Source organism: Methylobacterium frigidaeris (assembly GCF_022179185.1).
Classification (GTDB): Bacteria; Pseudomonadota; Alphaproteobacteria; order Rhizobiales; family Beijerinckiaceae; genus Methylobacterium; species Methylobacterium frigidaeris.
The window spans coordinates 1-43,922 of the sequence record NZ_BPQJ01000053.1 but is presented as its reverse complement, the minus strand read 5'-3'; the positions used below and the strand labels follow the sequence as shown (position 1 = coordinate 43,922).

At 70.2% G+C, this 43,922-nt stretch carries 38 protein-coding genes and 3 pseudogenes; 19 read left to right on the top strand and 22 right to left on the bottom strand.

Annotated elements, in window-relative coordinates:
- The coding region (locus MFF64_RS31390; RefSeq protein WP_238193309.1) for a methyl-accepting chemotaxis protein at positions 1-1,304 on the top strand (1,304 nt) is incomplete at its 5' end.
- 405 nt (positions 1,305-1,709) lie between these two features.
- On the opposite strand, the gene MFF64_RS38695 is transcribed toward MFF64_RS31390, so the two are convergent.
- The 6 genes from MFF64_RS38695 to MFF64_RS31365 form a co-directional block, all read right to left on the bottom strand.
- A complete protein-coding gene (locus MFF64_RS38695) occupies positions 1,710-1,877 on the bottom strand; it encodes a hypothetical protein (RefSeq protein ID WP_438823110.1) in 168 nt (55 codons plus the stop codon).
- Between the two features lie 36 nt (positions 1,878-1,913).
- Positions 1,914-2,108, bottom strand: a complete 195-nt coding sequence (locus MFF64_RS38690) for a transposase (protein ID WP_438823109.1) — start codon at positions 2,106-2,108, stop codon at positions 1,914-1,916.
- A 378-nt stretch (positions 2,109-2,486) separates the two neighbouring features.
- On the bottom strand, positions 2,487-3,260 hold the full coding sequence (locus MFF64_RS31380) for an enoyl-CoA hydratase-related protein (protein ID WP_238193308.1): 774 nt from the start codon (positions 3,258-3,260) through the stop codon (positions 2,487-2,489).
- A gap of 109 nt (positions 3,261-3,369) precedes the next feature.
- A complete protein-coding gene (locus tag MFF64_RS31375) occupies positions 3,370-4,137 on the bottom strand; it encodes a glucose 1-dehydrogenase (protein ID WP_099902702.1) in 768 nt (255 codons plus the stop codon).
- Positions 4,138-4,172: 35 nt separating this feature from the next.
- Positions 4,173-5,801 carry an AMP-binding protein gene (locus MFF64_RS31370; protein WP_273557185.1) on the bottom strand — a complete coding sequence of 543 codons (1,629 nt, stop codon included), beginning with the start codon at positions 5,799-5,801 and terminating at the stop codon, positions 4,173-4,175.
- Between the two features lie 232 nt (positions 5,802-6,033).
- On the bottom strand, positions 6,034-8,064 hold the full coding sequence (locus MFF64_RS31365; protein ID WP_238193307.1) for a 2,4-dienoyl-CoA reductase FMN-binding domain-containing protein: 2,031 nt from the start codon (positions 8,062-8,064) through the stop codon (positions 6,034-6,036).
- Between the two features lie 391 nt (positions 8,065-8,455).
- Between MFF64_RS31365 and MFF64_RS31360 the strand changes: the two genes are divergently transcribed.
- From MFF64_RS31360 to MFF64_RS31345, 4 genes are all read left to right on the top strand, one after another.
- Positions 8,456-9,658, top strand: a complete 1,203-nt coding sequence (locus MFF64_RS31360; RefSeq protein WP_099902674.1) for an ABC transporter substrate-binding protein — start codon at positions 8,456-8,458, stop codon at positions 9,656-9,658.
- 73 nt (positions 9,659-9,731) lie between these two features.
- On the top strand, positions 9,732-10,889 hold the full coding sequence (locus MFF64_RS31355) for an acyl-CoA dehydrogenase family protein (protein ID WP_238193312.1): 1,158 nt from the start codon (positions 9,732-9,734) through the stop codon (positions 10,887-10,889).
- Positions 10,890-10,930: 41 nt separating this feature from the next.
- A complete protein-coding gene (locus tag MFF64_RS31350; RefSeq protein WP_238193306.1) occupies positions 10,931-12,076 on the top strand; it encodes an acyl-CoA dehydrogenase family protein in 1,146 nt (381 codons plus the stop codon).
- Positions 12,077-12,133: 57 nt separating this feature from the next.
- A complete protein-coding gene (locus MFF64_RS31345; protein ID WP_099901514.1) occupies positions 12,134-12,943 on the top strand; it encodes an enoyl-CoA hydratase-related protein in 810 nt (269 codons plus the stop codon).
- A gap of 133 nt (positions 12,944-13,076) precedes the next feature.
- On the opposite strand, the gene MFF64_RS31340 is transcribed toward MFF64_RS31345, so the two are convergent.
- Positions 13,077-13,538 carry an Lrp/AsnC family transcriptional regulator gene (locus tag MFF64_RS31340; RefSeq protein ID WP_099901512.1) on the bottom strand — a complete coding sequence of 154 codons (462 nt, stop codon included), beginning with the start codon at positions 13,536-13,538 and terminating at the stop codon, positions 13,077-13,079.
- 172 nt (positions 13,539-13,710) lie between these two features.
- Between MFF64_RS31340 and MFF64_RS31335 the strand changes: the two are divergent.
- The 5 genes and pseudogenes from MFF64_RS31335 to MFF64_RS31315 all read left to right on the top strand — a co-directional run.
- Positions 13,711-14,196 (top strand): annotated as a pseudogene (locus tag MFF64_RS31335) (branched-chain amino acid aminotransferase family protein); the annotation flags it as partial.
- Positions 14,197-14,236: 40 nt separating this feature from the next.
- Positions 14,237-15,074, top strand: a protein-coding gene (locus MFF64_RS31330; RefSeq protein ID WP_238193305.1) for an IS5 family transposase whose coding sequence is annotated in 2 segments (ribosomal slippage) — positions 14,237-14,593 and positions 14,595-15,074 — 837 coding nt in all. Because the reading frame shifts where the segments join, the coding sequence is not laid out codon by codon here.
- 17 nt (positions 15,075-15,091) lie between these two features.
- Positions 15,092-15,715 (top strand): annotated as a pseudogene (ilvE, locus tag MFF64_RS31325) (branched-chain-amino-acid transaminase); the annotation flags it as partial.
- Between the two features lie 108 nt (positions 15,716-15,823).
- Positions 15,824-16,777 carry an NAD(P)-dependent oxidoreductase gene (locus MFF64_RS31320; protein WP_238193304.1) on the top strand — a complete coding sequence of 318 codons (954 nt, stop codon included), beginning with the start codon at positions 15,824-15,826 and terminating at the stop codon, positions 16,775-16,777.
- 38 nt (positions 16,778-16,815) lie between these two features.
- Positions 16,816-17,991 (top strand): alpha-hydroxy-acid oxidizing protein, encoded by a 1,176-nt coding sequence (locus MFF64_RS31315; RefSeq protein WP_238193303.1) that lies wholly within the window; start codon positions 16,816-16,818, stop codon positions 17,989-17,991.
- A 122-nt stretch (positions 17,992-18,113) separates the two neighbouring features.
- Here MFF64_RS31315 and MFF64_RS31310 read toward each other — a convergent pair whose 3' ends face one another.
- Both MFF64_RS31310 and MFF64_RS31305 read right to left on the bottom strand, forming a co-directional pair.
- Positions 18,114-19,064, bottom strand: coding sequence for an electron transfer flavoprotein subunit alpha/FixB family protein (locus MFF64_RS31310; RefSeq protein ID WP_238193302.1), 951 nt, complete (start codon positions 19,062-19,064; stop codon positions 18,114-18,116).
- A 41-nt stretch (positions 19,065-19,105) separates the two neighbouring features.
- Positions 19,106-19,855 carry an electron transfer flavoprotein subunit beta/FixA family protein gene (locus MFF64_RS31305; protein ID WP_099900395.1) on the bottom strand — a complete coding sequence of 250 codons (750 nt, stop codon included), beginning with the start codon at positions 19,853-19,855 and terminating at the stop codon, positions 19,106-19,108.
- A gap of 547 nt (positions 19,856-20,402) precedes the next feature.
- Between MFF64_RS31305 and MFF64_RS31300 the strand changes: the two genes are divergently transcribed.
- Positions 20,403-21,590, top strand: a complete 1,188-nt coding sequence (locus MFF64_RS31300; protein WP_238193301.1) for a pyridoxal phosphate-dependent aminotransferase — start codon at positions 20,403-20,405, stop codon at positions 21,588-21,590.
- 36 nt (positions 21,591-21,626) lie between these two features.
- On the opposite strand, the gene MFF64_RS31295 is transcribed toward MFF64_RS31300, so the two are convergent.
- From MFF64_RS31295 to MFF64_RS31255, 9 genes are read right to left on the bottom strand one after another with little or no spacing between them, the layout of a single operon-like run.
- On the bottom strand, positions 21,627-22,385 hold the full coding sequence (locus tag MFF64_RS31295; protein ID WP_238193300.1) for an SDR family NAD(P)-dependent oxidoreductase: 759 nt from the start codon (positions 22,383-22,385) through the stop codon (positions 21,627-21,629).
- 11 nt (positions 22,386-22,396) lie between these two features.
- The gene (locus MFF64_RS31290; RefSeq protein ID WP_238193299.1) at positions 22,397-23,023 is read right to left on the bottom strand and encodes a 3-hydroxyacyl-CoA dehydrogenase family protein; all 627 of its coding nucleotides are present in this window, start codon (positions 23,021-23,023) and stop codon (positions 22,397-22,399) included.
- A gap of 2 nt (positions 23,024-23,025) precedes the next feature.
- Positions 23,026-23,904 (bottom strand): 3-hydroxyacyl-CoA dehydrogenase family protein, encoded by an 879-nt coding sequence (locus tag MFF64_RS31285; RefSeq protein ID WP_099902270.1) that lies wholly within the window; start codon positions 23,902-23,904, stop codon positions 23,026-23,028.
- A complete protein-coding gene (locus tag MFF64_RS31280; RefSeq protein WP_099902268.1) occupies positions 23,901-25,067 on the bottom strand; it encodes an acyl-CoA dehydrogenase family protein in 1,167 nt (388 codons plus the stop codon). Before MFF64_RS31280 ends, MFF64_RS31285 begins: the two co-directional genes overlap by 4 nt.
- Positions 25,068-25,075: 8 nt before the next feature.
- Positions 25,076-25,792: an SDR family NAD(P)-dependent oxidoreductase gene (locus MFF64_RS31275; RefSeq protein ID WP_238193298.1), complete on the bottom strand. Its 717-nt coding sequence runs from the start codon at positions 25,790-25,792 to the stop codon at positions 25,076-25,078.
- On the bottom strand, positions 25,785-26,552 hold the full coding sequence (locus MFF64_RS31270) for an enoyl-CoA hydratase/isomerase family protein (protein WP_099901444.1): 768 nt from the start codon (positions 26,550-26,552) through the stop codon (positions 25,785-25,787). The genes MFF64_RS31275 and MFF64_RS31270 overlap by 8 nt, the downstream gene beginning before the upstream one ends.
- Positions 26,549-28,171, bottom strand: coding sequence for a class I adenylate-forming enzyme family protein (locus tag MFF64_RS31265; protein WP_238193297.1), 1,623 nt, complete (start codon positions 28,169-28,171; stop codon positions 26,549-26,551). Before MFF64_RS31265 ends, MFF64_RS31270 begins: the two co-directional genes overlap by 4 nt.
- 4 nt (positions 28,172-28,175) lie before the next feature.
- A complete protein-coding gene (locus MFF64_RS31260; RefSeq protein WP_238193296.1) occupies positions 28,176-28,970 on the bottom strand; it encodes an enoyl-CoA hydratase-related protein in 795 nt (264 codons plus the stop codon).
- A 10-nt stretch (positions 28,971-28,980) separates the two neighbouring features.
- Positions 28,981-30,282, bottom strand: coding sequence for a CaiB/BaiF CoA transferase family protein (locus tag MFF64_RS31255; RefSeq protein ID WP_099901277.1), 1,302 nt, complete (start codon positions 30,280-30,282; stop codon positions 28,981-28,983).
- Between the two features lie 272 nt (positions 30,283-30,554).
- Between MFF64_RS31255 and MFF64_RS31250 the strand changes: the two genes are divergently transcribed.
- Positions 30,555-32,183 (top strand): sigma-54 interaction domain-containing protein, encoded by a 1,629-nt coding sequence (locus tag MFF64_RS31250; RefSeq protein WP_238193295.1) that lies wholly within the window; start codon positions 30,555-30,557, stop codon positions 32,181-32,183.
- Positions 32,184-32,360: 177 nt separating this feature from the next.
- On the opposite strand, the gene MFF64_RS31245 is transcribed toward MFF64_RS31250, so the two are convergent.
- Both MFF64_RS31245 and MFF64_RS31240 read right to left on the bottom strand, forming a co-directional pair.
- A complete protein-coding gene (locus tag MFF64_RS31245) occupies positions 32,361-33,569 on the bottom strand; it encodes an ABC transporter substrate-binding protein (RefSeq protein WP_238193311.1) in 1,209 nt (402 codons plus the stop codon).
- 225 nt (positions 33,570-33,794) lie between these two features.
- Positions 33,795-34,592, bottom strand: coding sequence for an SDR family NAD(P)-dependent oxidoreductase (locus MFF64_RS31240; RefSeq protein ID WP_238193294.1), 798 nt, complete (start codon positions 34,590-34,592; stop codon positions 33,795-33,797).
- Between the two features lie 347 nt (positions 34,593-34,939).
- Here MFF64_RS31240 and MFF64_RS31235 point away from each other — a divergent pair, with 347 nt between their 5' ends.
- Entirely contained in the window at positions 34,940-35,596 is a 657-nt protein-coding gene (locus tag MFF64_RS31235) for a hypothetical protein (protein WP_238193293.1), read from the top strand.
- Between the two features lie 47 nt (positions 35,597-35,643).
- Positions 35,644-36,705, top strand: coding sequence for an SDR family oxidoreductase (locus tag MFF64_RS31230; protein ID WP_238193292.1), 1,062 nt, complete (start codon positions 35,644-35,646; stop codon positions 36,703-36,705).
- Here MFF64_RS31230 and MFF64_RS31225 read toward each other — a convergent pair.
- Positions 36,637-37,185, bottom strand: a complete 549-nt coding sequence (locus MFF64_RS31225; RefSeq protein ID WP_238193291.1) for a P-loop NTPase family protein — start codon at positions 37,183-37,185, stop codon at positions 36,637-36,639. The two genes, MFF64_RS31230 and MFF64_RS31225, sit on opposite strands and share 69 nt — an antisense overlap.
- A 483-nt stretch (positions 37,186-37,668) precedes the next feature.
- Here MFF64_RS31225 and MFF64_RS31220 point away from each other — a divergent pair, with 483 nt between their 5' ends.
- From MFF64_RS31220 to MFF64_RS31200, 5 genes are all read left to right on the top strand, one after another.
- Positions 37,669-38,043: a hypothetical protein gene (locus MFF64_RS31220; protein WP_238193290.1), complete on the top strand. Its 375-nt coding sequence runs from the start codon at positions 37,669-37,671 to the stop codon at positions 38,041-38,043.
- Between the two features lie 469 nt (positions 38,044-38,512).
- Complete coding sequence (locus tag MFF64_RS31215; protein ID WP_099900752.1) at positions 38,513-39,523, top strand: TRAP transporter substrate-binding protein; 1,011 nt, start codon at positions 38,513-38,515, stop codon at positions 39,521-39,523.
- 607 nt (positions 39,524-40,130) lie between these two features.
- Positions 40,131-41,168: a class I adenylate-forming enzyme family protein gene (locus MFF64_RS31210; RefSeq protein WP_238193289.1), complete on the top strand. Its 1,038-nt coding sequence runs from the start codon at positions 40,131-40,133 to the stop codon at positions 41,166-41,168.
- A gap of 60 nt (positions 41,169-41,228) precedes the next feature.
- Positions 41,229-42,472 (top strand): IS3 family transposase gene (locus MFF64_RS31205; protein WP_438823111.1). Its coding sequence is split into 2 segments (ribosomal slippage): positions 41,229-41,570 and positions 41,573-42,472, totalling 1,242 coding nucleotides; the frame shifts between segments, so codons are not numbered across the junction.
- Between the two features lie 46 nt (positions 42,473-42,518).
- Positions 42,519-43,133 carry a class I adenylate-forming enzyme family protein gene (locus MFF64_RS31200; RefSeq protein ID WP_238193288.1) on the top strand — a complete coding sequence of 205 codons (615 nt, stop codon included), beginning with the start codon at positions 42,519-42,521 and terminating at the stop codon, positions 43,131-43,133.
- Between the two features lie 84 nt (positions 43,134-43,217).
- Here MFF64_RS31200 and MFF64_RS38240 read toward each other — a convergent pair.
- Positions 43,218-43,685 (bottom strand): annotated as a pseudogene (locus tag MFF64_RS38240) (helix-turn-helix transcriptional regulator); the annotation flags it as partial.
- Positions 43,686-43,922 lie beyond the last annotated feature (237 nt).

Genomic DNA, 43,922 nt, shown 5'->3' with positions numbered 1-43,922 from the left:
CAGAATGCCCGAAAAACTTGCGCTCGGTGTGGACCAGTTCGCCGGGTCAGGGTCACCGGCCGACCCTGACGGCGTTCGCCCGCGTCCCCAACCTGCCGGCCTCGCTCGACTGGTACGTCGCCCTCTCCCTCGATCGGGCCGGCGCGGTCGCTCCCGTGACGCACCTGGCGCAGGTCATGGCCGCCGGGACCCTGATCGTCCTGCTCGTCCTCGCCGTCGTGGTCAGCCGGCTGATCGCCGTGACCGTCGCGCGGCCGCTCGGCCGGCTCGTGGCCGCCCTCGAGGGCATGGCGCAGGGCCGGATCGAGGGCGGGGTCGCCGAGGCGCGACGGCAAGACGAGATCGGCGCGGTGGGTCGCGCCGTCGAGGGTATCATGGCGTTGGTCGCCCGGACTGCTACTGAGGAGACCGGGCGCCGGCACACCACAGAGGCCGCCGCGGCCGCCGAGCGCCGCCGCACGATGATCGCGATGGCGGAAGGCTTCGAGCAGGCGGTCGGCGGCATCGTCGGCACGGTGTCCTCGTCCGCGACCGAGCTGCAGGCGACCGCCCGCACCATGACGGCGACGGCGACGGCGACGCAGACGGCCGGCCAATCCGCGAGCGTGGCCGCGGCGGCGGAGGAGGCGTCGGCCAATGTCGAGACCGTGGCCGCCGCCGCCGAGGAGCTCGGCGCCTCGGTCCGCGAGATCGCGCGCCAGATGGCCGGTTCGGCCGACCTGGCCCGGACCGCCGTTCGGGAAGCGGACGCGACCGCGCACCTCGTGGCGGACCTGTCGGAGGCGACGGCGCGGATCGGCGACGTTGCCGCGATGATCTCGACCATCGCCCGCCAGACCAATCTCCTGGCGCTCAACGCCACCATCGAGGCGGCGCGCGCGGGGGCCGCGGGCCGCGGCTTCGCGGTTGTCGCCGCCGAGGTCAAGGAACTCGCCGCGCAGACGACCAGGGCGACCGAGGAGATCACCGGGCACATCGCCCGAATCCAGGGATCGACGGGCCAGGCCGTGGACGTGATCGGCGCGATCGCAGGGCGCATCCGCCAACTCGATGCCGTGTCGGCTTCGATCGCGGCCGCGATCGAGGAGCAGGGGGCGGCGACGCAGGAGATCGTCCGCAACGTCTCCGAAGCCGCCGCCGGCACCGGGGAGGTGACGACGACCATCGCCGGGGTCGCGGGGGCCGCCGAGGAGACGGGGGCTGCGGCCACCCAGGTTCTGGCTTCGGCCTCCCGGCTCGCACAGCAGTCCGACAACTTGTCCGCCGAGGTGCGGCGCTTCCTCGACACTGTCCGGGCCGCGTGAGGCCGGCCTCGTGCCTTCCCATCCGCAACCGCCACAGCGACCGGAGCCGATGGGCGGCGAGTCTCACGGCCGGATCCCGGCTTGCCTTCCGCCGCGCTCCGGTCGTTCGGGAAAGGAGAGGCGGATTGACGGTGACTGTCTTCGTCCCAATCGATGGACCGCCAACCGTCGTTCGTACCGTGCATCCACCCCACCGGCGAACTCATCCCTCGGCCTGGGCGAAGCGACCCTCGCGGGGAGGGCTCGAGAGGTCGCGGAGGTTTCTGGAGCCCTCCCTCGCGGCCCGGCAATCTCCGATTGCCGGCAGTTCGGGATCAGGGCGAGGGGATGGCGCAGACCCGTGCGGCGCCGTCATTGCGCGCCGAGCGGCTTCCCGCACGAGGATTGCATTCGGCAAACCGGCGGTCAGCCGGCTTCCGGGGCCAGTGCCGCCACGCGGGCGGCCAGGAGCCTCACGATGGTCTCGCTCGGGGCGAGATCCCCCCGGGTCGCGGCGCACGCCGCCTTGCGGTGGTCGTCGGTCGCGGTGTGGTCGAGACGCGCCTCGCCGGGCGGGGCGCCGCTCGCCTGCACGAGGTCGAGCAGCCGACTCCAGACGCCGAGGCGCGCCTAGCGGATGAAGGTCTGGGCGGCCTGCCCCCAGGGCCCCAGTTCGGGCGGGACGGCGCGCCAGGAGGTCCGGTTCCGGTGCCGCCAGAGGATGGCCGAGATCGTGCGGCGCAGGTCCTTGTGCGGGGTCTTGCCTCTCGGCCGGCAGATCTCGACCAGCGGTTCCAGCTCGGCCCATTGTGCGTCCGTCAGCATCGCCATCACGCTCGTTGCGCGGCGCCGCTCGCCCGCGCGGAGGGCCCGACCAACGACGGGTTCCAGGGCGACGGCCGCTTGGGTTCGGTCTTCGGGGAACTGTCCTCGGGGCGCGGTCCTCGGCCGGGATCCGCGCGCCCGGCCGATGCGAGGGCCGGGCACGGCCGGTTCGGCGGACGCAGCCCCGTACCCGAGGGCCGCGGACCATGCGCCAGGGCAGCACCCGATCGCGGTGCGATCGGGTGCTGCCGCTAGATCTTCGATCGTGCCGCGTTGGCTTCGACGAGCCGGCCTCCGCTTCCGTGGACGATGGCTCTAGGTGTCTGATTTTACAGCATTTTCTGTGACGAACTGGTATCCACTTCGGCGGAAAATGCTCTAGCCGCGGAACTTGGGCGCGCGCTTCTCGAGGAAGGCCGTCACACCCTCCCGCGACTCCTCGGTGCCGTAGAACAGGCTGAGCGCCTGCATCCCGAGGGCCGAGATACCGCGGATCGACTCGGAATCCATGTTGAAGGATTTCTTGGCGATGGCGATGGCCGTCGGGCTCAGCGCCGCGATCTCGGCGCACCAGCGCTCGACCTCGTCGTCGAGCTGCTCGCTCGGGACGACCGCGTTGACGAGGCCCATCTGGAGCGCCTCCTGGGCGGGATAGCGCCGGCAGAGCATCCAGATCTCGCGCGCCTTCTTCTCGCCGACCACCCGGGCGAGGTAAGCCGTCCCGAAGCCGGGATCGACGGAGCCGACCTTCGGCCCGACCTGGCCGAGCACCGCGTTCTCGGACGCGATGGCGAGGTCGCAGCAGGTGACGAGGACGTTGCCGCCGCCGATGGCGAAGCCGTTGATCCGGGCGATGACGGGCTTCGGCGCGTCGCGGATGGCGGTCTGCAACTCCTCGACCGGAAGGCCGACCGTGCCGCGCCCGTCATAGGCGCCGTCATGGGCCGACTGGTCGCCGCCGGTGCAGAAGGCCTTCGACCCGGCGCCGGTCAGCACGATCGCCGCGACGGACTTATCCCAGCTCGCTTTGGTGATCGCGTGGATGAGTTCCTCGCAGGTCTGGCCGCGGAACGCGTTGTACTTCTCGGGACGGTTGATCGTGATCCAGGCGGCGGGACCGCGGATCTCGTAGGTGATGTCCTGATACTCCATGGCGTGTCCTCTCGTGCGGAAAGCGGCCGGCCCCCAGAGGGGCCGGGTTCGTCCTCGGGCCGAGGCCGGCCCCGCGGGTCGCGACCCGGGGAACCGGCCTCGCGCGGTCTCAACCGTGCATCGTCAGGCCGCCGGAGACGCTGACAACCTGGCCGGTGATGAAGTTCGCGTCGTCGCTCGCCAGGAAGGCGATGATTCCCGGAAGGTCAGCCGGCTCGCCGAGGCGCCGGAGCGGGATCGCCTTCTTCAGCCCGTCGTAGATCTTCTGGCCGTACTCGCCCTCGCCGACGAAGGAGCGCAGCAGCGCGGTGTTTGTCGGGCCGGGGCAGACGACGTTCACGCGCACGTTGTCGCGCGCCGTCTCGCGGGCGAGCGTCTTCGAGAAGGCGATCAGGCCGCCCTTGCAGGCGGCGTAGACGGACTCGCCGGAGGAGCCGACGCGGCCGGCATCGGAGGCGATGTTGACGACCTTGCCCCCGCCCGCGGCGATGAGGTGGGGCAGCGCGACCTTGTGGAGGTTGAGGGGACCGCGCAGGTTGATCGCGATGATCTTGTCCCAGAGGTCCGGCTCTGTCTCCAGGAACGGACGGGCGACATCCCAGCCGGCGTTGTTGACCAGCACGTCGATGCGCCCGGTCTCCCGCGCCGCGCCGTCGATGGCCCGGCGCGCCGCCTCGATGTCGGTGATGTCGAAGCAGCGCGTCAGGAGCCGGCCGCCCTCAGGCGCGAGGGCGTCAGCGAGCTCGCCCAGAGCCGCCTCATTCACGTCGCAGGCCACGACCGTGACGCCTTCCTGGATGAAGCGCTCGCAGATCGCGCGGCCGATGCCGCCGGCGGCGCCGGTCACGACGGCGACCCGTTCGTTCAGTCCTCTCATAGGGAACTCCTCGGTGCCCGGAACAAGGGCGTTGATCAGGATTGGTTGAGCTGCTGGCGGAGCTTGAACTTCTGGATCTTGCCCGTCGCAGTCCGCTCGATCGGTCCGAAGACGACCCGTCGAGGAAGCTTGTACTTCGCGAGGCGGTCGCGGCAGAACTCGATGATCTCGGTCTCGGTGACGCAGTCGGCGGTCTCGCTGAGCTCGACGAAGGCGCAGGGGACCTCGCCCCACTTGTCGTCGTTCATCGCCACGACGGCCGCGCACGAGACCGCGCCGTGCTGGTAGAGCACGTCCTCGACCTCGATCGAGGAGATGTTCTCCCCCCCCGAGATGATAATGTCCTTCGAGCGGTCCTTAAGTTCGATGTAGCCGTCGCCGTGCACGACCGCGAGGTCGCCCGTATGGTACCAGCCGTGCGCGAAGGCCTCGTCGGTGGCGCCCGGATTCTTGAGGTAGCCCTTCATCCCGAGATTTGTCCGGAACATCACCTCGCCCATGGTGGCGGCGTCCCGGGGCACCGGGGCCATGGTGACGGGGTCGGCCACCATCATGTCCTCGCACGTCACGGTCCGCACGCCCTGGCGCGCCATGACCTGCGACCGCTCGGGCGCCGGGAGCCGGTCCCATTCCTCGTGCCAGTCGCAGAGGCTCGTCACCCCGTGGATCTCGGTGGAGCCGTAGACGTGCCGGATCCGGAACCCGATCTCCTCCGAGCGCTTCAGGATCGCCGCCGGCGGGGCCGAGCCCGCGGTCATCACGGCGACGGAGTGGGGTAGCCCGCGCTTGTGCCGCGCCGCCGCGTCGGCGACGAAGCTGAGCACGGTAGGGGCGCAGCACATGTGGGTGACGCCGTAGGCCTCGATGGCGTCGAAGATCGGATCGGCCGCGACCTTGCGCAGGCAGACATGGGTTCCGCCGACCGCCGCGACGGCCCAGGAGAAGCACCAGCCGTTGCAGTGGAAGAGCGGCAGGGTCCAGAGATAGACCGACGTGCTGCTCATGCCGTGGTGGAGCAGCTGGCCGAGGGCGTTCAGGTAAGTCCCGCGGTGATGGTAGACGGCGCCCTTCGGGCTGCCGGTCGTCCCCGACGTGTAGTTGAGACTGATGGCGTCGAACTCGTCCGCGGGCCACGCGGCCGGCTCGGTCTCGTCGCCGCCCGCCAGGAAGTCCTCGTATGTCCGGTCCGAGACCCGCACGGGCGCGTCGGCGGTCACGTCCTCGATGTCGAGCACCAGGGGCCGCTTCGCCATCAGCGCCAGGGCCTCGCGGGCGGTGGCGCCGAGCTGCGTGTCGACGAGGAAGACGGAGGCCTCGCAATGCTCGAGGATGAACGCGACGCCGGCCGGGTCGAGGCGAGTGTTGATGGTGTTGAGCACCGCGCCCGCCATTGGCACCCCGAAATGCGCCTCGAGCATCGCCGGCGTGTTCTGGCACAGGATCGAGACGACGTGCCCGCGGCCGATCCCCGCCCGTCGCAGCGCCGAGGCGAGCTTGTGGCAGCGCCGGGCGTGCTCCGCCCAGGTGTCGCGCCGCTCGCCATGGATGATCGCGGTCTTGTCCGGAAAGACCTCGGCCGCGCGGGCGAGGAAGTGGAGCGGCGTCAGCGGCATGTGGTTCGCCGGCCGGCGCGACAGGTAGACGGCGTCGAAGTCAATGGGCACGATCGAACTCCCTGTTTCGTGCTGCTGTGTCGTGCATGTCCCGGCCGGCCTCGCGCAGGAGTGTCCGACGCGAAGCAATCGATGGATTTGTTGTAAGTAACGGACGGCAATACTTAAGAACGATCGTCCGGCGTGCATCGCCCGGACGCGATGCGGGGCCTCCCCCGACGGATGCTGCGTCACGCGGGCTCCGGCCGCCCCGCGACCGACCGGAGCCGGGCGGACCTCCGGATCAGAGGCTGTTGCCGATCCGTGCGCCCTCGTCGATGGCGCGCTTGGCATCGAGCTCCCCGGCGAACTTAGCGCCGCCGATGACGTGGACGGTCTGGCCGCGCTCCTCGAGGCTGTCGGCGATCGTGCGCTCGGAGAGCTGGCCGGCGCAGATCACGATGGTGTCGGCCTCCAGCACCTCGGACCGCCCGTCGACGGTGATGTGCAGCCCGGCCGCGTCGATCCGGTCGTAGGTCACCCCCGCGAGCTGCCGGACGCCGAGGTCCTTGAGCTCCTGGCGCAGGATCCAGCCCGTGCTCTTGCCGAGGGTCTTGCCGAAGCCCCCGGGCGAGCGCTTGAGCATCGTCACGCGCCGGCGCGGGCGCGGCCGCTCGGGCGCGCCGGCGATGCCCCAGCGGCGCGCGAACGCCGCGGCGTCCTGCGCCTCCGCGTGATCGGGATGGGCCAGGAACAGCGCGATGTCGTGCCCGATGCCGCCGCCGCCGATCACGACGACGGAATCCCCGGCGACCACCGAGCCGTCGAGGATCTGCGTGTAGCCGACGATCCGCGGGTCGTCCGCCCCCGGGATGTCGAGGGCGCGGGGCTGGATGCCGGTCGAGACGATGACGTCGTCGAAGTTCTCCCGCGCGAGCGCCTCCGGGGCGACGCGCCAGCCCAGGCGGACTTCGACCCCGAGCTCCGCGAGCTGGTTCCTGAAGCCCTCGATCGCCCGGCCGTAATCCTCCTTGCCCGGGACCTTGGCCGCGAGGCGGAGCTGGCCGCCGATCTCGGGTGCCGCCTCGTAGATCGTCACCACGTGGCCCCGCCGCGCCGCCTCGAGCGCGGCGACGATGCCGGCCACGCCCGCGCCCACCACGGCGACCCGCTTCCGGCGCTCGGCCGCGTCGTCGGTGAACTGCGTCTCGCGTCCGGCGCGCGGGTTGACCACGCAGCTGATCACCTGGTCGGTGAAGTAGTGGTCGAGGCAGGCCTGATTGCAGGCGATGCAGACGTTGATGAGATCGCCGCGGCCTTCCTCGATCTTCCTTGGGAAGGCCGGATCGGCGAGGAAGGGGCGCGCCATGGAGACGAGGTCCGCCAGGCCGCCGGCGACGAGGCGCTCGGCATCCTCCGGCAGGTTGATGCGGTTGCTCGCCGTGACGGGGATCGACACCGCGGCCTTGATCCGGGCGGTCGCATCGGTGAAGGCCGCGTGCGGCACCACCCCGGCGATGGTCGGCACCGCCGCCTCGTGCCAGCCGATGCCGGTGCTGAGGCAGTCGGCGCCGGCCCGCTCGACCTCGCGGGCGAGCCAGACGACCTCGTCGTCGCTCAGGCCGCCCTCGACGAGGTCGAGGGCCGAGATGCGGTAGCTCAGCAGCCCCGAATCCCCGAGCGCCTCGCGCACGGCCCGGACCACCTCGAGCGGGAAGCGGGCCCGGTTCTCGAGCGAGCCGCCCCACTCGTCCTCGCGCCGGTTGGTCCGCGTCGCCAGGAACTCGGTGATGAGGTAGCCCTCCGAGCCCATGACCTCGACGCCGTCGTAGCCGGCGGCCGCCGCGAGGGCGGCGGTCCGCGCGTAGTCGGCGATGGTCCGGCGGATCTCGTCACCGGTCAGCATCGCCGGCGTGTCGCGGTTGATCGGCGACTTGAGCGGGGAGGGGGCGACGATGGCGGGATGGTAGCCGTAGCGCCCCGCATGGAGGATCTGGAGGAGGATGCGACCGCCCGCCTCGTGCACGGCCTCGGTGATCAGCCGGTGCGGCCCGATCTGGTCCTCGCGCTCGAGCGTGCCGGGCTCGTCCTTCATGCGGCCGGCGAAGTTCGGCGCGAAGCCCCCGGTCACGATGAGGCCGACCCCGCCCCGGGCGCGCTCGGCGTAGAACCGCGCGAGCTCGTCGAAGCGCTCCGGATGCGCCTCGAGCCCCGTATGCATCGAGCCCATCACGAGGCGGTTCGGCAGCTCGAACGGGCCGACCCGGATCGGCCGCATCAAGGCCGGAGCGCTGCGGGCCGGATGTCCGGATCCGGCATGCTGGACGTGAGCCATCGGTGGCGACCCTCCCTGATCTGGCATCTCTACCCGCCATCGTTGATCCCATCATGGCTTCACCCTCATTATGTGTCAACATGTTTGCGTTTAATGGGGTTAGGTCGCAGTGGGGCGCTGCGTCGCCATGGGGCGGGAATGCGGGGGATGGCAAGGGCGACACCGCGATCCGGGACGGCCTGATCCGCGGATTGCGAGCGGGCGCGAGCAGGTTAGGGGCGTGACAGCCGGATCGTCCCGCCGCCCGCGGCGATCGCCCCGGACGCGCCGGAGCGGGTCGCGGCAGGGCAACGCCGCCGAGCAATTTTAGGACAACATATTGACTAATCGGCGGGGCCGGTTCAGCCTTGTCGTCAGCCGGCCACCAAGGCCGGACCTGGGAGGACGTGACATGAGGATCGGCACCCTGCTGCTCGCCGCGGCATTTCTCGGCCCGGGCGCTCTCGCGAGAGCCGCCGACGTGCCGGTCAAGCTGGGCGTCCTGACGGATCTCAGCGGTCCCTACTCGGCGCTGTCGGGCGAGGGCTCGGTCATCGCGACCCGCATGGCGGTCGAGGAGTTCGTCGCGGCCCATCCCGGCTACAAGGTCGAGGTGGTGTCGGCCGACCACCAGAACAAAGCCGACATCGCGTCCTCCGTCAGCCGGAAGTGGTTCGACCAGGACGGCGTCGACGCCCTCGTCGACGGGGCGAACTCGGCCGTGGCCCTCGCGGTCAACCAGATCATCAAGGAGCGCAACAAGGTGTTCCTGGCGTCCGGACCGGCCACCTCGGACCTGACCGGCAAGGCGTGCAACGCCAACGTCGTGCACTGGACCTACGACACCTACGCCCTGAGCCAGGGCACGGGCGCCGCGCTGACGCGCCAGGGCTGGAACAAGTGGTTCTTCCTGACCGCGGACTACGCCTTCGGCCACGCTGCGGAGCGCGACACCTCGGCGGTCGTCGAGGCCGCGGGCGGCCGGGTGCTCGGGCGCGTGCGGGCGCCCCTGAACACGGCGGACTTCTCCTCCTACCTGCTGCAGGCCCAGGCCTCGGGCGCGACGGTGCTCGGCCTGGCCAATGCCGGAGCCGACATGATCAACGCCGTCAAGCAGGCGTCGGAGTTCGGCCTGACGCGCGAGGGCATGAAGCTCGCCGGGATGCTCGTCTTCATCACCGACGTGAAGAGCCTCGGCACCAGCGCGGCGCAGGGCCTCGTCGTGACCGAGGCCTTCTACTGGGACCTCAACGACCGGACCCGGGCCTTCGCCAAGCGCTTCGCCGCGCGGGCGGGCGGACGCATGCCGACCATGATCCATGCCGGCGCCTACGCGGCGTCCCTGCACTACCTGCGGTCCGTCGCGGCCCTGGGCGCGGCGAAGGACGGGGCCGCCGCCGTCGCCAAGATGAAGGAGCTTCCGACCGACGACCCGGCCTTCGGCACCGGCAGCATCCGCAAGGACGGGCGCAAGATGCACGACCTGTACCTGTTCGAGGTCAAGAAGCCGTCCGAATCCAAGGGCGAGTGGGACCTCTACAAGCAGGTCGCCACCATCCCGGCGCAGGAGGCCTTCCGTCCCCTCGACAAGGGTGGCTGCGCGCTCGTCCAGTGAGCGCCGGCCGCCGATCCCGCCGCGCCGGGGCGCTCCGCGCGCCGGCGACATCAAGGAGCCGACCGTGAGATCCATGCAGCACTTCGAGGCGTCCCGCGGCTGGGACGACGAGGAAATCCAGATCCTCGACCAGATCCGCCGGGTGGCGGCGGAGGTGATCGCGCCCCGCGCCGCCGAGAACGACGAGGCCAAGTCGTTCCCCTGGGCCAGCCTCAGGTCGCTGCACGAGCTCGGGCTCAGCGGGATCTCGATCCCGGAGGCCTATGGCGGTTCGCCGGTGTCGTACCGCCTCTTCCTGGAGGCGGTGCTGATCGTCTCGCAGGCCTGCGCGGCCACCGGCATCATCTTCGGCACCAACAGCGCCTGCGTGAAGCCGATCCTCCAGTACGGCAGCGAGGCGCAGAAACGCCGCTTCCTGCCGAGGATGCTGGAGGGCGGCCTCGCCGCCCTCGCGATCACCGAGCCGCATGCCGGCTCGGACGCGACGCAGATGCGCACGAGCTTCCGGCGCGACGGCGACGACGTCGTCGTCAACGGGAGCAAGATCTTCATCACGACCGGCGACGTCGCCGACCTGGTGATCCTGTTCGGCAAGTGGTCGGGCATCGAGACCCCCGCCAAGGCGGTCTCGGCGCTCGTCGTCGAGAAGGGCACGCCCGGCTTCGAGGTGCTGCGGCTCGAACGGAAGATGGGCACCCACGCCTCCTCGACGGCGGCGCTCGGGTTCTCCGATTGCCGCGTCCCACTCGACAACCTCCTCGGCGCCCCCGGCGACGGGTTTAAGATCCTGCTCTCGACGCTCAACAAGTCCCGTCCGAGCGTCGCCGCCCAGGCCCTCGGCATCGCGACGGCGGCGTTCGAGGACGCCCGCGCCTACGCGTGCGAGCGGCACCAGGGCGGGCGGCGGGTCCTCGACTACCAGGCCAACCAGTTCCTGATGGCCGACCTCGCCACCGAGCTCCTGACCACGCGCATGCTGCTCGACCATGTCGGGCGCCTGGTCGATGCCGGCATCGAGGACATCGCCGTCGAGGCGTCGATGGTCAAGGTCCGGGCGTCCGACCTCGCGATGCGGATGACGGTGGAGGCCGTGCAGCTCCATGGCGGGCACGGCTACTGCAGCGACCACCGGGTCGAGCGGCTGATGCGGGAAGCCAAGATCACGCAGATCTGGGAAGGGACAAACCAGATCCAGCGCCAGGTGATCGGCCGCGACCTGCTGCTGCCCTGAAGTCCACCGAAGATCAACGCGAAAACAGGACACGTCGTTCGATGCCCTTGGATCCGGAAACGTTCGAGCTGCTGCGCAGCGGCGTCGCCCGCTTCGTCACGGAGCGGCTGATTCCCCGCGAGGAGGAGGTCGTGGAGCACAACGCCGTGCCCGCCGACGTCGTCGCCGAGATGCGCGACCTCGGCCTCTTCGGACTGGCGATCGACGAGGAACACGGCGGCCTCGGCCTCGGCATGGAGGAGGAGGTCGGGGTGGTCCTCGAGCTCGGGCGGGCCTCGCCGGCCTTCCGCTCCGTCGCCGGGACCAATATCGGCATCGGCTCGCAGGCCCTCGTCATCGCCGGCACGCCGGAGCAGAGGCGGCGCTACCTGCCCCCGCTCGCCTCGGGCGAGCTGATCGGCTCCTTCGCGCTGACGGAGCCGGAGGCCGGCTCCGACGCGCTGTCGCTGCGCACCACCGCCCGGCGGGACGGGGACGACTACATCCTCAACGGGACGAAGCGCTACATCACGAACGCGCCGACGGCCGGCCTGTTCACCGTCATGGCGCGCACCGCGCCGGAGCGGCGCGCCGACGCGATCTCCTGCTTCCTCGTGCCCGCGGGCACGCCGGGGCTGCATCTCGGCCAGCCGGACCGGAAGATGGGCCAGCGCGGGGCGCTGACCTGCGACGTAGTGTTCGAGGAGTGCCGCGTGCCCGCGGACGCGCTCCTCGGCGGCCAGGAGGGCAACGGCTTCCGCACCGCCATGAAGGTCCTCGACAAGGGCCGCCTCCACATCGCCGCCCTGTGCGTCGGCGCGGCCGACCGGCTCATCGAGGAGACGCTGCGCTACGCCCGCGAGCGCCGGCAGTTCGGGCAGGCCATCGGCGAGTTCCAGCTCGTCCAGGCGATGCTCGCCGACAGCCAGGCCGAAGCCTACGCGGCCCGCTGCATGGTCCTCGACGCGGCCCGGCTGCGCGACCGCGGCGCCGCCACGACGATGCAGGCGGCCTGCGCCAAGATGTTCGCCTCGGAGATGGTGGGGCGGGTCGCCGACCGCGCGGTCCAGATCTTCGGCGGCGCCGGCTACATGGCGGAGTACCCGGTCGAGCGGTTCTACCGCGACGTCCGGCTGTTCCGCCTGTTCGAGGGCACGACGCAGATCCAGCAGCTCGTCATCGCGCGCGAGATGCTCAAGGCCGCGTGACGGGACCGGGACGCCGGAACGACCCGGCACAGACTGTAAACAGCCAAGGGGCTCACGATGACCGAGACGGTGACGATCGAGGATTGCGGCGGCTGGAGCCGGGTCACCCTGAACCGGCCCGAGCGGCTGAACGCCCTCAACGAGCCGACGCTGGAGCGCCTGCTCGCGATCCTGCACCGCCTAGCGGAGGACGAGGGCTGCCGGGCGGTGCTGCTCACCGGCGCCGGCCGCGGCTTCTGCGCCGGGCAGGACCTCGCCGATTGCGTCCCGCAGGACGGCAGACCCGGCCTCGACCTCGCGGGGATCATGGAGCGCTGCTACAACCCGCTGGTGCGGCTCATCCGCACGATGCCCAAGCCGGTCGTCTGCGCGGTGAACGGCGTCGCGGCCGGGGGCGGGGCCAACCTGGCGCTCGCCGGCGACATCGTGGTGGCGGCCCGTTCCGCGACCTTCGTCCAGGCCTTCGCGAAGATCGGCCTCATTCCGGACGTCGGCGGCACCTACTTCCTGCCGCGCCTCGTCGGCGACGCCCGGGCCCGGGCGCTGTCCTTCCTGGCCGAGCCGGTCGGCGCCGAGCAGGCGGCGGCCTGGGGCATGATCTGGCGGGCGGTCGACGACGACCGGCTCGCCGCCGAGACGGTCGCGCTGGTCGAGCGGCTCGCGAGCCAGCCGACCCAGGCCTTCGCCCTGATGAAGCGCGCCTTCGCGCAATCCGCGACGAACACGCTCGACGCGCAGCTCGAGGTCGAGCGCAGCCTGCAGGGCGCTGCCGGCGCCACGCCCGACCACGCCGAGGGGCTGGCAGCCTTCTTCGCGAAGCGCGCCCCGAACTTCACCGGCCGGGCCGCGAGCTCGCCCGCCGCCTGACGCGTCCGGGGATCGCGGTTCGCCGCGCGGGTCCGTCCTCTCTTCCCGCCCGCGGGGAGAGAGGACGGACCCGCTCTCGTTCGGTTTCAGGACGATTTCCGGGCCCGTACCGCGAGCGCCCCCGCACCGGCTTTCACCGCAGCGGGATCTCTGTCGTGCGCTTGTTGATCTGCAGCGGGATCTCCGTCTTGATGTTGCGCACGCCCCTGATGCGCCCGAGATGCTGCGCCTGGAACTGGCGGTAATCGTCGAGATCCCGGGCGACGATGCGGAGGATGAAGTCGCAGTCGCCGGCCATCATGCAGCACTCGACGATCTCCGGCAGCTTCTGGACGGCCTCGACGAAAGGCACGACCGTCTCCTCGTCCTGACCCGTCAGCCACACCCGCGCGAAGACGGTGAGCGACAGGCCGAGCTTGCCGGGGTCGAGCAGCGCGACGTAGCGGGCGATCATCCCCGATTCCTTCAGCCGCTTTACCCGCCTGAGGCAGGGCGACGGGGACAGGCCGACCCGGCTCGCGAGGTCGGCGTTCTGGATGCCGCCGTCGCGCTGCAGGACCTGGAGGATGCGGCGGTCGATCGGGTCGAGGAACATGCGCAATCCGATAGCATGATCGTGCCGTTTCCAGCAATCCGAATGTGCGTCCTGAGAAGATCGAACCGAACTTCGCAACCCGATCGCGTTGCTCCTGCCGTAGAATGCTCCTCGTGTCGAAGCTTGGTTCGCCGCCGTTCCACGGCCCGTCCAGACCCCAGGAGACTCTCCGATGACCGTCGCGGCCGAAGATTTCCCGATTCAGCAGACCCCGTCTCCGACCCCGCAGAAGGACCGGGACGCGGCGCTGGCCGATCCCGGCTGGGGCCGGCACTTCTCGGACCACATGGCGACCATCCGGTACGATGCGGAGCGCGGATGGCACGCGCCGAAGATCGAGCCGCGCCGGACCCTCGACCTGCATCCCGCGGCGTCGAACTTCCATTACGCCTCCGAGATCTTCGAGGGGATGAAGGCCTATCGGCTGCCGGACGGCGGCGTCACCCTCTTCCGCCCGGACGCCAATGCGCGGCGCTTCCGCGCCTCGGCCGAGCGCCTGGCGATGGCGCCGTTGCCGGAGGACCTCTTCGTGGAATCCGTGAAGGCGCTGGTGCGCGCCGACCGCGAGTGGGTGCCCGCCACCGACGGAACCTCGCTCTATCTCCGGCCGTTCATGCTCGGCACGGATGCGGCGCTCGGCACTAGGGCGTCTCTGCAAAGGGGTTCACACGGGCGGAGTGAGCGCCCATGTGGTCGGGATGCGACGCTTTGAACTGACTGACGCGCAGTGGGAGCAGATTGCTCCGCTGCTGCCGCCGCAGAAGCCGCGCACCGGCCGGCCTGCAGAGGATCACCGTCGGATCCTCAACGGCATGCTCTGGATCCTGCGCACTGGCGCGCCCTGGGAGGATCTACCGGCACGCTACGGGGCGGTCGGGACCGTGTCGAGCCGGTTCTACCGCTGGCGCAAGGCCGGCGTGTTCGACCGGGTGCTGCAGCGCCTGCAGGCACAGGCGGATGCCCGCGGCGACCTCGACTGGGACCTGCACTTCGTGGACGCGACGGTGGTGCGCGCCCACCAGCACGCCGCCGGCGCACGCCGGTCCGGCGCCATCGGGGGGTGAGGGCACGGTCGAGGGTGTGGGCGAGGCGCTCGGGCGCAGCCAGGGCGGGTTCTCGACCAAGCTGCACCTGCGCGCGGAGGGCGGGGGTAAGCCGATGGCGGCCGTCCTGACGGCTGGCGAGCGGCACGAGCAGTTTGCGCTGGACGCGCTGATGGACAAGGGCGCGGTGCGGCGGCCAGGACGTGGCCGCCCCCGCCTGCGTCCGTGCCGGGCAGCGGGCGACCGAGGTTACTCCAGCCCACCCGCCCGACGCCGGCTCAAGCAGCGGAGGGTCGAGCCGGTGATCCCGACCCGCAAGGATCAGCCGCGTCAGCCCGACTTCGACAAGGCCGCCTACCGGGAACGCAACAAGGTCGAGCGGCTGATCAACCGGCTCAAGCAGTATCGCCGCATCGCCACCCGCTACGAGAAGCGGGCCACCAACTACCTCGCCATGGTCACTCTCGGCATGACCATGCTCTGGCTTACGTGAGTTTGCAGAGACGCCCTAGGCCGTCTTCCTCGTTCCTCTACTGCGTCATCGCCTCGCCGGTCACGGCCTACTTCAAGGCCGGCGCCGCGCCGGTGACGCTGTGGGTGTCCGAGACCTTCACCCGGGCCGCGCCCGGCGGAACCGGCGCCGCGAAGTGCGGCGGCAACTACGCCGCGAGCCTCGCCGCCCAGGCGGAGGGCCTGCGGGAGGGCTGCGAGCAGGTCGTATTCCTCGACGCGCTCGAGCGTCGCTGGGTCGAGGAGCTCGGCGGCATGAACGTGTTCTTCGTCTTCGACGACGGCTCGCTGCAGACCCCGCCGCTGACCGGGACGATCCTGCCGGGCATCACCCGCGACTCGCTCATCACCCTCGCCCGGGACATGGGCTTGACCGTGCGCGAGGAGCCCTACGCGATCGACCAGTGGCAGGCGGATGCGCGAAGCGGCCGGGTCGGGGAGGCCTTCGCGTGCGGGACCGCCGCGGTGGTGAGCCCGATCGGCCGGGTGAAGGGGCGCCGGCACGAATTCGCGATCGGCGACGGCCGCAGCGGGCCGGTGACCGAGCGCCTGAGGTCCGCGCTGACCGACATCCAGTTCGGCCGCGCTCCCGACCCGCACGGCTGGCTCGACCGCGTGCTCTGACCCTTCCCCGCCCGGCGGATGACGGCGCCGCCGCCCGCCGGGCGGCCGTCGCCCCGTCGCGCGTGCGGCGGGCGGCGCCTTCCCTGAAGCCTCATCGGAGTTTTCATCGTGACTCAGCCCGCCACCCCCTCGGTACCCGCATCCGGCGAGGAGATCGGGTTCATCGGTCTCGGCGTCATGGGGCGGCCCATGGCCCTGAAGCTGGCGCGCGCCGGGACGCGGCTGGTGGTCTGGAACCGCTCGCCCGCCTCGGCCGAGCCCCTGCGGGCCGCCGGCGCGGCAGTCGCCGGCAGCGTCGAGGAGGTCTTCGCCCGCACGCGCCTCGTGATCTGCATGCTGGTGAACGAGGCCGCCCTGGACGCGGTCCTGCGCCGCGGGACGCCGGCCTTCGCCGAGCTCGTCGCCGGCCGCCTGATCGTCTCCATGGGGTCGAACGCCCCCGATTATTCCCGCGGCCTCGCGGCCGAGATCGCGGCGGCCGGCGGCCGCTACGTCGAGGCGCCGGTCTCGGGATCCCGCAAGCCGGCCGAGGCGGGCCAGCTCGTCTGCATGGTCGGCGGCGAGGCGGATGCCATCGCCGAGGTCCGGCCGCTGCTGCCGGCGATGTGCCGGGACGTCGTCGCCTGCGGTCCCGTCGGCAACGCCCTGCTGATGAAGCTCGCCGTCAACCTCTTCCTGACGACGATGCTGGCCGGTCTCGCCGAAGCCGTCCACTTCGCGGACCGCCAGGGGCTCGACCTCGCGACGCTGGAGGCGGCGATCGATTCCGGGCCGATGAGCTGCGACTTCACCCGCGTGAAGCTGCCGAAGTTCATCGCGCGGGATTTCTCCGTCCAGGCCGCGACCGAGGACGCGTTCAACAGCACCCGGCTCATCGCCGACGCGGCCCGCGCCGCCGGCCTCGCCTCGCCGATGCTCGACCTCGCCGGCGCGCTCTACGGCGAGAGCATCGGCCTCGGCAACGGCCGGCTCGACATGGCGACCGTGCTGCACGCCATCGAGCACCGCACGGAGCAGCTCGCCGCGGCCCGCGTCCGCCCGGCGCTGGCGGCCGTCGGCTGACGCCCCCGAGAACCATCGCGACGCTACGGAGGAAACACGTGTCGAACAGGCAGTACGGCGACTTTCAGCTCGATATCTACCGGGCCGGCCTGCGGGGTGAGGTTCCCCGCTACCCCGTCGATTTCGCGTCGCTGGAGAACCAGGCCAGGGAGGTGCTGCCTTGGTGGATCTTCAACTACGTCGCCGGCGGCTGCGGCGACGAGTTCACCCAGCGGGACAATTGCGCGGCGTTCCAGCGCTACGGCATCTATCCGCGGATGCTGAGGGGATCGCGGGAGCGGGACCTCTCGGTCACGCTGTTCGGCCGCACGGTCCCGACGCCGCTGTTCCTGTGCCCGATCGGGGTCATCGGCATCTGCTCGCAGGATTACCACGGCGACCTCAGGGTCGCCGAGGCGGCGGCCGAGACCGGCGTTCCGATGATGGCCTCGACGCTGTCGACGGACCCGATGGAGGACATCGCCGCGGCGCTCGGGGACACGCCCGGGTACTGCCAGCTCTATCCGCCCAAGGACCGCGACCTCGCGCTGAGCTTCCTGCGGCGCGCCGAGGCGGCCGGGTTCTCGGCCATCTCGATCACGCTCGACACCTGGGTCACGGGGTGGCGGCTGCGCGACCTGAACACCGCCAGCTTCCCGCAGCTCCGCGGCTACTGCCTGGCGAACTACTTCACCGACGAGCACTTCCTGAAGCGGCTGGCGAAGCCGCCGCAGGAGGACCTGCACGCCGCCGCCTGGGAATGGGCGAACGTGTTCGGCAACAACCTGCAATGGGACGACCTCAAGTGGATCCGGGAGGCGACGACGCTCCCGATCATGCTGAAGGGCATCTGCCATCCCGACGACGCGCGCCGCGCCGCCGATTACGGGATCGACGCAATCCAGTGCTCGAACCACGGCGGGCGCCAGGCCAATTGCGGCCTCGCCGCGCTCGACATGCTCGAGGGCGTGGTGAAGGCGACGTCGCTGCCGGTGCTGTTCGATTCCGGGGTGCGCAACGGCAGCGACGTGGTCAAGGCGCTCGCCCTCGGCGCGTCCAGCGTCGGCATCGGCCGGCCCTACGCCTTCGCGCTCGCGGCCGGAGGCAAGGACGGGGTCGTCCACCAGCTCCGCGCGCTCCTCGCCGAGGCCGACCTGCTGATGGCGATCAACGGCTACCCGACGATCGCCGACCTGCGGGCCGACGACGTCCTGGTGCGGGCACGCGGCCGGTGAGAGCCGGCCGCTGAGGGAGGGGCCCGATCGCGGGCCCCGCGTCTCGCCGATCGTGAGGCTCGCCCGGCTCCGCCCGGGCGAGCCTCGTTGCTTGGAAGATCCGGGCTTGGAAGACCCGGTCCCTACGCCTCCGACTTCCGGATCTGCTCGTGCAGGTCCGGCACGACCTGGAACAGGTCGCCGACGAGGCCGTAATCGGCGACCTGGAAGATCGGCGCCTCCTCGTCCTTGTTGATGGCGACGATCACCTTCGAGTCCTTCATCCCGGCCAGGTGCTGGATCGCCCCCGAGATGCCGACCGCGACGTAGAGGTCCGGCGCCACCACCTTGCCGGTCTGGCCGACCTGCCAGTCGTTCGGGGCGTAGCCCGCATCCACCGCCGCGCGCGAGGCGCCGACCGCGGCACCGAGCGAGTCGGCCAGCGGCTCGATCAACTCCTTGAACTTGTCGGCCGACCCGAGCGAGCGCCCGCCCGACACGATGATGCGGGCACCCGCCAGCTCCGGACGGTCGGACTTCGCGATCTCCTCGCCCTTGAACGACGACTTCGCCTCGCCAGCCGCGCCGGCCGGCGCCGCCTCGACGGGAGCGGCGGACCCGCCCTCCGGGGTTGCCTGGAAGGCGGCGGTGCGCACCGTGATCACCCGCTTGGCGTCGGTCGCCTGCACGGTCTGGATCGCGTTGCCGGCGTAGATCGGCCGCTCGAAGGTGTCGGGCCCGACCACCTTGATGATGTCCGAGACCTGGGCCACGTCGAGGAGGGCGGCGACGCGCGGCAGCACGTTCTTGCCCTCGGTCGAGGCGGCGGCGATCACGGTGTCGTAGGCGGCGGCGAGCCCCGCCACCAGGGCGGCGGTCGGCTCGGCCAGCAGGTGGTCGTAGGCGGCGTCCGCCGCCACCAGCACCTTGTCGACCCCGTCGAGCTTGGCGGCGGCATCCGCCGCGCCTTGCGCGTCGGCGCCGACCACGAGGGCGTGGACCGGGGCGCCGAGCTGCTTGGCCGCCGTGAGGGCCTTGGTGCTGGCGTCCTTCACGGCGCCGCCGGCATGCTCGACCAGCAGGAGAGTGGTCATGGCGTGTCGTCCTTTTCGTTCGCGGGAAGCGCGGGCGTCCGTCAGAGGACGCCGGCCTCGACCTTCAGCTTGGTGACGAGCTCGGCGGCGCTGGCGACCTTGACGCCGGCCTTGCGGCCGCCCGGCTCGACGGTCTTGAGCACCTTCAGTCGCGGGCTCACGTCGACGCCGAGCGCCTCCGGCTCGACCGTGTCGAGGGGCTTCTTCTTCGCCTTCATGATGTTGGGGAGCGACGCGTAACGCGGCTCGTTGAGGCGCAGGTCGGTGGTGACGATCGCCGGCAGCTGCAGGGTCAGGGTCTGCAGCCCGCCGTCGATCTCGCGGGTGACGTCGAGGCGGCCCTCGGCCACCTCGAGCTTGAACGCGAACGTGCCCTGGGGCCAGCCGAGCAGGGCGGCGAGCATCTGGCCGGTCTGGTTGGAATCGTCGTCGATCGCCTGCTTGCCGAGGATGACGAGGTCCGGGCTCTCCTTCTCCACCAGCGCCTTGAGGAGCTTGGCGACGGCGAGCGGCTCGACGGCGGCGTCGGTCTTGACCAGGATGCCGCGGTCGGCGCCCATGGCGAGGGCGGTGCGGATCGTCTCCTGGGCGGCCTGCGGTCCGATCGAGACCGCGACGATCTCGGTCGCCTTGCCCTTCTCCTTGAGGCGGATCGCCTCCTCGACGGCGATCTCGTCGAAGGGATTCATCGACATCTTGACGTTGGCGAGCTCGACGCCGGAGCCGTCCGGCTTGACCCGGATCTTCACGTTGTAGTCGACCACCCGCTTCACGGGTACCAGAACCTTCATGATGCCTGTCCCTCGATCATCGTCGAACGTCTCCTGATTGCGCCTGCCCGAGATCGGTGCCGTCGCCGGGCGATGGTGGGGTCGCCGATCGGCGCCCCGGGACCGTCTCCCGGCCGCGGACCGCGAGGCGCCGGGATCCGCAACGTGGGCAGCGGTCTGCGACGCCTCGCGTCACGGCCGCACGCGCGACCGGCGCCGGACGGCGGAGCCCTTGCCGGGACCCGCGTTTCCGGTCGCCTCGCCGAACGCACCTTTCACGGGTCGTGCCAAGCCGCCGCAAGGACGACGCTCGCCGCGAGGACGTGCGAACCGCCCGCTAGCTGTCGTCCGTGAGGACAGTCCGCCGGTGATGATGTACGCATGCCGGACAATGGATCGGCCTGCATCGCGGATGGTCGGAGCGTCGGCAGGATCCGGGCGGAGCGGCGCCGGGGCCGGTCCCCCCCGCGGGGGATAGTCCCGGCGGCGGCGGCTGCGATAGAGCCTGGAATGCCGCGACGCGCCCGGCGCGCGCGCCCTGCGATGAGCATCCAGGATCAACGGCCCGATGGCGTCACCCTCCCCCGTTCTCCCGCGCGACGCGATCGCCGCGATCCCGCCCGCCCTCATCCGCTCGATCGCCAACGGCGCGATGGGCCGGGAGGGCCTGCTGCCGTTCTGGTTCGGCGAATCCGACGAGACGACGCCGGCCTTCATCCGGGAGGCCGCGATCCGCTCGCTCGAGAGCGGCGAGACCTTCTACCTGCCCAATCTCGGCCGGCCCTACCTGCGCGACTCCCTCGCGGCGTACCTGACGCGGATCCACGGCTGCCCGATCGAGTCCGAGCGGGTCGCGGTGGTCAGCGCCGGCATCTCGGGCCTGATGCTGGCCGCCCAGGTGATCCTCTCGCCGGGCGACAAGGTCGTCGCCGTCACGCCGCTGTGGCCGAACGTCGTCGAGATCCCGCGCATCCTGGGAGCGGGGGTGACCCGGGTGCCGCTCGCGGTGCGGGACGGCCGCCGGTCGCTGGATCTCGACCGGCTTCTCGCCGCGCTCACCCCCGGCACGCGCGCCCTCGTGGTGAACTCGCCCAACAACCCGACCGGCTGGACGATCACCGAGGAAGCGATCGACGCCGTCCTGGCGCATTGCCGCCGGCACGGCATCTGGATCTTCGCCGACGACGTCTACCAGCGCCTGCCCTACGACCCGGACGTGGCCGGCGCGCCGTCGTTTCTCACCCGTTACCGGCCGGGCGACCGGATCATCTCGGTCAACAGCTTCTCGAAGGCGTGGCTGATGACGGGCTTTCGCATCGGCTGGATCGTGGTGCCGCCCGACATCGTCGATACCTTCGTCAAGCTCATCGAGTACAACACCGCCTGCGTCCCGGAGCCGAGCCAGCGCGCCGCCGACGCGGCGCTCCGCGGCGGCGAGCCGGTGATCGCGTCGCTGCGCGCGCATCTGCGGCGCACCCGGGCGATTCTGGCCGAGGGGCTCGGCGCGCACGAGGGCGTCGAACTGCCCGAGGCCGGCGGGGGGATGTACGGGTTCTTCCGCATCGCCGGCTACGAAGACGCCGTGACGCTCACCCGCCGCCTCGTCGACGAGGTCGGCCTCGGCCTCGCGCCGGGTAACGCTTTCGGGCTCGAGGGGAGGGGCTGGCTCCGCTGGTGCCACGCGGCTTCCGAGGACAAGCTGCGCGATGGGCTCGGTCGGTTGGCGCGCTTCCTCGCGCTGTCGCGCCAGGCGTGATTGCGGCGGCCGGACGCTCGTCGTCCGGCCGCCGCGTCAGCGGATCGTCAGGCCGCCGTCGACCATCACGGCGGCGCCCTGCATGAAGTCGGAGTCTGGCTTGGCGAGGAAGACCGCGACGGCAGCGATCTCGTCCGGCTGGCCATAGCGGCCGGACGGCACGGCGGTCGCAGCCTTCATGAACCGCGACTCGGGCTCCGCCAGCCGCTCCCGGGTCATCCCGGTCTCGACCAGGCCCGGGCAGACGGCGTTCACCTTAATGCCGCGGCGGCCGTAATCGGAGGCGAGCTGGCGCGTGTAGCCGAGGAGCGCATGCTTGCTCGCCGTGTAGGCCGCTCCGCCGCCGCCGGCGACGAAGCTCGCCACCGAGGCCACGTTGACGACCGTGCCGCGCCCCTGTGCCAGCATCCCGGGCAGCACCGCATTGGTGAGTCGGAACACAGCCGTGACGTTCACCGCGAAGACCCGCTCCCACAACTCCTCGCTGGTGTCGAGGGAGCGGGCGAATCCGTCGAGGATCCCGGCGGTGTTGCTTAGGACGTCGATGCGGCCATGGGACTCGACCGCCGTGCCTACGAGCCGCGCGACGTCCTCGCGCCACGTCACGTCCGCGGCGACGGTCAGGCACCCGTCGCCTGCGCCGGGCAGGGTGGCAAGACCGCCTGCGTCGCGGTCGGTCGCGACGACCCGGGCGCCCTCCTCGAGGAAGCGTAGGACTTGCGCCCGTCCGATCCCGGAGGCGGCGCCCGTCACGAGGACAACCCGGCCCCGCAGGCCGCGCTCCCCGTCAGGCACGCACGGCGCCGTCACGGCGTCCGGCGCCGTGCGGCGACGACCGCCCGGCGGGCCGGGGCGTAGCCGGGTCCGCCATAGGTCTCGAACAGCGCCCTGGTTACGTCATGATGCAGGTCGAGGCCGCCGCGCACCACCCGCTCGATCGGACCGTCAGGGTAGCCGAGGCCGAGGCGACAGGTCAGGTCCATATCCTTCTGCGTCGCGAGCCCCTCGTCGAGGAAGCGCAGGGCGGCATTGTATTTCGGGCGCACGAGCCGGTCGATGATGCGCCCGGCCTGGTCGGTGCAGACGACGACGGCGAGGCCCGCGGCCTCGAACACCGCCCGCGCCGCGGCGAGGGCCGCTTCGCTGGTCGCGTCCTGGCGCACCAGCTCGACGAGGTTCGAGGGAGCGTCGCGCCCGTTGCGGTAGCGGGCGAAGCCGACGACGTTCGAGCCCTCGCCCCCCATCGCCTCGCCGGTATGGGTGCCCAGGCTCTCGTCGCCGAGCTCGACCAGGATCGCGGTCTTCCCGGGATCGGCCTCGTACGGCACGCCGCAATACACCACGACGTCGCCCTCGCCCGCGGCGCCCGCCAGGAAGGGGTCGCCGTCGGGGAACGAGCGGCTCTCGCCGGCCTTCAGAATCGCGTAGCGCATCCCTAGCCCCCGAACATCGCGTTGCCGTCGTAGGTGAAGAAGCCGCGGCCGGACTTGCGGCCGAGCAGGCCGGCGGCGGTCATGCGGCGCAGAAGCGGCGGGGCGGCGGCCCGCGGGTCGAGCGTCACCGGGTAGAAGGCCTCGCAGAGCCGCACCTGGGTGTCGAGGCCGATCAGGTCGATGAGCTCGAGCGGCCCCATCTTGTAGCCGAGGCCGGCCTTGATCGCCGCGTCGATGTCGGCCGGGCTGGCGACGCCGGCCTCGACCGCCCGGATGGCGTCGTTGTTGAAGGGCACCAGGAGGGCGTTGAGGATGAAGCCGGGCTTGTCCTGCGTGCGCACCGGCACCTGGCCGCAGGCCTCGGTCCAGGCCCAGGCCGCCCGCAAGGTCTCGTCCGAGGTCAGGAGGCCCGGCGACATCTCGATCAGCTTCATGAGCTGCGCCGGCAGGCAGAAATGCATGCCCACCACCCGCTCCGGCCGCTTCGAGCCGGAGGCGATCTCGGTGATCGACAGGGTCGAGGTGTTCGAGGCGAAGATCGCGTCCTCGCGGCAGGCCGCGTCGAGCCGCTCCATCAGCCCGCGCTTGACCGACAGGTCCTCGAACACCGCCTCGATCACGAGGTCGGCCTCGCCGAGCGCGGCGAGATCGGTGGTGTGGCTCATCGAGCCGAGCACGCGGTCGCGCATCTCGGCCGTCATCTTGCCGCGCTCGACCGACTTGCCGAAGAAGCCGGCCGTCTGCTTGGCTGCCCGCGCCAGCGGCGCCTCGGCGACGTCGTAGGAGATGGTGCGGAAGCCGGCCCGGGCGGCGACGATGGCGATGCCCGCGCCCATCGTGCCCCCGGCGCCGCAGACCGCGACCGTTCTGATGCTGCTCATCGCGTCACGAAGCTCCGGCCGATCAGTTGGCGGTGGACCTGGTTGGTGCCTTCCCAGATCTGGGTGATCTTGGCGTCGCGCATCAGGCGCTCGACGCGGTAGTCGCGGCAGTAGCCGTAGCCGCCGTGCAGCTGCACCGCCTCGGTGGTCATCCGCATGGCGAGGTCCGACGCCTTCATCTTGGCGATCGACGCCTCGACGCCGAAATCGCTCGCCCCGCCGTCGACCAGCCCGGCGACGTAGTCAAGCCAGGATTCCGTCATCGCGAGGTCGCTGGCGAGATCGGCGAGCAGGAACTGGTTGCCCTGGAAGTCGAGGACGCGCTTGCCGGACTGCTTGCGCTCGTTGCCGTAGCGCACCGTGTCCTTGAACGCCGCCCGGGCGATGCCCAGCGCGTGGGCGGCGATGCTCGGGCGCGAGCGGTTGAGCGAGGCGAGCAGGATCCGCAGGCCCTCGCCCGGCGCACCGATCAGGTTGGCGCGCGGCACCCGGCAGCCGTTGAACGCGATCGTCGCGGTCGAGGAGGCGCAGTGCCCCATCTTCTCCTCGAGCCGCACTGTCTCGAAGCCCGGCGTGTCCTTCTCGAGGATCAGCACCGAGATCGCCTCGCGGGCCTCGGGGATCTCGCTCCACTTGCCGAAGAGCAGCAGGCGGTCGGCGACGTCACCCGAGGTGATGAAGGTCTTGCCGCCCTCGACGACGATGTCGTCGCTGTCCGGCGTGAAGCGGGTGCGCATCCCGGTGGCGTCCGAGCCGGCGCCGGGCTCGGTGATCGCGAGCGAGCCGAGGCCGCCTTCCGCGATGCAGGGCAGGAGTCGGGCCTTCTGCTCCTCGGTGCCGAACTCGATCAGCGGCTTCATGCCGTGGAAGTTCGTGGCGTAGATGATGCCGGTGGAGGCGCAGGCCTCCGAGATCAGCTTCACCACCTCGAGATAGAGCCGGAACGACATCGGCGCGCCGCCATAGGCTTCGGGCACGAAAATGGCGTTGAGGCCGAGTTCGTTGATCGCCGAGACGTTGTCCCAGGGGAACGTGCCGGCGCGGTCGTGGTGCTCGGCGCGGGGCGCGATGACCTCGTCGGCGAGGCGGCGGACCTGGTCGAGGACGATCGCCTCGTCCTCGGTCCATCCGCGGCTGCGGTCGAGCTGGTCGAAGATCTTCATGAGGCTTCTCAGTGGTGGATGGCCTGGCCGCCGTCGAGGTAGATCGTCTCGCCGGTGAGGAAGCCGATGCGCTCGGAGAACAGGACACCGACGAGGCGGGCGACCTCCTCGGGCCGGCCGGGGCGGCCGACGGGCACGCGCCGCTCCAGCCACGCCCTGACCTTGTCCTTCGCAAGATAGTCGCGGTTGAGGTCGGTTTCGATGTAGCCGGGGGCGACGTCGAGCACCCGGATGCCGTCGCGGGCCCACTCGGCGGCGAGGCAGCGGGTGATCGCGCCGACCGCGGCCTTCGAGGCGCAGTAGGCGACGTTGTCGGGCACCGCCATCTTGTCGAAGAACGACCCGATGTTGACGACCAGCCCGTCGCCCGCGGCCTTGAGGTGGGGATAGACCTCGCGGGCGGCGACGAACACCGCCGTGGCGTTGAGGCGCATCGTGCGCTCGAAGGCCTCGGTCGCGAGGCTCGCGGCCGGATGCGCCTCGTGGAGGCCGGCATTGTTGACGAGGCCGGTGATCGGCCCCCGCCGCGCCGCCTGCGCCACCGCCTCGCGCACCGACGCCTCGTCCGCGACGTCGCAGGCGATGCCGTGCCCGGCGGGTGCCGCGCCGGAGCGCGACAGGGCGACGACCGCCAGGCCGCGGCGCTCGAGTTCGAGGGCGATCGCCGCGCCGATGCCGCGGCTCGCGCCTGTGACGACGATCTGTCCGTTCCGCGCGTCAGGCATCGGTGAACCGCGCCTTGCGCTTCTCGGAGAAGGCCGCCATGCCCTCCGCCGCGTCGCCGGTGCCGAAGGCCAGGGTCGAGAGGTCGGCCTCGATCCGCAGGCCCTCGTGGACCGGGTTGTCGAGGGCCCGGGACACCGCCTCGCGGGCAAAGCCCAGCGCCGGCAGGCCGAAGCCCGAGAACTCGCGCGCGAAGGCGGTCGCCGCCTCCACGGGGTCGCCCTCGACGAGGCGGTTGACGAGGCCGATGCGCTCCGCCTCCTCGGCCCCGACCGTCCGGCCGGTCATGATCATCTCGAGGGCGCGGGCCTCGCCGACGATCCGCGGCAGGCGCTGCGTGCCGCCGTAGCCGGGGATGAGCCCGAGCTTGATCTCGGGCAGCCCCATCCGGGCGTTCGGCGTGGCGAGCCGGAAGGTGCAGGCGAGGGCGAGCTCGAGCCCGCCCCCGAACGCGAAGCCGCCGATCGCCGCGACCGACGCCATCGGCAGCCGGGTGATCTTCTCGAACACGCCCTGGCCGAACTCGGCGCCGCGCTTCGTCTCGAGGAGGGGACGGTCGCGCAGCTCCTTGATGTCGGCGCCGGCGCAGAACGCCTTGCCGCCCGCGCCCGCGACGAGGAGCGCGCGCACCGGCCAGGTCGCGACCTCGTCGAGCGCCTGGCCGATCTCGCGCAGGATCGCGAAGGAGAGCGCGTTGAGCGCCTCCGGGCGGTTCAGGGTGAGCAGCGCGAATTCCTCGCGCCGGGTGAGGTCCACGCTCATGCGGCGGCTCCGGTTGTCGTGCGGTAGCGGATCGGGGTCGGGATCAGCGCGCCGCAGCGCGTCTCCTCGACCAGGGTGCGCTTCAGGACCTTGCCGCTCGGCGTCAGCGGGAAGGCGTCGAGGCGCAGGAAGTACTCGGGCATGTCGAACTTCGACAGGCCGACCGCGGCGAGGTGCGCGAGCAGGTCGTCGGGCTCCACCTCGCCCATGACGGCGACGCAGACCCGCTCGCCGAGCCGCTCGTCGGCGACCGGGTAGCACGCCACCCGCTCGACCGCCGGGTGGCGCAGGGCCAGCGCCTCGATATGCGAGGGATGGATGTTGTGGCCGCCGCGGATAATCAGGTCCTTGAGGCGCCCCTCGATCCGCAGGTTCCCGTGCGCGTCGAGGGCGCCGAGGTCACCCGAGAGGAACCACCCGTCGTGGTTGAAGCTGCCCTCGGTCGCGGCCTGGTTGTCGAAGTAGCCGAGCATCAGCGCCGCGCCGCGCCCGCCGATCTGGCCGACCGACCCGACGGGAAGCTCGCGGTCGTCGTCGGCGGGGTCGAAGATGCGGACCTCGTAGGCGCTCCCGCCCCGGCCGCAGGTGGTCGTGACCGTGGTCTCGTCGTCGCCCGGATGGGTGTACTGGTGCGACGAGTTCTCGGTCATGCCGTAGATGTTCTGCGGCTTGATCCCCTGGCTCAGGAAGGCCTGCGCCACCGAGGGCGGGATCGAGGCGCCCGCCATGTAGAACACCGCGACCCGGCCGAGTCGGGCGATGCCGCGGCGGACCTGCTCGGCCTGGATGTCCATGGCGTGGGTCGGCACCCCGAGCACGTAGGTGGCGCCGGTCGCGACGATGAAATCGAGCCGGCTCATGCCCTCGGGCGGGTCGTCGACGACGAACAGGCAGCCCGCCGCGAGCCACTGGGCGACGCCGACCCAGGCGATGTGGTGGGAGAGCGGCGACAGGCTGTAGAGCACGGTGTCGGGGCCGTGGCCCCAGTCGCGCACGAGCTCGCGGCCGTTGGCGAGCAGCGTGTTGTCCGAGTGCATGACGCATTTCGGGGTGCCGGTCGTCCCCGAGGTGAAGGCCAGGTAAGCGACCTTGTCGGGATCGGCGACCGCCGGCCCGGGCGCCGATCCCGGCCGCGGGAAGGTCTCGGGTGTGTAGCGCACGCGCAGGGTCTCGATCCCGGCGAGGACCGCGTCGAGGTCCCCGGTCGCGCGGTCGGCGCCCCAGCCGTCCTCGGTCAGCACCGCGCGGGCGGACAGGCGCTGCAGGAGCTGGCCGATCTCGGCGCAGGTATGGGTCCGGTGCAGGCTCGGGTTGCAGGCGAAGCCCTCGCGCGAGCAGGCGAGCAGGGCGACGACGGCCTCGGCGCGGTTCGACATCCAGACTGAGACGCGGTCGCCGCCGCGCAGGCCCCGGATCCTGAGGTCGCCGGCCACGCCGTCGACCCAGGCCAGGAGCTCGGCGTAGGTGAGGAGCCGGCGCCCGTCGCGCAGGGCGGGAGCGCCCGGCCGCGCCGTGGCGTGGCGGGCGAGGAGCGCGTACAGCGTCTCGTCCCGCCAGGACCCTAGCGCGTAGTAGCGGCGACTTTGCGCTGGGTGGTGCAACGTCAGGTAGGGCCGCATCGTCTCAGTGCCCGAACTTCGAGGGGTCAGGCTTGCGCTTCTCGGCCATCGAGGCGGCGAGCTCGTGGTGCTCCTCGGTGTCAAGGTAGGTGCGCAGCAGGAGGTCGTGGGCCATGCGTGACAGGCCCGAGACGCCGCCGTGGCGGGCGTTGAACGCGGCCTTGACCGAGGCGAGCGCGAAGGCGCCCCGGTCGGCGATCTCGAGGGCGAAGGCGCGGGTCTCCTCCTTCAGCCGGTCGTCGGGGACGACCTTGTTGATCAGCCCGAGCGACAGCGCCTCCTCGGCGGTCATCTTCGGGTTGCGGAACCAGATCTCCTTGGCCTTCTTCTTGCCGACCATGTCCTCGAGGTACCAGGTGCCGTAGCCGGCATCGAACGAGCCCATCATCGGCCCGACCTGGCGGAAGATCGCACTCGCCTTCGCGACTGTGCAGTCGCACAGCATCTGCAGCACGTTGCCGCCGCCGACCGCGAAGCCGTTCACCGAGGCGACGACCGGCTTCTGGCACTTCTCGATCGCCTCGTACATCTCGAGGGTCGGCAGCACCCCGGCGTAGAGCAGGGTATCCTCCATGCCCTCCTTGCGGCCACCGATGCAGAAGAACTTGTCGCCGGCGCCGGTCACGACGATCACGCGGGTTCGGGTCTCGCGCCGGATCACGTTGAAGACGTCGCGGATCTCGTGGCACATCGCCACCGTGAACATGTTCCCGTCGTGGGGACGGTTCAGGGTGATCGTGCCGATCGGGCCGTCCTCTTCGTAGACGATGGTCTCGTAGGCTGAGGTCTCTTGGGCCACATGTCCCTCCCTAGATGACGTCCGCCGCGGCGAGGCGGCTGATCTTGTCCCGATCGTAGCCGAGCACGTCGGCCAGCACAGCCTGCGAGTGCTCGCCGAGGCGCGGCGGCGCCGAGCGCGGCCGGTTGAAGGCGCCGTCGAGCTGGATGCCGGTGCCGACCTGCGGCACCGCGCTGCCGTCCTCCCGCTCGACGCGGTAGACCATGCCGCGCCCGTGCATGGTTGGATCGGCCGCGATCTCGTCGACGCGGTTGATCGGCCCTGCCGGGATCCTGGCGGCGCGGAACACTGACAGCCAGTGCGCCCGCGGCTTCGTCGCCAGGATCGCTCCGATGCGGGCGACGATCTCGGGCCTCCGGGCCCGCCGCTCGGCATTCGAGGCGAAGCCCGGCTCGGCCGCGACCTCCGGCTGCCCGACTGCCTGCCAGAATCGCGACCAGAGGTTGTCGTTGCCGAGGCCGAGGGTGATCGGCGCGTCCGCGGTGTCGAAGGCCTGGTAGATCGCGATGACGCTGTCGGTCCCGCCCGAGCGCGTCGGGACCTCACCCGAGCCGAGATACGGCACGATCCGGCAGGTGAGGAAGCGGGTCATGGAATCGACGAGCGCGACGTCGATCACCCGGCCCGGGCCGCCGGCCTGCCGGGCGAACAGGGCGGCGACCGTCGCGAGCGCGGCGTCCTGGCCGGCGAGCATGTCGGCGGCCGGTGTGCCCACCTTCTGCGGCTCGCCGCCGCCGGGGCCGGTCACGTCCATGACGCCCGAATAGCCCTCGGCGATCAGGTCGTAGCAGGTCCAGTCGGCGCGCTCTCCGGAGAGCCCGAAACCCGTGATCGCAGTGTAGACGATGTCGGGCCGCAGCGCCTTCACGCTGTCGGGATCGAGGCCGAGCTTGCGCGCGACGCGCGGCGGCTGGTTGAGGAGGATCGCGTCGCTGTGCCGGATTAGGTCGTGCAGGACCGCCCGGCCCTCCTCGGTGCTGTAATCGAGGGCGATGCTGCGCTTGTTGCGGTTGACCGACAGGAACCAGAGCGACTCGCCGTCGAGGAACGGCGGTCCCCAGGCCCGGGCGTCGTCGCCGGATCCGGGCCGCTCGACCTTGATCACCTCGGCGCCGAAATCGGCCAGCAGCATCGTGGCGAACGGACCGGCGACGGAAGTCGTCAGGTCGAGGACGCGGATCCCGCGCAGTAGGTCGAAGCCGCGTCCCGGCTGGACGAGCGGCAGGTCCGCCAGCGGCAAGTCCGCCAGCGGCAGGTCAGCTGGCGGGACGTCTCCCGCGCTCTCGCGCGTCACGGACGAATTCGTGCTCATTCTTGGACCTCCCGAGACCAGAATTTGCAACGGCTGTGCCAGCGGACGTGCCGCCGTGGGACACCGCCGCCGTCCAGCCGGCCGGCACACCGTTCCAACTCTCTGGCACTACGAGGCTTTGTCCGCCACGTCGCTGCGGCGCCGGCCCCCTCCTGGCTCCGCCGCAGCGTCGACCCAGATGCGGCCGGGACCCCATCTGGTGTCTTTGATTCGAACAAATCACCTGCTAGGGTGTCGTCGTTGTGGACAGTGAAGGCCGGATGATGGCGAGCATGGACGGGCACGGGCTCCAGGGCATCGTCGTGACGGATGCGGAAGGCCGGGTCGCCTTCTCGGCGGCGCTCGGGCGCGATCCGCGCGTGCGCTCGCTCGCCTCGGACGCGGCCTGGATGACCGATGCGCGGCGCCAGCGCCTCTCGACGCTGACCCTGGACCGGCAGACCTACGTGGTCGTCACCGTCCCGTTCGAGGGCGGCGACGCCGTCCTGCTCCACCGCGCTCCCGCACCCGTCCTCGACTTCGTCGGCTCCGTCGACATCGCTTTCGACATCATCTCCCACATGATCACCGACCCGTTCGACGCCATGACGGTCATCGATGCGGACGCCCGGCTCGTCTACATCTCGGCGATTCACGAGAAGTTCTTCGGCCTCAAGCCCGGGGAGGGGAACGGGCAGCCCGTCGAGCGGGTGATCGAGAACACGCGGCTTAACCAGGTGGTCAAGCACGGCAAGCCGGAAGTCGGCGAGCTCCAGAAGATGCGCGGCTTCGAGCGTATCGTCTCGCGCGTCCCGATCCGGCGCGACGGCCGGATCGTCGGCGCGGTCGGGCGGGTGATGTTCAAGGGCCCGCAGCAGGTCGAGGCGATGAGCCAGCGCATTAAGGCGCTGGAGAGCGAGGTCGAGTTCTACCGCAGCAAGGCGGCGGCGCTCCAGAAGCGCGCCTACGGCCTCGACGCCCTCATCGGCGAGAGCGCCGCGATGCGCAGGCTGCGCGGCGAAATCGTCAAGGTGGCGCCCCTCGAGATCCCGGTCCTGATCCAGGGCGAGAGCGGGACCGGCAAGGAACTCGTCGCGCAGTCGCTCCATCGCCTGAGCCCGCGGCGCGAAGAGCCGCTGGTAATGATCAACGCGGCGGTCCTTCCGGCGACCCTCGTCGAATCCGAGCTCTTCGGCTACGAGCCGGGCACGTTCACGGGCGCGGACCGCAAGGGGCGCAAGGGGAAGTTCGAGCAGGCCGCCGGCGGAACGATCTTCCTCGACGAGATCGGCGAGACGCCTCTCGACGTGCAGGCCAAGCTTCTGCGCGTGCTGCAGGACCGCATGGTGGAGCGCATCGGCGGGGAGCGGGCGCGGGAGGTCGATTTCCGCCTCGTCTCGGCCACCAACCGCGACCTCGAGGCGCTCGTCGCCGAGAACACCTTCCGCCTCGATCTCTACTACCGCATCTCGCCGATCGTGATCGTGGTTCCGCCGCTGCGCGAGCGGCGCGACGACATCGGGATGCTCGTGGCTCACTTCCTGCGCGACGTGGCCGAGCGGCACGGCCGGCCGGAGCCGGAAGTCGCGGACGCTGCCATCGCCTACTGGATGGAGCAGTCCTGGCCCGGCAATGCCCGCCAGCTGCGGCACGAGGTCGAGCGCGCCTTCGTCTTTGCCGAGAACGGTCGCATCACGGTCGACGCCGTGAGCTGCGGCAGGGGCGCCGCCCGGGAGGCTCCGCTCCCCTCGCTGCCGCTCGGGGGCCACACCCTGCGCCATGCCACGGCCCGGACCGAGGCCGAGCTCGTCCGCGAGGCCATGGTCCGGCTCAAGGGCAACAAGAAGCGGGTGGCCGAGGAACTCGGCATCTCCCGCTCCTACCTCTACAAGCTCCTCGCCGAACTCGGCGAGGAGGCCTGACCGCCGGGGGGCCGCGGCGTCACGCCAAAGGTCATCGCAAACGACCTTTGGTTCCGTTTTCGAGTTGTCGCCAAGCCTCCGGCTCTGCGTCGGAAATTCGAGATGGCTCCACGGCCTCGTCGATCTCGGGCTTGCCCGAGATCGACGTCGATGCGTCAGCATCTTGGGGCGTTGGTATCACTTCTTGACCAGCGGGCACTCGCTCTGCGCCAGCGGCCTGTAAGCCTGCTCAGCCGGGATCGTGGCCACGACCTTCATGAGGTCCCACTCTCCCTTCGACTCGGACGGTTTCTTCGCCTCGAGCAGGTACATGTCGCGCATCAGGCGGCCGTCCTCGCGGATGGTCGCGTTCTTCGTCATGAAGTCGTTGACGGGCATCCTGCGCATCGCCGCGAGCACGGCCTGCGTCTCGTCGGTCCCGGCCTCCTTCACGGCCTTCAGGTAATGCATGGTCGCGCCGTAGATCCCTGCCTGGAACATCGTCGGCGGCTTGCCGTGCCGGGCCTGGAAGCGCTTGGAAAAAGCCCGCGTCTCCTCGTTCTGGTCCCAGTAGAACGCCTCCGTGAAGAGGAGACCCTGCGCTTCCTTGAGACCGACCGCGTGGATGTCCGTGAGCAGGACCAACAGGCCGGCCATCTTCTGCCCGCCTGCGGCGATGCCGAACTCGCTCGCCTGCTTGATCGTGTTGATCGTGTCGTTGCCGGCATTGGCGAGGCCAATGACCTTCGCCCCGGAACTCTGCGCCTGAAGCAGGAATGACGAGAAGTCTCCGGAATTGAGCGGCGCCCGGACCTTGCCGACCACCTTGCCGCCGAGCTTGGCCACGACCGCGGAGGCGTCGCGCTCGAGCGCGTGCCCGAAGGCATAGTCGGCCGTCAGGATGAACCAGCTGTCGGCGCCGCCCTGCTTGACGACGGCAGTCGCCGTGCCGTTCGCGAGCGCATAGGTGTCGTAGACCCAATGCATGCCGTTGGGCGAGCAGTACTTGCCCGTGATGTCCGTCGACCCGGCCGAGGTCGCGATGTTGATCTTGTTCTTCTCGCGGGCGATGCCCTGGACCGCGATGGCGGTGCCGGAATGGCCGATCCCGACGATCACGTCGACCTTGTCGACGTCGTACCAGCGCCGCGCGATGGCGGCGCCGACGTCGGTCTTGTTCTGAAGGTCGCCCTCCACGACCTCAACGCGCTTACCGAGGACGGTGCCGCCGTAATCTTCGACCGCCATGCGCACGGCGACGACGTCGCCCGGTCCCTGGATGTCGGCGTAGGGCCCCGACATGTCGTCCAGCACGCCGATCTTGACCAAGTCGTCCGAGACCTGGGCGAGGCCCGGTCCCGCCGCGAGCATTGCGCCCAGGGCGAGCGGACAAAGCAGGTGCCTGATCACTGATTTCCTCCTTCACGCCCGGGATGCGGCCTGATCCGTGGCCGCTGTCCGGACCCTCCGGCGGCGCAACGGCCGTGCCATGCCCGGCCGTTGCGCCGCCGGCGCGGCGGTCCAGCGGGATCTAACATCCGCCGACACCTTGAGTGTCGTCAGGGCGGTCACCTGTCGTCCGCTCTGACCGCGGCGGAGACAGCGAAGCCCCCCGCGATCCGGCGCCCGGCCTTACGCGCTGCGGCAGGTCAGCCCGCCATCCACGACCAGTTCCGCCCCCGTGACGTAGCGCGCCTCGTCGGAGGCGAGGAAGACTGCCGCATGGGCAACGTCCCAGGCATTGCCCGTGAAGCCCATCGGGCATCGTTCGTCGCGCTGCCGAGCGATCTCCAGCAGGTCGGCCTCGCCGTACTCGCCCCGCAACGCGTGCTGGACCATGGGCGTGTCCATGAGTCCGGGCAGGATCGTGTTCGCGCGGACGCCGCGTCGCGCGCATTCAAGCGCGATTGAGCGCGTGAAGGCGAGGATCGCGCCCTTAGTGGTCGAGTACGAGATGTAGTTGAAGCCGAGGTGGCGGATGCCGGCGGTCGAGGAGACGTTGATGATCGCGCCCGCGCCCTGGGCCTCCATGACCGGCAGGACGGAGCGGCAGGTCAGGTACATGCCCGTGAGATTGACGGAGAGGGCGCGGTTCCAGTCGTCGGGGGCGATCTCGGCGGCGCCGCCGGGGATAATGATCCCAACGTTGTTGTGCAGGATGTCGATCCGCCCGTAGGCGTCGCGACACGCCGCCACGACGTGGGCGACGGCGGCCGCATCGGCGACATCGCCCTGGATGGCGAGGCAGCTGCCTCCCTCGCCGTGGACGAGGTCGGCCGTCTCTCGCGCCGCCTCCGCATCGAGGTCCATCGCGACGATCCTCGCGCCCTGGCGGGCGAAGGCGACCGCCGCGGCCTTCCCGTTGCCCCAACCGGGGCCGATCGAACCGGCACCGGTCACGATCGCGACCTTGCCCTCGAGACGTACCATCGCCTTCCTCCCGTGCTCGGCCGCCGTTGTCACCGCTGCGAAGGTGGGACTTCCCCCGGCGGCCCGCCCAGTCGCCCATCACCTTCCGTGCCACGCCAGCCGGGAGCCATCCGACCCCGGACCCTCCTTCTCGGCCCCCGGATCGAGGCGGCTCGTCTGCCGGACAATCGCTTGCCGCCGCGAAGGCCGGGCCGGACGTGCCTTCCGGGCGCGCCCGACGCCGCCCTGGCACGGCGGTTGCTGCCCGGGACGGGCAATACGGGACGGGCGGCCCATCCGGCCCGCCGCCTCGACGACTCAGCAGCTCCGGTCGCGGATCGGCGACGAGCGGACAGGGCAGGACACCCATGGTCGGCATCCTCGCGATCTGGAACGACTGCGCGCCCGAGGGGCGAGAGCATTACGAGCGTTGGTATCGCCGCGAGCACCTCCAGGAGCGCGTGGGCGTTCCCGGCTTTCGCGCGGGGCACCGCTACGAAGCCGTCGACGCCGACCGGCGCTACTTCACGTTCTACGAGGTCGACGACCCGGCGGTCTTGGCCTCGAGGCCCTACCTCGACCGCCTGAACGCACCGACCGAATGGACCCGGCAGGCTATGCGGTCCTTCCGCGGGATGGTGCGGACGGTGTGCGACGTCACTCTGTCGGAGGGCGACCTGACCGGTGCCGTCGCGGTCACCCTGCGCCTGTCGGATGCACGGCCAGCCCGCGCCCTCGCCCGGGTGCTGGCGGAGGCGTCGCGGGATGGAGATGGCATCGCGCGGGTTCGGCTCTGGGAGGCGGCGGAGCGCCAGACCCCGCCGGGAACGCGCGAGATGGAAGGGCGCGACGGGCCCGATGCGAGCGTCCCGGCCGCGATCGTGATCGAGTGCCTCAGGGCGACGGGCGCGCAGGCGGTCGCCGCCCGCCTGCGGCAGGAGACCGCCGAGAGCGGCGCGGACGCGGCGGCCTGCGCGATCGGGATTTATGCCCACCTTTGCTCGCTGCGCCGGGACCGGGCCTGAGGGACGTTGCGCGGAACGAGGCTCGAAGCGGAGCGGGAGGGAACTCGATGACGCGAGACACCAAGAAGACGGCGCTCGTCGCCGGCGCCACCGGGGTGGTGGGGCGCAATCTCCTGAAGCGGCTCGCCGCCGATCCAGACTGGGACGTCGTCGCTGTATCGCGCCGCAAGCCGGATGTGGACGGCGACTACCGGCACCTGTCGGTTGACCTCCTGGACGCGGCGGAGGCGAGGCGTCAGCTCGGCGGGCTCGAGGCGGTGACCCACGTCTTCTACTCGGCCTACATCAAGGGGCCGTCGTGGTCGGAGATGGTCGCCCCGAACATGGCGCTACTGAGGAACCTCATGGACGCGGTGGAGCCGGCGGCGCAGGGGCTGCGTCACGTCAACCTGATGCACGGCACTAAATGGTACGGCAACCATCTCGGGCCGTTCAAGACCCCGGCGAAGGAGACCGATCCGCGGCACATGCCGCCGAACTTCTACTACGACCAGCAGGACTTCATCGTCGCGCGCCAAGCCGGGAAGGCCTGGACGTGGTCGTCGGCGCGCCCGCACGGCATCTGCGGCTTCGCCGTCGGGAACCCGATGAACCTCGTGATGGTGCTGGCCGTCTACGCCACGATCTCTAAGGCCCTGGGCCTGCCCCTGCGGCATCCCGGGTCGGAGGCCAATGCCGCGGCGCTCTACAACGTCACCGACAGTGACCTCTTAGCGCGCGCCTGCCTGTGGATGTCGACCGAGGCCGGCGCGGCGAACGAGCCCTTCAACATCACCAACGGCGACGTCTTCCGCTGGCGCGACATGTGGCCGGCGATCGCCGACTACTTCGGGATGGAAGTGGCGCAGCCGCAGAAGATCGACCTCGTGCACATGATGGCGGACAAGAAGTCCCTCTGGGACAGGCTCACGGAGGAACACGGCTTGCGTGCCATACCCTACGAGCAACTGGTCGGATGGGGCTACGGCAACTTCGTGTTCGCGCCTGACTTCGACGTGATGTCCTCCACGACGAAGGCTCGGCGCTACGGCTTCACCGAGTCACAGGACAGCCAGGAGATGTTCCTCCGGCACTTCGACGCTTTGCGCGCGCAGCGCATCATCCCCTGAGAGCTTGGCATACCGCGTCAAGCGTCCTGGGCCGGGGCAGCGTCGGATCATCAGGTAGCCGCGCACCGCCTTGGTCGTGATGGCGTCGCGGCCGAGTTCGGCTGTCACCCGGCCCTTATCCTCCATGTAGTAATGTTCGACGATTGACAGGAACGCGCCAGGGTTCTGCTCTACGAACACGATGGTGGTTCCCACCACGTCGCTGGCCGCTCGCGGCACCCGGAAGATCATCTGTACGATCGACGGCTGCACGCCCTCAGGCTGCCCACCAGTGCCCCGACAAATGGCGAATTGCTGATGCTCGCCGCCTGACATCGTTCCGGCGACCTGGCCGCGGCACTCGGCAAAGCTGTGGACGTAGCCGTAGACGAGGAGGGCCCAGCATGCCGGATAGCGGTGGCGCAAGGCCAGCCAGCGGCTTGCCCAGTTCGAGGAGCGGACTCGTTCACGACTGTTCGTGGTCGGCGCCGTCGTCGGCATGATGACCCGCCGCGCCAGGAGTGAGGCCGAGGCTTTCGCCTTCCTGCATCACTGCGCCGTGGCCCGGCGGACAACGATCGAGGAGGTCAGCGCCGAGATGGCGGGGCAGGCGCCGCGTCGGTCGCAGCCTGGCGGTGACATACTCCTCGGGCTGCGCCACTTTAACCGATGGTGCGTCGGCGGGAGCGAGCAATAGGCTGGGACATCCGGCCGGTTGCCCGCTTCCTCAAGGGCCGGCTGTGTCAGTCGACAGTCGAGATCGCGCCTGGCGGATGCGCCAGCAGCATCGCGAGCAGGATTAGACCGTATTGCAAGGCCTCGCGTTGGAGGCTGAGCCGAGAGACACGCGGATGGTCTTCGGCGTCGAGGCGACCGAAGGCGTCGCTGGGGTTGACCCGTCAGCCCGAGTTGCCGCGCATGGGCAGCGAGTTCGTCGCGCCGCTACGGCTCCGGGATCCTTAGCCGGAGGTGTCGCCTGCACGGATGCGCGCGAACGTCGAAATCCCACAGGGCCTCGCGAGCGTCTGCCGGGTCATGTTCTCCTGCCGGATGGCCGTGATGACTGCGGCGGGTTCTCCCTCGACGACGCACTGCGAGGCGAGCGCCGCCGTCAGTCGCCATCATGCGGATGGCCCGCAATTCGGCCGCGAGCCGCACAACCTCGCCCGTTCCCGGCACCATGACGTCGGTGATGCGCAGGCCCGGGCTGACGCACTTCGGCGAGGTAGCGACGTGCTAGGCGACGTCGCCGGCGAGCGGCGCGACGGATCGAATCTCACGCCTCCAGGCTCTTTCATCCCACTCAGGCAGATGAACAGGAGCAAGCCTCGACGCGACCAGCGTGATGATGGAACCTGAACTCTGCTTTCTTGACCGCGCCAGTCATCCCTCCGTGGCTGGGGATGCTGGCGCTGGCAAGCGCCGCCGGACGATCCGTCACACTCACGATATCGGGTCCCATCTGTCTCCGGTGCAGGCAGTCGACGACGGTGAGTGTACGAGCCAGAAACAGGCTGCCGTACATTATCCGGATCAGAGGGACGTCCATCAGGAGTGGGACGGCATCCCGACACCCACCGCCGAAGGGCGGGTGAATTCAGGCGGGCCAGGGTCAGCGGTGCGGCCATGCCCACAGAGGGCTGGCATGCCCGTTGCTCAACAATCGTGGCGTAGCGTCGTCAAGCGCCGACGATGCTGAGCGCGCGAGTACGCCGTGCGTCCTCGCGTGTCGGGCGGTCCAGTTAGCGGACCGGATACGGGAAGACGCGAACTCGGCGGATCGAGCCAACCCAACCGTCTTCGAGCCAACAATGACAGGGAGGACGACATGGACCGACGGTCTTTGCTCAAGCTGACGGTGCAGACGGCGGTTTGCGCGCCGTCAGTTCTGCGTATCCCTAATGTCCACGGCGCCGAGTTAGTCCTGAAATACGCCAACAATTTCCCCGCAACGCACCCGCTCTCAATTCGCGCCAGCGAGGCGGCGGAGAGAGTCCATCTCGAAACGTCTGGGAAGGTCGAGATACGAGTTTTTCCGAGCAGCCAGCTCGGCGGCGACATGGACATGCTGAGCCAGTTGCGCTCGGGCGCTCTGGAATTTCTGTCGTTCTCGCCGCTGGTGCTGTCGACGCTGGTTCCCGAAGCCGCTATCAGCGGGATCGGTTTCGCGTGGTCGGGATACGACCAGCTGTGGTCTGCCCTGGACGGGCGACTGGGCGAGCACGTACGCGGTCAGATCGAGAAGACGGGACTCGTCGTCTTCGAGAAGGCCTGGGATAACGGATTCCGGCATATGACGTCGAATATCGCACCGATCGTAACGCCGAACGATCTACGCGGTTTGAAGATCCGGGTGCCGCCGAGCCCGCTCTGGACGTCTATTTTCCGGGCCTTCGGCGCATCGCCGACCTCGATCAGCTTCGCAGAGCTGTACACGGCGCTGCAGACCCGGATCGTTGACGCCGAAGAGAATCCGTTCGCGATCATTAAGGCGGCCAAGCTCTACGAGGTGCAGAGGTACCTGAGCAAGACGAACCACATGTGGGACGGCTACTGGCTCCTCGCCAACCGGCGGCGCTGGAACGCCCTACCGGTCGATGTTCAAGAGGTCATCCGGCGAAACTTCAATCAGTCAGCGCTGGACCAGCGCAAGGACATCGCCGGCCAAAATGCGAGTCTGGAAGCGGAGCTGACCGCGGATGGACTGAAGATCTCCGACGTCGAGGCCATGACTTTCCGGAATGTGCTGCAGAAAACAGGATTCTACAAGGAGTGGCGGCAGAAGTTCGGCGAGGAGGCATGGCAAATCCTAGAGAACTACACGGGTCCGATTAGTTAGGACCGCCGAAACGGTGCGCTTGGACGCCGCGGCGCGGGGCATGTCCACCGCCTCGTGGACGCGAACCACCGGGAATCTGAAGCCTCGCGCCTGCGGGGCAGCGGCCGCGTCGCATCTCTCGGACCCCACCCGATTCACCGAGGAAGCGGAGACCATGGACAATCTCGATGGCCGCCGGTTCCTTGTAACCAGGGGGGAAAGGTCCGCCATTGGAAGAACCATGGCGGTCCACCGCGTGTCGCGGGAGCGAGGGCGGCAGCCTTCGACCGCGATGGGGACGGCGCCAAAGCGTCTTGCCAGGCGATCCAGGTCGCGAGCAGTACGACTCTGAGTGTCCAGGGCGACCGCCAAGAAATTCGGTACTGACGCCTGGTGTTCGCTTGAGGATTGTTCCAGTACACTGGGCTGAACGTTCGGTTCTGACATTTGGCGGAACGGCATGAAATCGTCGTGCGTATGGGCGCTCGTCGCAATGCGCTGGACGACACGCCGCTCATTGCAGGGAGAGCGGACTCCGTGTGGCGCCCGCCGATCCACAAATTATCGTCGCGCTGCAGCGCTCCGCCGGGGAGGAACCTGCCCGTCCCCGGTACTTTCGGAGAGGTTCATGTCTTCGACAATTCTAACGCTTCATAGTCCCGCGCTCGCGCAGGCGTATCACGCCAGCAATCTCTGGGGCGACGAGACGCTCTATGGGCACGCTGCGCGCCACGCCGCCGAGCGTCCTGGCGCCCCCGCCTTCGAGGATGCGGTGCGTCGGCTGTCGTGGCGCGACCTGGTGGACTGGGCCGATGCCGTGGCGGCGGACCTGCACGCGGCCGGGATCAGGCCCGGGCAGCGGGTCGCGATGTGGTCGCCCAACCGGGTCGAGATGGTGGTCGTTCTGCTGGCCTGCTCGCGCAACGGCTACGTCGCGTCGCTCTCGTTCCACGTCAACCATACGACGGCGGAGGTCGCGACCCTGATGCACCGCATCGCCGTGGCGGCTTTGTTCGTCCAGCCCGGCCACGGCGCCGACGGGGACAGGGCCGACATCGTTGCCGCCATGGCCGGCGCGCCGGGCCTGCGCCGCATCTACGCCCTCGGCGCCGCCGCGCTGCGGCCGGCCGGCACGCACGCGTTCCCGCAGCCCCGCGGTGGGGAGGCTCCGCCGCCGGCTTTCAACCCGGACAAGATCACCTACCTCGCCTTCACCTCTGGCACGACCGGCCAGCCGAAGGCGGTGATCCACAGCGACAACACGCTGCTCGCCAACGGCCGCGCCATCGTCGCCGACTGGGGGTTCGGACCTGACCTCGCCATCTACTGCCTCGGCCCGCTCAGCCACCACCTCGCGACCATCGGCGTCGAAATCGCGCTCGTCACTGGATGCCGCTACGTGACGCACGACCCGCGCGGCGGCGTCAGCGCCCTCGACCGCATCGTCGAGACCGGCGCGACCCACGTGATGGGCGTGCCGACCCACGCGATCGACATCCAGCAGGAGATGGCTCGCCGCGGCCTTACGAGGCTCGGGCGCGTCGAGAGCTTCTACATGTCGGGCGCCACGATCCCGGTCGAGGTAGCGCGCCGCTTTCTCGCCATGGGGATCGTGCCGCAGAACACCTACGGCATGACGGAGGGCGGCTCGCACACCATGAAGTAGCCCCCAAAATGACCGGACAGGGGCTCACGCTTATGGAAGTGTGTGCCTATGACCGACGCTATGGTGAGTTCCAACAACCCGCCCCGCACCGAGCGCGTCGAGGTGATCACCTCCGTCCAGCGCCGTCGGCACTGGACCACGGAGGAGAAGGTGCGCCTCGTCGAGGAGACGCATCTGCCCGGCCACTCCGTCTCGCTCGTCGCCCGCCGCCACGGGCTGAACGCCAACCAGTTGTTCACGTGGCGTCGGCTGATGGCCCGCGGCGCCTTCACGGCCGCCGGGGCTGGCGAGGAGGTGGTGCCCGCCTCCGAGCTTCGGGCTGCCCAGCAGCAGATCCGTGAGTTGCAGCGGCTCCTGGGTAAGAAGACGATGGAGACCGAGATCCTGCGCGAGGCGGTGGAGCGCGTCGCCGCCCCCAAAAAGTTGCCCTCGCGCGTGACCTCGTGGCCAGGGGACGGCCGGTGAGCGCGGTCGCTTCAGCATTGGGCGTCTCGCGCCCGCATCTGGCCTCCTCTCGGCAGACCGTGGCGCGACGGCGGGGGCGCCCGCCCGCGCCTGACGTCGAGCTTCTGGCGGCGATCCAGGCTCTCGTCGCCGACCTTCCGACCTATGGCTACCGGCGCGTCCACGCCCTCTTGCGCCGCCAGGCCGAGCAGGACGGCCGGCCCGCGCCGAACGTGAAGCGCGTCTCCCGGGTCATGAAGGTGCACGGCCTCCTGCTCCAGCGACCCGCGGGCGGAGCCGAGACGCGTCGTCACGAGGGCAAGGTGGCGGTGGCCGTGCGCAACACGCGCTGGTGCTCGGACGGGCTGGAGATCGCGGCTGAGAACGGTGAGCGGGTGCGGGTCGCCTTCGTGCTGGACTGCTGCGACCGGGAAGCGATGAGCTACGTGGCGACCACAGCGGGCATCACGAGCGAGGATGTGCGCGACCTCATGGTGGCGGCCGTCGAGCATCGCTTCGGGCCGGTCAACCAGTTGCCGAGCCCCATCGAGTGGCTGACCGACAATGGCAGCTGCTACTTGGCCCGTGACACGCGCCGGTTCGCCCGCGACCTCGGATTGGTGCCGAAAACGACACCGCTGGAGAGCCCGCAGAGTAACGGCATGGCCGAGGCGTTCGTGCGAACCCTGAAGCGTGACTACGTGCGCGTCTCGGTCCTGCCGGATGCCGAAAGCGTGCTGCGCCAGCTTCCCGGTTGGCTGGCGCACTACAATGACCTTCACCCTCATCGCGCGCTGGGCTACCGCTCGCCGCGCGAGTTCATCGCCCGATCAACCCAGGAGGCCCTGTCCGGTCTTTAAGGGGCAACATCACACCACGACTCTGCGCACCGACGACGTCGGCACGATGACCGGCACCGTCGGCCGCTGCTGCGGGCGTGCGCTGCCCTGCTACGAGATCCGGATCTGGCGCAGCGACGACCGCGAGGTGGAGGCCGCGCCGGGCGAGATCGGTGAGATCGGCGGGCGCGGCGCCTCGCTGATGCTGGGCTATTTCGGCAACCAGGAGGCGACGGAGGCGGCCTTCAACAGCCAGGGCTTCCTGATGAGCGGGGATCTCGGCCGCATCAACGGGAACGGCGACATCGAGATCGTCGGGCGCGCCAAGGACCTGGTGATCCGCGGCGGGCACAACATCTACCCGGTCGAGATCGAGGACCTGGCGATCCGCCATCCCGACGTCGCGAAGGTCGCTGCCTTCGCGGTGCCCGACACGCGCCTCGGCGAGAAGGTCTGCCTTGCGGTCATCCCGGTCGCAGAGCGGTCCATCGTCGCCGGGGAGATGCTGGCTCATCTCGCCCGCGAAGGCCTGTCCCGCTACGACATGCCCGAGTACTTCCTGATCCTCGACGAGATGCCGATGACGCCGAGCGGAAAGGTGCTCAAGCGCCAGCTCGTCGACGACGCCAAGGATGGGCGGCTGCGCCCCGAGGCCGTGCGCTGGAGCGGCGAGGGGCGCTGAGCCGCCCGCGGGGCCGGGGCCGGCATCAGGCCGGCGCCCCGCCGGGGGCGGGCCCTCGAAGAAGCAGCGCGACAGGAGCTCGACGCGCGAGCCGACCTCGAGCTTCTGGTAGGCGTGCTTGCGGTGGGTGCGCACGGTCTCCTCGGCGAAGGCGAGCGACCGGGCGATCTCGCGGGTGGAGCGTCCCTCGAGGATGAGCCCGATGATCTGGCGCTCGCGGGCCGACGGGGTGCCGACGCCGCTTCGGGCGAGCGCCCGATCGACCCGGTGGTCGCGCGGGCAAGCCCCCCCGTACCGGCCAGGTGGCGCCGGTAGATCGCCGCCAATGTCGCGTAGCGGCCGCAGCTCAGCATCCGGAAACCCCGATCCTCCGGCGCGGTAGAGCGAGATCTGCGCCGTGCGCTCGCCGCAGGCGCGCACCGCGATGGCGAGCTCGCGCAGGCGCCGCAGCCAGTCGGGCGCGAGGAACCTGATCTCCTCGCTCGCATCGAGCACGACCGGAACGCCGCCGTTGGGCCGCAGGATGAAGGGCGGCCGGGCGAGCTCTTCCATCCGGTAGAGGCCGATGCCGAGTCCGCGCAGATGGTGCTGGAAGAACGGGTTGTAATACCGCCACGCTTAGGTTTTGACTCGTGGAGGGTTTTCACGGGCCGGCGGACGTGATTCGCTGTTTCCCCTGAACCGGGGGGAGCCTATGACGCGTGCCGTCGAGATCCGGACCGACATCGCTACGGCCGCCGATCTGCGACGGCAGGCCAAGCGGGAGCCGCGTCGGCGGACCGCCCTGCG

Coding starts and splice junctions, on each gene's coding strand:
- MFF64_RS38690 (WP_438823109.1), bottom strand. CDS start 2,108: ATGCTGACGGACGCACAATGGGCCGAGCTGGAACCGCTGGTCGAGATC.
- MFF64_RS31380 (WP_238193308.1), bottom strand. CDS start 3,260: ATGGAGTATCAGGACATCACCTACGAGATCCGCGGTCCCGCCGCCTGG.
- MFF64_RS31375 (WP_099902702.1), bottom strand. CDS start 4,137: ATGAGAGGACTGAACGAACGGGTCGCCGTCGTGACCGGCGCCGCCGGC.
- MFF64_RS31365 (WP_238193307.1), bottom strand. CDS start 8,064: ATGGCTCACGTCCAGCATGCCGGATCCGGACATCCGGCCCGCAGCGCT.
- MFF64_RS31360 (WP_099902674.1), top strand. CDS start 8,456: ATGAGGATCGGCACCCTGCTGCTCGCCGCGGCATTTCTCGGCCCGGGC.
- MFF64_RS31355 (WP_238193312.1), top strand. CDS start 9,732: ATGCAGCACTTCGAGGCGTCCCGCGGCTGGGACGACGAGGAAATCCAG.
- MFF64_RS31350 (WP_238193306.1), top strand. CDS start 10,931: ATGCCCTTGGATCCGGAAACGTTCGAGCTGCTGCGCAGCGGCGTCGCC.
- MFF64_RS31345 (WP_099901514.1), top strand. CDS start 12,134: ATGACCGAGACGGTGACGATCGAGGATTGCGGCGGCTGGAGCCGGGTC.
- MFF64_RS31340 (WP_099901512.1), bottom strand. CDS start 13,538: ATGTTCCTCGACCCGATCGACCGCCGCATCCTCCAGGTCCTGCAGCGC.
- MFF64_RS31310 (WP_238193302.1), bottom strand. CDS start 19,064: ATGACCACTCTCCTGCTGGTCGAGCATGCCGGCGGCGCCGTGAAGGAC.
- MFF64_RS31305 (WP_099900395.1), bottom strand. CDS start 19,855: ATGAAGGTTCTGGTACCCGTGAAGCGGGTGGTCGACTACAACGTGAAG.
- MFF64_RS31300 (WP_238193301.1), top strand. CDS start 20,403: ATGGCGTCACCCTCCCCCGTTCTCCCGCGCGACGCGATCGCCGCGATC.
- MFF64_RS31290 (WP_238193299.1), bottom strand. CDS start 23,023: ATGCGCTACGCGATTCTGAAGGCCGGCGAGAGCCGCTCGTTCCCCGAC.
- MFF64_RS31285 (WP_099902270.1), bottom strand. CDS start 23,904: ATGAGCAGCATCAGAACGGTCGCGGTCTGCGGCGCCGGGGGCACGATG.
- MFF64_RS31280 (WP_099902268.1), bottom strand. CDS start 25,067: ATGAAGATCTTCGACCAGCTCGACCGCAGCCGCGGATGGACCGAGGAC.
- MFF64_RS31275 (WP_238193298.1), bottom strand. CDS start 25,792: ATGCCTGACGCGCGGAACGGACAGATCGTCGTCACAGGCGCGAGCCGC.
- MFF64_RS31270 (WP_099901444.1), bottom strand. CDS start 26,552: ATGAGCGTGGACCTCACCCGGCGCGAGGAATTCGCGCTGCTCACCCTG.
- MFF64_RS31265 (WP_238193297.1), bottom strand. CDS start 28,171: ATGCGGCCCTACCTGACGTTGCACCACCCAGCGCAAAGTCGCCGCTAC.
- MFF64_RS31255 (WP_099901277.1), bottom strand. CDS start 30,282: ATGAGCACGAATTCGTCCGTGACGCGCGAGAGCGCGGGAGACGTCCCG.
- MFF64_RS31250 (WP_238193295.1), top strand. CDS start 30,555: ATGGACGGGCACGGGCTCCAGGGCATCGTCGTGACGGATGCGGAAGGC.
- MFF64_RS31240 (WP_238193294.1), bottom strand. CDS start 34,592: ATGGTACGTCTCGAGGGCAAGGTCGCGATCGTGACCGGTGCCGGTTCG.
- MFF64_RS31235 (WP_238193293.1), top strand. CDS start 34,940: ATGGTCGGCATCCTCGCGATCTGGAACGACTGCGCGCCCGAGGGGCGA.
- MFF64_RS31230 (WP_238193292.1), top strand. CDS start 35,644: ATGACGCGAGACACCAAGAAGACGGCGCTCGTCGCCGGCGCCACCGGG.
- MFF64_RS31225 (WP_238193291.1), bottom strand. CDS start 37,185: ATGCCGACGACGGCGCCGACCACGAACAGTCGTGAACGAGTCCGCTCC.
- MFF64_RS31220 (WP_238193290.1), top strand. CDS start 37,669: ATGCGCGCGAACGTCGAAATCCCACAGGGCCTCGCGAGCGTCTGCCGG.
- MFF64_RS31215 (WP_099900752.1), top strand. CDS start 38,513: ATGGACCGACGGTCTTTGCTCAAGCTGACGGTGCAGACGGCGGTTTGC.
- MFF64_RS31210 (WP_238193289.1), top strand. CDS start 40,131: ATGTCTTCGACAATTCTAACGCTTCATAGTCCCGCGCTCGCGCAGGCG.
- MFF64_RS31200 (WP_238193288.1), top strand. CDS start 42,519: ATGACCGGCACCGTCGGCCGCTGCTGCGGGCGTGCGCTGCCCTGCTAC.